Annotated in this window: 56 protein-coding genes (1 of these 56 running past the window's edge); 19 read left to right on the forward strand and 37 right to left on the reverse strand. The window is 69.0% G+C overall.

Features of this window, described 5'->3' with window-relative positions:
• The first annotated feature begins 149 nt into the window (after positions 1-149).
• From HFL01S_RS20585 to HFL01S_RS20595, 3 genes are all read left to right on the forward strand, one after another.
• Positions 150-533 carry a cupin domain-containing protein gene (locus tag HFL01S_RS20585; RefSeq protein ID WP_066262249.1) on the forward strand — a complete coding sequence of 128 codons (384 nt, stop codon included), beginning with the start codon at positions 150-152 and terminating at the stop codon, positions 531-533.
• A 72-nt stretch (positions 534-605) separates the two neighbouring features.
• Positions 606-875 carry a MoaD/ThiS family protein gene (locus HFL01S_RS20590; protein WP_066262118.1) on the forward strand — a complete coding sequence of 90 codons (270 nt, stop codon included), beginning with the start codon at positions 606-608 and terminating at the stop codon, positions 873-875.
• Between the two features lie 31 nt (positions 876-906).
• Positions 907-2,001 (forward strand): WD40/YVTN/BNR-like repeat-containing protein, encoded by a 1,095-nt coding sequence (locus HFL01S_RS20595; protein ID WP_066262120.1) that lies wholly within the window; start codon positions 907-909, stop codon positions 1,999-2,001.
• Here the strand turns inward: HFL01S_RS20595 and HFL01S_RS20600 are convergent.
• From HFL01S_RS20600 to HFL01S_RS20615, 4 genes are all read right to left on the reverse strand, one after another.
• Entirely contained in the window at positions 1,998-3,032 is a 1,035-nt protein-coding gene (locus HFL01S_RS20600) for an endonuclease/exonuclease/phosphatase family protein (RefSeq protein ID WP_066262122.1), read from the reverse strand. The two genes, HFL01S_RS20595 and HFL01S_RS20600, sit on opposite strands and share 4 nt — an antisense overlap.
• A 51-nt stretch (positions 3,033-3,083) precedes the next feature.
• The gene (locus tag HFL01S_RS20605) at positions 3,084-4,433 is read right to left on the reverse strand and encodes a sensor histidine kinase (protein WP_066262124.1); all 1,350 of its coding nucleotides are present in this window, start codon (positions 4,431-4,433) and stop codon (positions 3,084-3,086) included.
• Positions 4,430-5,092, reverse strand: coding sequence for a response regulator transcription factor (locus HFL01S_RS20610; protein WP_066262127.1), 663 nt, complete (start codon positions 5,090-5,092; stop codon positions 4,430-4,432). Before HFL01S_RS20610 ends, HFL01S_RS20605 begins: the two co-directional genes overlap by 4 nt.
• Before the next feature lie 90 nt (positions 5,093-5,182).
• Entirely contained in the window at positions 5,183-6,958 is a 1,776-nt protein-coding gene (locus tag HFL01S_RS20615) for a DEAD/DEAH box helicase (RefSeq protein WP_066262133.1), read from the reverse strand.
• Between the two features lie 305 nt (positions 6,959-7,263).
• On the opposite strand from HFL01S_RS20615, the gene HFL01S_RS20620 reads away from it, so the two are divergent.
• The 6 genes from HFL01S_RS20620 to HFL01S_RS20645 all read left to right on the forward strand — a co-directional run bounded on the left by HFL01S_RS20620 (position 7,264) and on the right by HFL01S_RS20645 (position 14,597).
• Positions 7,264-9,426, forward strand: coding sequence for a DUF1631 family protein (locus HFL01S_RS20620; protein WP_066262135.1), 2,163 nt, complete (start codon positions 7,264-7,266; stop codon positions 9,424-9,426).
• Positions 9,427-9,452: 26 nt separating this feature from the next.
• Positions 9,453-9,791, forward strand: coding sequence for a hypothetical protein (locus HFL01S_RS20625; RefSeq protein WP_066262137.1), 339 nt, complete (start codon positions 9,453-9,455; stop codon positions 9,789-9,791).
• A gap of 50 nt (positions 9,792-9,841) precedes the next feature.
• On the forward strand, positions 9,842-10,009 hold the full coding sequence (locus tag HFL01S_RS20630; protein ID WP_157538980.1) for a hypothetical protein: 168 nt from the start codon (positions 9,842-9,844) through the stop codon (positions 10,007-10,009).
• An 86-nt stretch (positions 10,010-10,095) separates the two neighbouring features.
• Positions 10,096-11,757 carry an energy-dependent translational throttle protein EttA gene (gene ettA, locus HFL01S_RS20635; RefSeq protein WP_066262142.1) on the forward strand — a complete coding sequence of 554 codons (1,662 nt, stop codon included), beginning with the start codon at positions 10,096-10,098 and terminating at the stop codon, positions 11,755-11,757.
• A 117-nt stretch (positions 11,758-11,874) separates the two neighbouring features.
• Positions 11,875-12,426, forward strand: coding sequence for a DUF1415 domain-containing protein (locus HFL01S_RS20640; RefSeq protein ID WP_066262145.1), 552 nt, complete (start codon positions 11,875-11,877; stop codon positions 12,424-12,426).
• Between the two features lie 101 nt (positions 12,427-12,527).
• Positions 12,528-14,597 carry a DUF1631 family protein gene (locus HFL01S_RS20645; protein ID WP_066262152.1) on the forward strand — a complete coding sequence of 690 codons (2,070 nt, stop codon included), beginning with the start codon at positions 12,528-12,530 and terminating at the stop codon, positions 14,595-14,597.
• A gap of 22 nt (positions 14,598-14,619) precedes the next feature.
• Here HFL01S_RS20645 and HFL01S_RS20650 read toward each other — a convergent pair whose 3' ends face one another.
• The 9 genes from HFL01S_RS20650 to HFL01S_RS20690 form a co-directional block, all read right to left on the reverse strand.
• Complete coding sequence (locus HFL01S_RS20650; protein ID WP_066262154.1) at positions 14,620-15,954, reverse strand: TAXI family TRAP transporter solute-binding subunit; 1,335 nt, start codon at positions 15,952-15,954, stop codon at positions 14,620-14,622.
• A gap of 40 nt (positions 15,955-15,994) precedes the next feature.
• The gene (locus HFL01S_RS20655; protein ID WP_066262157.1) at positions 15,995-17,569 is read right to left on the reverse strand and encodes a methyl-accepting chemotaxis protein; all 1,575 of its coding nucleotides are present in this window, start codon (positions 17,567-17,569) and stop codon (positions 15,995-15,997) included.
• A 165-nt stretch (positions 17,570-17,734) separates the two neighbouring features.
• Positions 17,735-18,031: a copper-binding protein gene (locus HFL01S_RS20660; protein WP_066262160.1), complete on the reverse strand. Its 297-nt coding sequence runs from the start codon at positions 18,029-18,031 to the stop codon at positions 17,735-17,737.
• Between the two features lie 15 nt (positions 18,032-18,046).
• On the reverse strand, positions 18,047-18,529 hold the full coding sequence (locus HFL01S_RS20665; protein WP_066262163.1) for a DUF411 domain-containing protein: 483 nt from the start codon (positions 18,527-18,529) through the stop codon (positions 18,047-18,049).
• A 25-nt stretch (positions 18,530-18,554) separates the two neighbouring features.
• On the reverse strand, positions 18,555-19,040 hold the full coding sequence (locus tag HFL01S_RS20670) for a cupredoxin domain-containing protein (protein ID WP_066262252.1): 486 nt from the start codon (positions 19,038-19,040) through the stop codon (positions 18,555-18,557).
• Positions 19,041-19,087: 47 nt separating this feature from the next.
• Positions 19,088-20,476: a multicopper oxidase family protein gene (locus HFL01S_RS20675; RefSeq protein WP_066262165.1), complete on the reverse strand. Its 1,389-nt coding sequence runs from the start codon at positions 20,474-20,476 to the stop codon at positions 19,088-19,090.
• 1 nt (position 20,477) lies between these two features.
• Positions 20,478-21,749, reverse strand: a complete 1,272-nt coding sequence (locus tag HFL01S_RS20680) for a TolC family protein (RefSeq protein ID WP_084383531.1) — start codon at positions 21,747-21,749, stop codon at positions 20,478-20,480.
• A gap of 70 nt (positions 21,750-21,819) precedes the next feature.
• Positions 21,820-22,167, reverse strand: a complete 348-nt coding sequence (locus HFL01S_RS25220; protein ID WP_066262171.1) for a hypothetical protein — start codon at positions 22,165-22,167, stop codon at positions 21,820-21,822.
• A 31-nt stretch (positions 22,168-22,198) separates the two neighbouring features.
• Positions 22,199-22,834 carry a cation efflux transmembrane domain-containing protein gene (locus tag HFL01S_RS20690; protein WP_084383533.1) on the reverse strand — a complete coding sequence of 212 codons (636 nt, stop codon included), beginning with the start codon at positions 22,832-22,834 and terminating at the stop codon, positions 22,199-22,201.
• Positions 22,835-22,908: 74 nt separating this feature from the next.
• On the opposite strand from HFL01S_RS20690, the gene HFL01S_RS20695 reads away from it, so the two are divergent.
• Positions 22,909-23,373 carry a Cd(II)/Pb(II)-responsive transcriptional regulator gene (locus tag HFL01S_RS20695; RefSeq protein ID WP_066262173.1) on the forward strand — a complete coding sequence of 155 codons (465 nt, stop codon included), beginning with the start codon at positions 22,909-22,911 and terminating at the stop codon, positions 23,371-23,373.
• A 17-nt stretch (positions 23,374-23,390) separates the two neighbouring features.
• Here HFL01S_RS20695 and HFL01S_RS20700 read toward each other — a convergent pair whose 3' ends face one another.
• The 5 genes from HFL01S_RS20700 to HFL01S_RS20720 form a co-directional block, all read right to left on the reverse strand.
• Positions 23,391-23,675, reverse strand: a complete 285-nt coding sequence (locus HFL01S_RS20700; RefSeq protein WP_066262176.1) for a hypothetical protein — start codon at positions 23,673-23,675, stop codon at positions 23,391-23,393.
• A gap of 12 nt (positions 23,676-23,687) precedes the next feature.
• Entirely contained in the window at positions 23,688-24,443 is a 756-nt protein-coding gene (locus tag HFL01S_RS20705) for an amino acid ABC transporter ATP-binding protein (protein WP_066262178.1), read from the reverse strand.
• A gap of 31 nt (positions 24,444-24,474) precedes the next feature.
• Positions 24,475-25,578 carry an amino acid ABC transporter permease gene (locus HFL01S_RS20710; protein ID WP_157538982.1) on the reverse strand — a complete coding sequence of 368 codons (1,104 nt, stop codon included), beginning with the start codon at positions 25,576-25,578 and terminating at the stop codon, positions 24,475-24,477.
• 1 nt (position 25,579) lies between these two features.
• Positions 25,580-26,779 (reverse strand): amino acid ABC transporter permease, encoded by a 1,200-nt coding sequence (locus tag HFL01S_RS20715; protein WP_245644880.1) that lies wholly within the window; start codon positions 26,777-26,779, stop codon positions 25,580-25,582.
• A 106-nt stretch (positions 26,780-26,885) separates the two neighbouring features.
• Positions 26,886-27,908, reverse strand: coding sequence for an amino acid ABC transporter substrate-binding protein (locus tag HFL01S_RS20720; RefSeq protein ID WP_245644881.1), 1,023 nt, complete (start codon positions 27,906-27,908; stop codon positions 26,886-26,888).
• Positions 27,909-28,225: 317 nt separating this feature from the next.
• On the opposite strand from HFL01S_RS20720, the gene HFL01S_RS20725 reads away from it, so the two are divergent.
• Positions 28,226-29,944: a long-chain fatty acid--CoA ligase gene (locus tag HFL01S_RS20725; RefSeq protein ID WP_066262183.1), complete on the forward strand. Its 1,719-nt coding sequence runs from the start codon at positions 28,226-28,228 to the stop codon at positions 29,942-29,944.
• 76 nt (positions 29,945-30,020) lie between these two features.
• Here HFL01S_RS20725 and HFL01S_RS20730 read toward each other — a convergent pair whose 3' ends face one another.
• Together HFL01S_RS20730 and HFL01S_RS20735 are read right to left on the reverse strand one after the other, a co-directional pair.
• Positions 30,021-30,881 carry a DUF2189 domain-containing protein gene (locus HFL01S_RS20730; protein WP_084383534.1) on the reverse strand — a complete coding sequence of 287 codons (861 nt, stop codon included), beginning with the start codon at positions 30,879-30,881 and terminating at the stop codon, positions 30,021-30,023.
• A gap of 86 nt (positions 30,882-30,967) precedes the next feature.
• Positions 30,968-31,411, reverse strand: a complete 444-nt coding sequence (locus HFL01S_RS20735; protein WP_066262185.1) for a bacteriohemerythrin — start codon at positions 31,409-31,411, stop codon at positions 30,968-30,970.
• A gap of 144 nt (positions 31,412-31,555) precedes the next feature.
• On the opposite strand from HFL01S_RS20735, the gene HFL01S_RS20740 reads away from it, so the two are divergent.
• Positions 31,556-32,296 (forward strand): 2OG-Fe dioxygenase family protein, encoded by a 741-nt coding sequence (locus tag HFL01S_RS20740; protein WP_066262187.1) that lies wholly within the window; start codon positions 31,556-31,558, stop codon positions 32,294-32,296.
• Here the strand turns inward: HFL01S_RS20740 and HFL01S_RS20745 are convergent.
• The 10 genes from HFL01S_RS20745 to HFL01S_RS20790 form a co-directional block, all read right to left on the reverse strand.
• Positions 32,266-32,577 (reverse strand): YkvA family protein, encoded by a 312-nt coding sequence (locus HFL01S_RS20745; RefSeq protein ID WP_066262190.1) that lies wholly within the window; start codon positions 32,575-32,577, stop codon positions 32,266-32,268. The genes HFL01S_RS20740 and HFL01S_RS20745 overlap by 31 nt on opposite strands.
• Before the next feature lie 94 nt (positions 32,578-32,671).
• A complete protein-coding gene (locus HFL01S_RS20750) occupies positions 32,672-34,129 on the reverse strand; it encodes a vWA domain-containing protein (RefSeq protein WP_066262193.1) in 1,458 nt (485 codons plus the stop codon).
• Between the two features lie 6 nt (positions 34,130-34,135).
• Complete coding sequence (locus HFL01S_RS20755) at positions 34,136-35,494, reverse strand: AAA family ATPase (protein WP_066262196.1); 1,359 nt, start codon at positions 35,492-35,494, stop codon at positions 34,136-34,138.
• Positions 35,495-35,499: 5 nt separating this feature from the next.
• Positions 35,500-36,684 carry a beta-ketothiolase BktB gene (gene bktB / locus HFL01S_RS20760; protein WP_066262199.1) on the reverse strand — a complete coding sequence of 395 codons (1,185 nt, stop codon included), beginning with the start codon at positions 36,682-36,684 and terminating at the stop codon, positions 35,500-35,502.
• Positions 36,685-36,781: 97 nt separating this feature from the next.
• Positions 36,782-37,378, reverse strand: coding sequence for a histidine phosphatase family protein (locus HFL01S_RS20765; RefSeq protein WP_084383535.1), 597 nt, complete (start codon positions 37,376-37,378; stop codon positions 36,782-36,784).
• A gap of 29 nt (positions 37,379-37,407) precedes the next feature.
• Positions 37,408-38,175: an SDR family NAD(P)-dependent oxidoreductase gene (locus tag HFL01S_RS20770; protein ID WP_066262201.1), complete on the reverse strand. Its 768-nt coding sequence runs from the start codon at positions 38,173-38,175 to the stop codon at positions 37,408-37,410.
• Between the two features lie 29 nt (positions 38,176-38,204).
• A complete protein-coding gene (locus tag HFL01S_RS20775; protein ID WP_084383536.1) occupies positions 38,205-38,945 on the reverse strand; it encodes an RluA family pseudouridine synthase in 741 nt (246 codons plus the stop codon).
• Positions 38,942-39,424 carry a HugZ family pyridoxamine 5'-phosphate oxidase gene (locus HFL01S_RS20780; protein WP_066262206.1) on the reverse strand — a complete coding sequence of 161 codons (483 nt, stop codon included), beginning with the start codon at positions 39,422-39,424 and terminating at the stop codon, positions 38,942-38,944. The genes HFL01S_RS20775 and HFL01S_RS20780 overlap by 4 nt, the downstream gene beginning before the upstream one ends.
• 9 nt (positions 39,425-39,433) lie before the next feature.
• Positions 39,434-40,048, reverse strand: coding sequence for an OmpA family protein (locus HFL01S_RS20785; protein WP_066262207.1), 615 nt, complete (start codon positions 40,046-40,048; stop codon positions 39,434-39,436).
• Positions 40,045-40,584 carry a FecR family protein gene (locus HFL01S_RS20790; RefSeq protein WP_066262208.1) on the reverse strand — a complete coding sequence of 180 codons (540 nt, stop codon included), beginning with the start codon at positions 40,582-40,584 and terminating at the stop codon, positions 40,045-40,047. Before HFL01S_RS20790 ends, HFL01S_RS20785 begins: the two co-directional genes overlap by 4 nt.
• A 139-nt stretch (positions 40,585-40,723) precedes the next feature.
• Between HFL01S_RS20790 and HFL01S_RS20795 the strand changes: the two genes are divergently transcribed.
• From HFL01S_RS20795 to HFL01S_RS20805, 3 genes are all read left to right on the forward strand, one after another.
• Positions 40,724-41,716, forward strand: a complete 993-nt coding sequence (locus tag HFL01S_RS20795; protein ID WP_066262211.1) for a tRNA dihydrouridine synthase — start codon at positions 40,724-40,726, stop codon at positions 41,714-41,716.
• Between the two features lie 31 nt (positions 41,717-41,747).
• On the forward strand, positions 41,748-43,313 hold the full coding sequence (gene gshA / locus HFL01S_RS20800; RefSeq protein WP_066262213.1) for a glutamate--cysteine ligase: 1,566 nt from the start codon (positions 41,748-41,750) through the stop codon (positions 43,311-43,313).
• A 103-nt stretch (positions 43,314-43,416) separates the two neighbouring features.
• A complete protein-coding gene (locus HFL01S_RS20805) occupies positions 43,417-44,316 on the forward strand; it encodes a dienelactone hydrolase family protein (RefSeq protein ID WP_066262215.1) in 900 nt (299 codons plus the stop codon).
• 6 nt (positions 44,317-44,322) lie between these two features.
• On the opposite strand, the gene HFL01S_RS20810 is transcribed toward HFL01S_RS20805, so the two are convergent.
• On the reverse strand, positions 44,323-44,619 hold the full coding sequence (locus tag HFL01S_RS20810; RefSeq protein WP_084383538.1) for a 2Fe-2S iron-sulfur cluster-binding protein: 297 nt from the start codon (positions 44,617-44,619) through the stop codon (positions 44,323-44,325).
• A 222-nt stretch (positions 44,620-44,841) separates the two neighbouring features.
• On the opposite strand from HFL01S_RS20810, the gene HFL01S_RS20815 reads away from it, so the two are divergent.
• The gene (locus HFL01S_RS20815) at positions 44,842-45,030 is read left to right on the forward strand and encodes a YgaP-like transmembrane domain (RefSeq protein ID WP_066262217.1); all 189 of its coding nucleotides are present in this window, start codon (positions 44,842-44,844) and stop codon (positions 45,028-45,030) included.
• Here the strand turns inward: HFL01S_RS20815 and HFL01S_RS20820 are convergent, their stop codons facing one another.
• On the reverse strand, positions 45,031-45,513 hold the full coding sequence (locus HFL01S_RS20820) for an SRPBCC family protein (RefSeq protein WP_066150561.1): 483 nt from the start codon (positions 45,511-45,513) through the stop codon (positions 45,031-45,033). It abuts the gene before it with no gap.
• Positions 45,514-45,585: 72 nt separating this feature from the next.
• Here HFL01S_RS20820 and ylqF point away from each other — a divergent pair, with 72 nt between their 5' ends.
• From ylqF to HFL01S_RS20835, 3 genes are read left to right on the forward strand one after another with little or no spacing between them, the layout of a single operon-like run.
• Positions 45,586-46,569, forward strand: coding sequence for a ribosome biogenesis GTPase YlqF (gene ylqF / locus HFL01S_RS20825; protein ID WP_066262220.1), 984 nt, complete (start codon positions 45,586-45,588; stop codon positions 46,567-46,569).
• Between the two features lie 16 nt (positions 46,570-46,585).
• Positions 46,586-46,987 carry a carboxymuconolactone decarboxylase family protein gene (locus HFL01S_RS20830; RefSeq protein WP_066262222.1) on the forward strand — a complete coding sequence of 134 codons (402 nt, stop codon included), beginning with the start codon at positions 46,586-46,588 and terminating at the stop codon, positions 46,985-46,987.
• Between the two features lie 59 nt (positions 46,988-47,046).
• Positions 47,047-47,643: an NAD(P)H-dependent oxidoreductase gene (locus HFL01S_RS20835; protein WP_066262224.1), complete on the forward strand. Its 597-nt coding sequence runs from the start codon at positions 47,047-47,049 to the stop codon at positions 47,641-47,643.
• Between the two features lie 18 nt (positions 47,644-47,661).
• Here the strand turns inward: HFL01S_RS20835 and HFL01S_RS20840 are convergent, their stop codons facing one another.
• The 5 genes from HFL01S_RS20840 to HFL01S_RS20855 form a co-directional block, all read right to left on the reverse strand.
• Positions 47,662-47,943 (reverse strand): DUF427 domain-containing protein, encoded by a 282-nt coding sequence (locus HFL01S_RS20840; protein ID WP_066262229.1) that lies wholly within the window; start codon positions 47,941-47,943, stop codon positions 47,662-47,664.
• 16 nt (positions 47,944-47,959) lie between these two features.
• Positions 47,960-48,106: a hypothetical protein gene (locus HFL01S_RS25450; protein ID WP_169802360.1), complete on the reverse strand. Its 147-nt coding sequence runs from the start codon at positions 48,104-48,106 to the stop codon at positions 47,960-47,962.
• 76 nt (positions 48,107-48,182) lie between these two features.
• Complete coding sequence (locus HFL01S_RS20845; protein WP_066262232.1) at positions 48,183-49,148, reverse strand: transglutaminase family protein; 966 nt, start codon at positions 49,146-49,148, stop codon at positions 48,183-48,185.
• 3 nt (positions 49,149-49,151) lie between these two features.
• Positions 49,152-51,746, reverse strand: a complete 2,595-nt coding sequence (locus HFL01S_RS20850; RefSeq protein WP_066262234.1) for a circularly permuted type 2 ATP-grasp protein — start codon at positions 51,744-51,746, stop codon at positions 49,152-49,154.
• Between the two features lie 80 nt (positions 51,747-51,826).
• On the reverse strand, positions 51,827-54,392 hold the 3' portion of the coding sequence (locus HFL01S_RS20855) for a transglutaminase family protein (RefSeq protein ID WP_066262237.1). The gene runs 953 nt beyond the window's last position; only the last 2,566 of its 3,519 coding nucleotides appear in the window; its start codon lies off the right edge, out of view; its stop codon occupies positions 51,827-51,829.

Below are 54,392 nucleotides of genomic sequence, written 5' to 3' on the forward strand. Positions count from 1 at the left end.
CCCCAAGGCGAACTGACCTCCCCCCTGCGCCGCTTCGCGGCTTCCCCCCAGGGGGACCACACCTGCGGCCCGGCGAAGCCGGTTCCGCGGTGTGCGCTGGAAAGTCAGGCGAACGTGTCTGGTACAACCCTGCGATGCAGGAGATGACGATGACAAGTTTCACCAAGGTGGTGCTCTACACCGGCACCGACGGACGGACCGCATTCCGAGAGGAGTCGGTTGAACTCAGCGAAGGCACGCCAGCGGCGTGCCTTTCGCCGTTGATGCCCTCCGGCGGCTACCAGCTGCGCCAGAGCCCGATCGGTTTTCGCAGCCAGTTCCACTGCACCGGCGCACCGCAGTGGCTGTTCGTGCTGCAAGGGCAGATGGAGATCGGGCTGCAGGACGGCAGCTCACGCATCTTCGGCCCGGGCGATCACTTCTATTCCGCCGACACCCTGCCCGAGGGCGTGACCTTCGACCCGGCGGTGCACGGCCACTGGAGCCGCCAGGTCGGCGACCAGCCGCTGGTGACGCTGTTCGTGCGCGGCTGACCCTGCCTCCAGAGGGGTTCCGGGCTTGCGCGCGCGGGCGACCGAATCGACACTGAGTCCGGAACCTTCACCATGGTCACGGTCGAATTTGCTCCCGCCCTGCGCCGCCACGTGGACTGCGAGCCCCAGCAGGTGCCGCCGGGCACGCTGCGCGATGCGTTGGAGCAGGCCCTGCAGGCCGCGCCGACGCTGGCGGCCTATGTGTTCGACGACCAGCGCGCCGTGCGCAAACACGTGGCCGTGTTCGTCAACCGCGAACTGGTGGCCGACCGCGTCCGGCTGGACCGGGCGTTGCTGGCCGGTGACCGGGTGCTGGTGGTGCAGGCGCTGAGCGGCGGTTGAATCGCTGTGGGCACAACCCAAGGAGACAACGATGGCGACGATGCTGGTGGCAAGCCGCAAGGGCCTCTTCGTGTGGGAGGGGGAGGGCACCGCCTGGCGCATTGCGGCGCTGCACTTCCCTGGCGAGCCGGTCACCAGCGTGCTGGCCGATCCGCGTGACGGCCACTGGTACGCCGCGCTGCGCCTGGGCCACTTTGGCGTCAAGCTGCATCACAGCGCGGACCGCGGGCGTTCGTGGACCGAGGTGGCTGCCCCGGCCTTTCCGCCCAAGCCGGCCGAAGGACCGATGGCCGATGACGCCACGCCTTGGAGCGTGGACCTGATCTGGTCGATGGCGGCCGGCGGTGCCGACGAGCCCGGGGTGCTCTGGGCGGGCTGCCTGCCGGCGGGCCTTTTCCGTTCGGACGACCATGGCGCCAGCTGGGCGCTGAACCGGCCGCTGTGGGAGCAGCCCGGCCGCCGCGAATGGTTCGGCGGCGGCTACGACCATGCGGGCATCCACTCCATCGTGGTCGACCCGCGCGATGCCCGCAACCTGACGCTGGGCATCTCCTGTGGCGGGGTCTGGCAGACCCGCGATGCCGGCGCCAGCTGGTCGCTCACCGCCCAGGGCATGACCGCCGACTACCTGCCGGCCGAGAGCGCGGACGACGGCAACACCCAGGACCCGCACGCCCTGGTGCAGTGCCGCACCCAGCCCGACGCGCTGTGGGTGCAGCACCACTGCGGCATCTACCGCTCCACCGACGGCGGGGCCCTGTGGCAGGCGATCCCGGCTCCTGCGCCCTCGGGTTTCGGCTTTGCGGTGGCCTGCGACCCGGCCAACCCGCAACGGGCCTGGTTCGTGCCGGCGCAGGCCGATGTCTGCCGCATCCCGGTGGATGGGCGTTTGGTGGTGCTGCGCACCGACGACGGTGGCCAGAGCTTCCAGGCCTTCGGCGATGGGCTGCCGCAGTCCCACGCATACCACCTGGTCTACCGGCACGCGCTGGACGTGGACGCCACGGGCCGGGTGCTGGCCATGGGCTCGACCACGGGCGGGCTCTGGGTCAGCGCCGACGCGGGCGAGCACTGGCAAGAGCTTTCGCGCGACCTGCCGCCGCTTTCGACGGTCCGGTTCGTCTAGACCGGCGCGTCCGGCAGCTTCAGCCGCAGCAGCGCGCGCACGAAGCCGTGGTCGCTGCGGCTGCGGTCGCGGCCTTCGTGCAGGTGGTCGTTGAACACCTCCACCCGGCGCACGTCGCCGATGGCCGCGCGGCTGGTGGCGACGAGTTCCTCGCTCACCAGCACCTGGTCCAGCACCTCGGGGTAGCCCTGGTGGATGTGTGAATACGCCACGTCGCGCCGCAGCGCGGCCTCGCCCTGCACGTCCCAGGCGCTGAAAAGGGCGTTGTCGCGCGCGCCCTTGTCGTAGGCCACCTGCGAGGTGGCGGCGATCAGCTGGGTGGTCACGCTGTGCGGCCCGTCGTTGAAATCGCCCATCACGATCAGCGGGAGCCGCGTGCGGTGCAGCAGCTCCACCACCTTCAGCCGCAGCGCCAGCGCCTCGCCCGCGCGCATGAGCAGCGAACGCAGCGAGCCCAGCGCCTGTACGGTCGGGTCTTCGGTGTCTTCCAGGGTCTTGCCGCTGGCGTCCTGCAGGTACTTGGGGCGCTTGGACTTGAGGTGTGCTGTGATCACGCCGATCTCCTGCCCGTGTTTCATGCGCAGTGTGGCCAGCAGGGGCGGGCGCTCGAAGCGGGTGTGTGGCCCCAGGCCAGGCACCTGCACCACGGCCGCCGCGGGGAAATCGGCGATGGACTGCATCGACTCGACCTTCAGCCGCGTCACCAGGCCCACGCGCGGGGTGCCCTGGGCGCCGTGTTGTCCGGGGCCGTTTTCGGCGCCGGGCACGGCCACAGTGCTGTATTGCAGGCCGCTCCGGGCAATGGCGGCGCGCAGGGCCACCTCGTCCCAGACCTCCTGCACCGCCAGCACGTCGGCGTTGAGCACACGGAAGCGCTCGCCCAGCCAGTCGGCCTTGCGCTCGAACTCGTTCTGGCTGTACGGGTCCTGGCCGTCATAGAAGTGGCGGCCTGGCTGCGCCAGGTTCAGTACGTTGGCGCTGGCGACGGTCAGCGTGGCCCAGCGGGATTGCGGCGGGAGGGTGTTGGCCATGGCTGCGACTGTATATATAGAGTAAGGGTGCGCAGCAGGTCGCTGCCTGCGTCAGGGGGCTCGTTGCCCGGCGCGGGCCGCGGCCAGCGGCAGTTGCACGCGCACCGTCAGCCCTCCGCCGGGGGTGTCGGCCAGTTCCAGCTTGCCGCCGTGCAGGGCGGCGATCTCCCCGACGATGGACAGGCCCAGACCGCTGCCCTTGCCGTCGCCGGGCGAGAGCCGGACGAACCGTTCCAGCACCCGCGCCCGGTCCTCGGGTGCGATGCCGGTGCCGTTGTCGCTGACTTCCAGCACAGCGTTCTCGCCGGCGACGTGCAAGCCCACGTCGATGCGCACCGATCCCGGGTTGTGGGTCAGCGCATTGCCGATCAGGTTGTCCACCAGGGTGCGCAGCGCGTGGGGGTCGCCCACCAGGGACACCGGTTCGGCGCTCACCAGTCCCAGGTCGCTGCCTTGCTGTTCGGCGCGCGCCGAAAAGCCGGCGACGGCCTCGCGCAGGAGATCGTCCAGCCGCAGCGTCTGCTGCTGGGATGTCTGTGCGTCGGGCTCCAGGCGTGCGAGCTGGAGCAGCTGGAAGGCGAGCCGGGAGGCCCGTTCAATGCCCGCGTCCAGCTGGTCCAGCGCACCCTCCCATTCGCCCGGTTTGGAGCGCCGGACCAGCTGCGCCTGCAGCTTGACCACCGCCAGCGGGGTGTTGAGCTCGTGCGCGGCGTCGGCCAGGAAGCGGCGCTGGTGGTTCAGCATGTGCTCGATGCGGGCGAGCAGCTGGTTGAGCGTGTCGGCCAGTGGCGCCACTTCGGCGGGCAGGCCGGAGGTGTCGATGGGCTGCAGGCCTTCCGGGTTGCTGCGCGCGATGTCGCTGCGCAGCTGTTCGAGCGGCAGCAGCACCCGGTCGACGCCCGTGCTGGTGAGCACCGCCAGCACCAGCACCAGCAGCACCAGCGGAATCATCAGCCATGGGGTGAGCGAATAGAAGTGCTGGCGCCGGATCTTGGTGGTGACCGCGACCTGGACGATGCGCCGGTCGTGCGGCTGCGTGTACACGCGCCAGCTTTCGCCCTCCCAGGTGACGATGTTGTGCCCCGGACGCTGCAGGGGCGGGCCGACATCGGCCAGCGAGGAATAGACCAGCTGGCCCGAGTGGTCCCAGATCTGGCTGACGAACTGGTCGAGGTCGTCGTCGGCCAGTGCGCTCGAGGGCAGCGGTGCCGAGGGCTGTGCGGGAGCGGCCTCGTCGTGTCGCACCACCGTCTGGGCGATCTGCTCCAGGCCCATGTCGCGCACATTGTTGAAGCCGCTCCAGGTCAGCCGCGCGGTCAGGAAGCCGACCACCAGGGTGGTGATCAGCACCGAGGAGATCAGCCAGATCAGCAGCTGTGAGCGGATCGAGCGCAGTTTCAAGGCAGCTGCACCAGCTTGTAGCCCACGCCGCGCACATTGACGATCCAGGGCTCACCGAGCTTGCGGCGCAGGTGGTGCAGGTGCACCTCCACGGCATTGCTGGAGATGTCTTCGCTCCAGCCGTACAGCTGCTTCTCCAGCTGCTCGACCGAGAGCACCACCCCCGGCTGACGGGCGAAGGTCGCCAGCAGGTCGAACTCGCGCTGCGACAGCGACAGGTGCTTGCCCGACAGCAGCGCCTCGCGCTCGGCGGGCCACACCTCCAGGCGCCCCAGCTGGAGGTGGGCGGTGACGCGCCCGCCCTGTCGACGCGCCAGCGCATGGATGCGCGCGCACAGTTCGTCCAGGTCGAAGGGTTTGGTCAGGTAGTCGTCGGCGCCCTGGTTGAGTCCGGCCACGCGGTCGGGCACGGCGTCGCGCGCGGTCACCAGCATCACCGGTGTGGTCTGGCCCTCGTTGCGCATCCAGCGCAGGATCTGCAGCCCATCGGGCTTCGGCAGGCCGATGTCCAGCAGCACCACGTCGTAGCTGCGGCGGCCCAGGGCGTCGACGACCTGGTCCCCCGTCTTGGCCCAGTCCACCTGGAACCCGGCCAGATCCAGCCCTTTTTCCATGCTGGACCCCAGCATCACGTCGTCTTCGGCAAGCAGCAGCTTCATGGTATGGACCTCTTATGGCGCAATGGTACCGACGAAAAAAAGGCGGGCATGTGCCCGCCTTGCTGCCGCCTGGTGGCCACGAGGCCGGGATCAGCGGATGCGGCCGTAGCTGGTGCGCAACGGGTCGGCGCCGCCGCCGTTGCCACCGCGCTGTCCACCACCACCGCCCTTGTTCTTGTTGCGGTTGCCGGTGCGCATCGAATCGATGCTGGTGCGCAGCGGATCGGGCTGGCCACCCGGTGCCGCGGCGCGGGCGCGCGGCTCGCGGATGCGCAGGCTGCCCAGGTGGGCGTTGGGGCCGGGCTGGCGCTCGGGGCGGTCTTCCCCTTCGTTGCGGTCCTCGCGCGGCGCGCGCGGCGGGCGCTCCTGGTTCTGGCGGGGCTGAGCGTTGTGGTTGGGATTGCCGTTGGCATTGGCCTGGCGCGGTTGCCCGTTGCCGCCACTGCCGCCACGGCGGTTGCGGTTGCGGCGCCGGCCTTCGCCCTGGCCTTCGGCAGGGGGCTGGCCTTCACCGGATTCGGCGCGCTGGCGCGGCTGGCCTCCGCCGTTGTTGTTGCTGCGCCCGCTGTTGCCGCCCTCGGCCTTCTTTTCGCGGATGCGGGTCATCATTTCCTGGCGTGCGGCCTTGGCGGCGGCGGCCATCACGTCGCGGCTGGGCGGCTTGCCGGCGCCGCCCCAGATGGTCTGGCGACCCATGGCGATGGGCTCGGCCTTCTCACCCGGCTCGGGCATGAACTCCTGGAAGATCTCGACCGGAATCTGCTGCTTGGTGAAGCGCTCGATGTCCATCATGAAGCCTTCTTCGTCCAGGCTCACGAGGTTGACGGCTTCGCCGCTCTTGCCCGCGCGGCCGGTGCGGCCGATGCGGTGCACATAGTCTTCGCTGACGTTGGGGATCTCGTAGTTGACGACGTGCGGCAGCTCGTCGATGTCGATGCCGCGGGCCGCGATGTCGGTGGCCACCAGGGCGCGGATCTCGCCGCTCTTGAAGTCGGCCAGTGCCTGGGTGCGGGCGCCCTGGCTCTTGTTGCCATGCAGCGCCATGGCCTTGATGCCGTTCTTGGTCAGGTAGTCGGCCACGTTGTTGGCGCCGAACTTGGTGCGGGTGAAGACCAGCACCTGGCTCCAGTTGTGCTGGTTGATGATGTGCACCAGCAGCGCCTTCTTCTTGCCGCGGCCCACGGGGTGGATCACCTGGGTGATGCGCTGCACCGTGGTGTTGCGCGGGGTCACCTGGATGCTCTGCGGGTCCTTGAGCAGGTTGTTGGCCAGGTCGCGGATCTCGTCGCTGAAGGTGGCCGAGAACAGCAGGCTCTGCTTGCTCTGGGGCAGCAGGGCCAGCACCTTCTTGACGTCGTGGATGAAGCCCATGTCCAGCATGCGGTCGGCTTCGTCGAGCACCAGGATCTGCACCTGCGAGAGGTCCAGGAAGCCCTGCTGCTGCAGGTCCAGCAGGCGGCCGGGGGTGGCCACCAGGATGTCCACGCCCTTTTTCATGGCGTTGATCTGCGGGTTCATGCCGACGCCGCCAAAGACCACCGTGGAGGTCAGCGACAGGTGCTTGCCGTAGACGCGCACGGACTCCTCCACCTGGGCGGCCAGTTCGCGGGTCGGCGTGAGCACCAGGGCGCGGATGGCGTTGCCGCCGAAGCGGTTCTTGCCGCGCTCGCCCTGCGAAAGGCGCTGCAGCATCGGCAGGGTGAAGGCAGCGGTCTTGCCGGTGCCGGTCTGGGCGCCACCGAGCAGGTCGCGGCCGGCCAGGACAGCCGGGATGGCTTCAACCTGGATGGGAGTGGGGGTCTCGTAACCGTGCTCGCGCACAGCTTGCACGATGGCCGGAGCCAGGTTCAGATCTTCGAATTTCATCAATGAGAGGCGCCCGTCCAGGGCGCTGGGGGCATCTGCCTGTGCGGTTGCCGAAGCAACTGTTCAGTTGAAGGCAGACGGGGTCTACAAAGCGGGTGGCAGGACCAGGAACTGGGAGCCGACCCTCCGGCGGGGTTGCCGGTGTTGCGGGCCACTGATGCGACGCAACGGGTCGTATTGTCGCACGTCTTGCCCAGCGACCGTCTGGAGATTTGCGGGAGCCGCTTGTCTGCGCCTGTCTCCATAATGTCGATCCGCTCTCACGCCGGCCCCGGCTGGGACGATTCCACCCTCCACGAGAAGCCATGGATTCGCACAAGTTGATCCGGTCCGGTGTGGCCAATGACGCGGGAAAGCTGCGCCCGACACTCCAGCACTGCCTGGAGGCGGCACTGTCGATCGCCGACTCCATGATCGACGAGCTGCTGGCGCAGCTGGAGGCGGTGGCCGACCCGGACCGCCTGGCCAACCTGCCGATGGAGCTGGAGCATGTGGATGTGGGCCAGATCGACCGCTGGATCCACGAGGCCGACGCCATCAAGCGCACGTGGTCGCAGCAGCTGCGCCAGGTTTTCTACCACGGTGAGGTCCAGGACCCCGAGCTGCACGCCACGGTGCGTTTTGACGACCTGCGGCTGCTGGACGACCGGCAGCTGGACGCCAGCATCGAGTTCGCCATCGCCGAGCAGGCGCTGACCAAGTCCACGCAGGAGCTGCTGCCGCGCCTGAACGCCCTGGTGAGCAACCTCATGGGCTGGCTCACGGTGCAGCCCGATCTGAACCCGCTGCGGCCCTCGGCCTACGCCCGCGCGCTGCGCGCCGTGATGGTCCAGCACGTGCCCGATCCGCACCAGCGCACGGCGCTGTTCGTGCCGGTGGCCGGCATCATGGGCGAGAGCCTGCGACAGGTGTACCGAGAGCTGATCCAGTGGCTGATGGCGCACGGTGTCGAGCCGCTGGAGAGCGCTGCCCAGTCGCTGCAGGCCGACAAGGCGCCGCGCAACGCCGTGGGGCGCACCCTGCTGACGCTGAGCCGTCTGCGCCAGCTGCTGGCCGGGGACCTGAACGGCGAGCAGGAAGGCGGGCCGATCTTCCTGCACACGGTGCCGGCGTCGATGTCGGCGCTGGAGGACATGGACCTCATCGAGCCCCTGATGCAGCGCCTGCGCCAGCGGCCGGCCCGGGCTTCCGGCCAGGCGCCTGCCGCCGAGCTGCCGGTGGTCTCGGGCCATCAGCTGGGCCGGCTGCTGGGCCAGGAGGTGGTCCGGCTCATGCTGGACAACCTGACGCAGGACGAGCGCCTGCTGCCGGCCATTCGCCAGCAGATCGGGCTGCTCGAGGCCTCGCTGACCCGGCTCTCGCAGGCCGACCCCCGCTTCTTCAGCGACCGCCAGCACCCCGCACGCCAGCTGCTGGAGAGCATCACCCAGCGCAGCCTGGGCTACCAGAGCCAGAGCGAGGACGGCTTCAGCGACCTGCTGCGCTCGGTGACCGCCGCGGTCCGTTCGCTGCAACGCGTCGATGCCAGCGAGGAGACCTTCTCCCGTCTGCTCAAACGCCTGCGCCGCCGCTGGGAAGAGGACGACGCGCGCAAGAACCAGCGCCGGGCCGAAGCGGCGCGTGCGCTGCTGCATGCCGAGCAGCGGCAGGTGCTGGCCGAACGGCTGGCGGCCGAATTCCAGCAGCGCATGCAGGACAAGGACGTGCCGGAGTTCGTGCAGCGCTTTCTCACCGGTCCCTGGGCCCAGGTGCTGGCCGAGGCGCAGCTTGAAGGCAGCCTGCCGGGCAACGAGGGCGATTCGCTGGACGTGGTCGCCGACGACCTGATCTGGAGCGTGCAGCCGGCCCTGATCCGGCGCGACACCGACCGCCTGGCGCGGCTGGTGCCCCGCCTGCTCGGCCAGATGCGCCAGGGGCTGCAGCGCATTGCCTACCCCGCCGAACTCACTGGCCAGTTCTTCGACGCGCTGGTGACGGTGCATGAAAAGGCTTTCGACGTGCCGACGCTGACCGATGCGCCCGGGGCCGAGCCGGAGGCCGACACCCTCGACGATCCGATCACCCTGGGCATGTCGGTCGAGGAGGTGCCCATCGACGACTCGTTCTGGATTGCGGGCAAGGAGGCCGAAGACGCCGGTTTTGTGGAGGCCGAGACCGGCCCCATGCCGCTCGACGGCCTGAACGTCGTCGAAATGGACCTGGCGCCCGGCGCCTGGGTCGACCTCCAGGTGCAGGGCGAGTGGCTGCGGGCCCAGCTGACCTGGACCAGCCCGCGCGGGGGCCTGTTCATGTTCATCTCCGCCAACGGCCTGGCCCATTCCATGACCCGGCGCACGCTGGAAAAGCTGCTGGGCAAGGACGCGCTGCGCATCATTTCCCGCGGCGGGGTGGTCGAGGGTGCGCTGGACGCGGTGGCCCAGCAGGCCTTGCGCAATGCGCACGGGGCCGATCCGGCCGCCAGCCTCTGAGGCTGCGACCCCCACAGGTTCGTCACTTGACCACCACCACCTTCGGCTACGACCCGGCACAGGACCGCATCTGGATGCGGGTGCACGACCAGGACATCACGCTCTGGCTGACCCGGCGCATGGTGCGCAGCATCCTGGGACCCATGCTCAAGGTGTTCGAGGAATCCACCCCCGGGCAGCAGGGCGGCGCGGCACCGAGGGCGCGGGCGTCGATTGAGCACCAGCTGTCGCTGCACGAGGCCGCGCCGGGCCAGCGACCGGCGCAGATCCGGGCGGGGCGCGAACAACCCGGCCAGGAAGCGATCCGCAGCGGCGCCTGTGCACCCGGATCACCAGCCAGGCCACGCCCCAGGGTGTCACACTGAACTTCGACACCGGTGCCGGCCCGCTGGTGCTGCGGCTCAGCCGCAAGGGCATGCACCTGTGGTACCGGGGGCTGGCCCTGGTGCTCCAGCAGACGCACTGGAACCTGCCCGAGCTGATGCCGGAGTGGCTGCAGGAGCCCATGACCCCCGCTGCCGTGCGGGATCTGCTGGAGCGCCCGCTGCCGCCCGACCTCGACGAGCCGGCCTCCGGGCGATAATCCCCGGTTTCCCCTTTGCCCCTTCCGGTGCGTTCCGCCGGACGTGCGCGACTCCACCAGCGATCTCACCAGCGAGCTCATCAGCCATGGCCCAGTACGTCTTTTCCATGAACCGTGTCACCAAGACCGTGCCGCCCAAGCGGCAGATCTTGAAGGACGTTTCCATCAGCTTCTTCCCCGGCGCCAAGATTGGCGTGCTCGGTCTGAACGGCTCGGGCAAGTCCACGCTGCTCAAGATCATGGCCGGCATCGACAAGGAGATCGAGGGCGAAGCCATCGCCATGCCGGGCATCCAGATCGGCTACCTGCCGCAGGAACCGCAGCTCAACCCCGAGCAGACCGTGCGCCAGGCGGTGGAAGAGGGCATCGGTGGTGCGCTCAAGGCCAAGGCCCGCCTCGATGAGGTGTACGCCGCCTATGCGGAACCCGACGCCGACTTTGACGCCCTGGCCGCCGAACAGGCCGAGCTCGAAGCCATCATCGCCGCCAGCGGTTCGGAAAACTCCGACCTGCAGCTGGAACTGGCCGCCGACGCGCTGAACCTGCCGCCCTGGGACGCCACCATCAAGAACCTCTCCGGTGGTGAAAAGCGCCGCGTGGCCCTGTGCCGCCTGCTGCTCTCGCGCCCCGACATGCTGCTGCTCGACGAACCGACCAACCACTTGGACGCCGAGTCGGTCGAGTGGCTGGAGCACTTCCTGCAGCGCTTCCCCGGCACCGTGGTGGCCATCACCCACGACCGCTATTTCCTGGACAACGCCGCCGAGTGGATTCTCGAACTCGACCGCGGCCACGGCATTCCCTGGAAGGGCAACTACTCCGACTGGCTGGACCAGAAGGAACGCCGCCTGGAGACCGAGCAGAAGTCCGAAGACGCCCGCATGAAGGCGATGAAGGAAGAACTCAAGTGGGTGCGCTCCAACGCCAAGGGCCGCCAGGCCAAGAGCAAGGCGCGCCTGGCCCGCTTCGAGGAACTGAGCGACGTCGAATACCAGAAGCGCAACGAAACCAACGAGATCTTCATCCCGGTGGCCGAGCGCCTGGGCAACCAGGTCATCGAGTTCAAAGGCGTGAGCAAGTCCTTCGGCGACCGCCTGCTGATCGACAACCTGAGCTTCTCGGTCCCCCCCGGCGCCATCGTCGGCATCATCGGCCCCAACGGCGCCGGCAAGTCGACGCTGTTCCGCATGATCCAGGGGGTGGAAACGCCGGATTCGGGCACGGTCGAGATCGGCCAGACCGCCAAGCTGGCCTTCGTGGACCAGAGCCGCGAGAGCCTGGACGGCAGCAAAACCGTGTGGGAAGACGTCTCGGGCGGGCTGGACAACATCACCGTCGGCAAGTTCGTCATGCCCTCGCGCGCCTACATCGGCCGCTTCAACTTCAAGGGCAACGACCAGCAGAAGCTGGTGGGCAACCTGTCCGGCGGTGAGCGCGGCCGCCTGCACCTGGCCAAGACCCTGGCCCAGGGCGGCAACGTGCTGATGCTCGACGAACCCTCGAACGACCTCGACGTCGAAACCCTGCGCGCGCTGGAAGAGGCGCTGCTGGAATTCGCCGGCTCGGCCATGGTCATCTCGCACGACCGCTGGTTCCTCGACCGCATCTGCACCCACATCCTGGCCTGCGAAGGCAACTCGCAGTGGTACTTCTTCGACGGCAACTTCACCGAGTACGAAGCCGACAAGAAGAAGCGCCTGGGTGAAGAGGGTGCCCGTCCGAAGCGCACCCGCTTCAAATCCATCTGATCGAACGCCCCCCGCGCCGTGCCTGCGGCGCGTCACCCCCCACTGGGGGCAGTGCCTGCGGCCCGGCAAAGCCGGTTCCGCGGCACTCTCGACCAACTTCCCTTCTTTCGTTGCACCATGGAACTTTCTGACGACACCGTCCTGGCCGACACCCGCCGCTGGATCGAGAAGGCGGTGATCGGGCTGAACCTGTGCCCTTTCGCGCGTTCGGTGTACGTGAAGAACCAGGTGCGCATCGTGGTCAGCCGCGCGCGGCACCTGGACGCGTTCCTGGACGAACTCGACCGCGAACTGGACCTGCTGGTGAACACGCCGGCCGACGAGATCGACACCACGCTGCTGGTGCACCCCACGCTGTTCCCGGATTTCGAGGTCTTCAACGACTTCATGAACGTGGTGGACGACGTGGTGGCCGAGCACGAGCTCGAAGGTGTGGTCCAGGTGGCGAACTTCCACCCCGAATACCTGTTCGAGGGCGAGGCCGCAGACGATGCGAGCCACTTCACCAACCGCGCACCCTATCCCACGCTGCACCTGCTGCGCGAGGACAGCGTGGAGCGGGCTGTGGAATCGGACGGCGGCGACGCCGAGAAGATCGTGGAGCGCAACATCGCCACGCTGCGCGCGCTGGGTGCCGAGGGCTGGAAAGCGCTGTTGTCAAAGCCCTGAACTGAGCGAAATTCCAGGGCTGATCCGGGCTTTGTCGCCCGGAGGGGTTGCCCACAATCCTCGGTCATGAGGTCCCGACCGAACGATCTGTGCTCCACCCGATGAACGCCCGCACCTACACCCCTTTTGACAGCTGCCTGAAGGCCGCGCTGGTCCTGTCCGGCGAGTGGATTCCGCGCTGGCTGGACCTGCTGCAGGCCGCTCTGGTGCACCGGGAGGCGACTGGTGCCACACGCGAGAAGCACGGCTTCGGCCATGCGCGCTCGGTGCTGATGGACTGCCGCGACCGGCTCGCAGCCGGTCTGGTGACGGCGTTTGCCGATGCGGTTCACGCCGACGTGGCGCGCGACAGCGGCTCACCTACTACCACCCCCCGCAAGCCGAGGGCCGCACTCAGCCTGGACGATCTGACACTGATGGACCACCACGAGGTGCAGGCCTCGGTGGAGCTGGCCCGGCTGCAGCAGGTGGTCAAGATGGCGGTGGAGGACGAGCTGATCGCCCTGAGCGCCCTGCTCAGTGCCGCGCGCGGCCTGCGCACCGTGCGCGCCGAGGCCAACCCACTGCGGCCCGATGTGGTCATCGACACCCTGATGGCGGTGCTGGCGAGATTGCGCATCGACGAGACGGCCCGGCTGCACTGGCTGCATGCGGGCGCGGTGTCCCTGGGACAGGAACTGGGCCGGTTTTACGCCGCGCTGGTGCGGCACCTTGAGGCGGACGGTGTGCAGCCGGCCGGCTATGTGGTGGTGCCCACGGTGCTGCCGGCGCGCCCGGTCCGCGCGGCTGTGGCCGGTCAGGGCGAAGACCACCCGTCCGAAGCGGATGCCGACGGCGCACCGCTGGTGCTGACGCTGGACCACCTGCACCGCTTGCTGGTGGGCAACCTCGCCCAGGGCGGTGCCGGCGTGTCCGACCATGGTGCATCGGGCTCGGGCAATGCGCTGGTGCGGACGCTGGCGGCCGAGGTGGTGACGCTGATGCTGCGTGCGATCGCCGAAGACCGGCGGCTGCTGGAACCCGTGCGGGACATGGTGATGCAGCTCAAGCCCGCGCTGCTGCACCTGGCCAAGACCGATCCGCGTTTCTTTGCCGACCGGGACAATCCGGCCCGCCGGCTGCTGGACGCGATCACCGCGCGCAGCCTGGCCTACATCCACGAACAGGACACCGGGTTCGGCGACTTCGCCGGGCAGGTGCTGCACACGGTGCAGTCGTTGCAGACGCCGTCGGCCGACCTGCCCGAGCGCGTGGTCGCCTGCATGCAGCGCATGGAGTCCCTGGGGCTGACCGACCAGGGGCCGGCCATGCAGACCCTGGTGCGCGTCGAGCAGCGGCACCTGCTGGCCGAGCGCGTGGCGCGGGAGATCCGGGCACGGGACGACTTCGCCCGCGCGCCCGCCCTGGTCAAGCGCTTCCTGTGTGGCCCCTGGGCGCAGGCGGTGGCCCATGCCCGCCTGTCGGCCGACATCCTGGGGGAGCTGGCGGCGCAATCCGATCTGATGGAAGCGCGCGATGCGCCGTCGGATCGCTACATGGACATCCTCACCGACCTGCTCTGGTCCTGCCAGCTTGCGCAGGCCAGCCAGAACCGGCCGCGCCTGGTGCGCGTGGTGCCGGTGGTGCTGCGCACACTGCGGGAAGGGCTGGACGCCATCGACTTCCCCCGCCCGCAGGCCGAATCGTTCTTCCAGGCCCTGATGGGCCTGCACGAGGCGGCCTACAAGTCGCACCGCAGCGATGAGCTGCTGAAAGCCAGCCTGCGCCGCCAGGAGGAACCGGTGGCCGTGGTGGAACCCTGGCTGCAGGGCCACGAGGCCCGGGAGTCGGGGTTCATCGACACCCAGCTGATGGCACCAGAGTTCGTGGACACCGAGCCGATGACCTGCCAGCAGCCGCTGAGCAGCGGGGACACGCTGGCGGTGGGCGCCTGGATTGAATTGCAGTACCCGGACCGGGTGCAGCGCTGCCAGCTGCGCTGGGCCAGTCCGCACCGCACGCTGTTCCTGTTCGCCACCGCCGAAGGCCAGTCGGTGTCGCTCACCCGTCAAGGCATGGACCGTCTGGAGGCCAGCGGTCAGCTGCGGGTGGTGGCCGAACACGGCGTGGTGGACGAAGCCCTTGCGGCGGTCGCCCGCCTGGCCTGGATCAACTCGGGCAAGCTGACCTGAGGCGCCTGCCCACCCTGGGGCTTCAGCCCTTGCGCAGCAGCTTCTTGCGCACCAGCCCGATGTTGCTGCGCAGGGCGTAGAGCTCGTCGGTGTACGACAGCGGCACCACCACCTGCTCCACACGGGCCTCCAGCCGGTCCAGCTGCTCGATCAGCTCGTCCACCGGCGCCGGGGTGTCACCGGGTTCGGTGAACCGCTGCTCGATGCTGCGCAGCTCCGCGTACCAGCGGAACACGCGCGAGCGGATGCGGAAGGTGTAGAGCGGTGGCACCACGCGCGAGAGCGGGAGCGCCAGCGCCAGGATCAGGCCCATGGCCAGCCACATGCGCTCGACCAGGTTGGCCAGCCAGAACGGCAGGTAGCGCTGCAGGAAGGGCGGGCCGTTCCTGATGGCGCGCACGGCTTCGGGCGAGATCGGCACCTCGCTGTGCTCCAGGCTGGGGTACTCGCGCGCCCGGTTGAACCAGCTGCCGCCGCTGTGCAGGCCGGTGGCCGTCTGCGCGAACAGCTGCAGGATGGCAGGGTGGGTCTTGGCGCCGGCCAGCAGGCTGGTGGTCGAGGCCACCAAGTGCATGTCGGTGTCGGGGATGTTCTTGGACAGGTCCACCACGCCCTGGGGCATGACCACCGGCGTGAGGTAGCCGAAGCGGCGCGAGTAGGCCTCGCTCTGGGAAAAGTTGAGCAGGCGCACGCCGGGCGACTGCAGCAGCATCTGCACCATCAGCGACTCGGGGGCGGAGGCGAACACGATGGCGTCGATCTGGCCGTCCAGAAAAGCCACCGTGGCGGGGGTCTGTTCCAACTCGCTGAGCTGCAGCTGCTGTCGGTCGATGCGGTTGACGTCCAGCAGGGTGGAGAACAGGCGGGGCACGCCGCTGCCGGGGGTGCCGACATTGACGCGCCAGCCCACCAGGTCGCCCAGCGACTGGATGGTCGGGCTCTGCCTGAGCCGCAGCGCCGAGTCTTCGCGGTAGAACAGCCAGAGCGGTTCGACAAACAGGCTGCCCAACGAGGTGATGGCCTCTTCGTCGTCGTAGCCGATGTCGGCGCTGCCGCCCTGCACGAAGCCCAGGTCGGCCTGGCCGTTGCGCAGCAGTTCGAGGTTGGCCGAGGAGCCCTGGGAGGGCAGCAGCTCGACGGTGATGCCGTAGCGCGCCAGGGCCTGGGCGTAGCGCTTGCCGAACTCGTCGTAGGCGCTTTGCGCCGGGCCGGTGGCCAGCACCACGCGTTTGGGCGGGTTCGGGTCGAGCCACCAGTAGGTCAGTGCCAGCAGCAGCAGCGTCAGCAGCGCAAAGGGCCCGATCGACGCCAGCAGATCGCGCAGCGACAGCAGGGTGTAGCGGATGTTGTGGGGCATCGCGCTACCTTAGCACGGGAGGCATGGCCTCCCGTGACGGTCAGCGCGACACGCTGTTCAGGCGGAACACCTTCACCGATTCCTGCATCACGTTGGCCTGTCCTTTGAGCGAGGACGCCGCCGCCGCCAGCTCCTCGACCATGGCCGAGTTCTGCTGCGTGACCGAGTCAAGCTGGCCGATGGCCTGGTTGATCTGCGCCAGGCCCATGGTCTGTTCCTGTGCGGCGCTGGTGATCTCTCCGATCAGGGTATTGACCTGTTGCACCGCTTCGACCACATGGCCCATCGTGCTGCCGGCGTTGTTGACCAGCTCGCTGCCGCGCCGCACCTGGCCGGTGGAGTCGTCGATCAGCTGCTTGATTTCCTTGGCCGCTTCGGAGGTGCGCTGGGCCAGGCTGCGCACCTCGCCGGCGACGACGGCAAAGCCGCGCCCCTGTTCGCCTGCCCGGGCCGCCTCCACGGCGGCGTTCAAGGCCAGGATGTTGGTCTGGAAGGAGATGCCTTCGATGACCTGGATGATCTCGCCGATGCGGCTGGACGAGCGGCTGATGTCGCCCATGGTCTGGACCACGGCGCCCATGGCCTCGTTGCCCTGGCGGGCCACGTGGGTGGCTTTGCCGGCCAGAGCCGCAGCCTCCCGGGCCGAATTGGCGCTGTTTTCGACCGTGCTGGTGAGCTCTTCCATCGACGCAGCCGTCTCCTCCAGGCTGCTGGCCTGCGATTCGGTGCGCGCCGACAGGTCCTGGTTGCCGCTGGCGATTTCGCCAGAGGCCACCTGCACACCCTCGACCTCGTGGCGCACGTCGGTGACCACCGCCATCAGGTTCACATTGAGCTGGTTGAGCGCCCGGATCAGCTCGCCGATTTCGTCGGTCCGGTTCGACTCCAGCCGTGCCGACAGGTCGCCGGCCGCCATCCGGTTGGCAAACCCCAGCACCTCTCCGACCGGGGCCACCAGCATGCGCTTCATGAGCGCGGCGGCCGCCAGCGACACCACAGCGGTTGCGGCGAACGCGGCCATGTGAGCCCATTCCGGCGCACCTTCGGTGGCGCTTTCCATGAACTGGACGCCGAACGCCAGTCCCAGGGTGATCAGCGCGAGCTTGCGGCCCAGGGTGGGGCGTGTCCAGTCGCGCAGCTTGCCTCGCCAGCCGTTGCGCACCAGATGGCCCCGGCGCAGCGCCAGGCTTCGCTGCCCTGATTCGGCTTCGGCGCGCATGCGGGCGTACAGCGACTCCGCCGCCTCGACCTGCTCGCGGGTGGGCTTGGTGCGCACCGACATGTAACCCGTGACCTGGCCGTTTTCCAGCATGGGCGTGGCGTTGGCCATCACCCAGTAGTGGTCGCCGTTCTTGCGCCGGTTCTTGACCAGTGCGCTCCATGGCGAGCCGCTCTGCAGCGTGGCCCACATGTCGCGGAAGGCCTCGGCCGGCATGTCGGGGTGCCGCACCAGGTTGTGCGGCTGGCCGATCAGCTCTTCCCGGCTGTACCCGCTGACCGAGACGAAGTTCGGGTTGCAGTAGGTGATGCGGCTGGTCAGATCGGTGGTGGACACCAGCGTGACGCCATCCGGGATGACGAACTCTTGCTGGGTGACGGGCAGATTGGTGCGCATATGAGGGATCCTTTTTTGGAGTTCGCTCAATGACTTTCGTCACCGGCTCATCCGACTTGAGGCCGTCTGTCTCAAATTGAGACCTTTGGGCCGCTCTAGTCTAGGAACCCCCCAGAGTGTGCAAAGGGCCGAGCAGCGCCAGCAAAAACCCGCTGTTCTGGGGGCTCAGCGCCGGGGCTCGATGTCAGAGGCCACGTAGGCGCCGTTGACCTTTTCTGCCCGGAAGCGCACCTGGTCACCCGCCTTGAGCGGGGGCAGGGTGGCCGGGTTCTTGACCTGAAACACCATGGTCATGGCCGGCATGTCCAGGCTCGGTATGTCGCCGTGCTTGAGCGTGATCTTGCCGGCCGCCGTATCGACCTTGCGGACTTCGGCGTCGACCAGTGGCAGCGGGTCGGCGGCGACCGCCAGCGTGGCGAACAAGCTGGTGGATGCGATGAGGGTGCGCAGAAAGTGGGTCATGGGTGGCTCCGGGGCTCAGGTGCGGAAATAGGATTTGTAGACGCGGCTGCTGCCGTCGCGCTGGACCAGGACCACGTCGTAGGGGTCCTTGCGGCCGCCGTACTCGGGGCCGTCCATGCCGGGGCTGCCAATGGGCATGCCCGGCACGGACAGGCCCAGGGCCTGGGCCTTCTCGGCCAGCAGGCGACGGATCTCGGGGGCGTTCACATGCCCCTCGATCACGTAGCCGCCGATCAGCGCGGTGTGGCAGGAGGCGAACTTCTGCGGCATGCCCAGGCGCTGGCGCACCGCGGTGTTGCCGGTCTCGAAGACCTGGACCTGGAAGCCGTCGCGCTGCAGGTAGGCGATCCAGTCCTTGCAGCAGCCGCAGTTCGGGTCTTTCCAGACCTGCATCACGGGCAGGGCGTCGGTCTTGGTGGCGGGTGCCGCGGCGCGGGCCGCGAGCGTAGTGGCGCCGAGCAAGGCGGTGGCGCCGAGAAGGAGGGAACGTCGTTGCATGGTGTGCTCTATATAGGGAAGGGGGTCAGGATTTCGGGCTGACGCGGATGGTGCCGCGCATGCCGGCCTCGAAGTGGCCGGCGATCAGGCAGGCGAACTCGAAGTCGCCCGGGCGGTTGAAGGTCCAGGTGATCTCGCCGCGCTGGCCCGCGTTCACGTGGGCCATGTAGGGCTCGTCGTGTTCCATGCCGGGGTGCTTCTTCATCAGTTCGGCGTGGGCCTGCAGTTCCTCGCGCGTGCCGACCACCAGTTCATGCAGCAGCTTTCCGCGGTTGGTGATGCGCAGGCGCACCGTCTCGCCCTCGCGCACGTCGAGGTGCGCGGGCGTGAAGCGCATCTTGTCGTCCATGCGGATCTCAATGGTGCGCGTGGCCTCGGTCGGGGCGGCGGCGATGCCCCAGGGCTTCTGTTCGCGCACGACTTCGCGCGGACCGCCGGCATGGATGTCGCCATGGGCGCGCACGGTGGCTGGGAACAGGGCCGGGGCGGCGAGCAGGGCGAGTGTCTGCAGCAGCCGGCGTCGGTGGAAGGGAAAAGGGGTCATGGTGTCGTTGCGGTTCAGTGGTTGTGGTGGCCCGCCGGTTTGCGGGCGGACGCGGCGGCCGGGGTCTGGGGATCGGCAGCGCTGCCTGGGGCGCGCGACGTGGCGGCCGGCGTTGACACCTCGCGCGCCTGGGTGCCGGGTGGCATGGCGTACCAGCCCGGGTCGCTGTGGTCGCCGGGCTTCTGGTCGGCGCGCACCTTGAGGGTGGTGAACATGCCACCCATCTCGATCGGGCCGTAGGGGCCGGTGCCGGTCATCATGGGGACGGTGTTCTCGGGCAGCTCCATCTGCATCTCGCCCATGTCGGCCATGCCGCGCTCGCCCATGAGCATGTAGTCCGGCGTGTGGCGCTGGATCTTCTGCACCAGGCCGCGGTGGTCCGCGCCGATCATGGTCGGCACGCCGTGGCCCATGGCGCCCATGGTGTGGTGGCTCTTGTGGCAGTGCATAGCCCAGTCGCCGGGTTCGTCGGCGATGAACTCGATCTGCCGCATCTGGCCCACGCCGATGTCGGTGGTCACCTCGGGCCAGCGCGCGGTCTTGGGCACCGGGCCGCCGTCGGTGCCGGTCACCTCGAACTCGATGCCGTGGATGTGGATCGGGTGGTTGGTCATGGTCAGGTTGCCGATGCGCACCCGCACCCGGTCGCCCAGGCGCGCCACCAGCGGGCTGATGCCCGGGAAGACGCGGCTGTTCCAGGCCCAGATGTTCTGCTCCAGCATGGTGTTGACCTGCGGCGTGCGGCTGCCGGGCTCGACATCGAAGGCGTTGAGCAGGAAGCAGACGTCGCGCTGCACCTCGTTGATGAGCGGGTGTCTGCCTTTCGGGTGTGTGACCCAGAAGCCCATCATGCCCATGGCCATCTGCACCATCTCGTCGGCGTGCGGGTGGTACATGAAGGTGCCGGGCCGGCGCGCCTCGAACTCGTAGACGAAGGTCTTGCCGGGCGGGATCTGGGGCTGCGTCAGCCCGCCCACGCCGTCCATGCCGGCGGGCAGGCGCTGGCCGTGCCAGTGCACCGCAGTGTGCTCGGGCAGGCGGTTGGTCACGTACAGCCGCACCCTGTCTCCCTCGACCACCTCGATGGTCGGGCCCGGGCTCTGGCCGTTGTAGCCCCACATGTTGACCAGGAAGCCGGGCGCCATCTCGCGCACCACGGGTTCGGCCACCAGGTGGAACTCCTTGACGCCGTTGTTCATGCGCCAGGGCAGGGTCCAGCCGTTGAGCGTGAGCACCGGGCTGTAGGGACGGCCGGCGCCGGTCACGCCGGGCGGCGTCCAGGGCGGGGCGGTGTCGGCCGAGGTCTGCTGCACGGCCTCGGGAATGGCGGCGAGGGCGGCGCGGCCCACGCTGGCGGCGGCCAGTGCGGTGGCGGCGCCGGTGAAGAAGTGGCGTCGTTGCATCTCAGTGGTCCTTGGAAGCGGTGCCGGCCGTGGCCGACGGGGCATCGGTGGCGGTGGCGCGGTAGGGGCCGCCGGCCAGCAGCAGCTGCCAGTCGAGCCAGGCGGTCCAGTAGGCGTGGCGGGCCTGGGCGGCGGCGCTGGCGGCCGCCAGGCGCTCGCGCGTGGCGTCGAGCAGTTCCCAGGTGCTCTGCAGCATGCCGTTGTAGCGCAGCAGGGTTTCCTGCTCCTGCGCGGTCACCAGCGGCAGCATCAGCGTACCCGTCTGCCGGGCCAGCGCATGCTGGTCCTGCAGCCGGCCCCTGGCCTCGCGCGCCTGAGAGCGGCGTTCCGTCTCGGCGCGGGCCAGGGCGGCCTGGGCCTCGGCGGCTTCGCCCAGGGCGTGCTCGCGTGTGAGGCGGGTGTCGGTGATCACCGGCGCGCGCTCGGGCAGGCCGTCGGACGGCAGGGCAGCCATGGCGTCTTCACGGGCACGGGCCAGGCGCTCCAGCAGGCCGTTTGGCAGGGCGCCGACCTGGCGCCCGGTGTGGAGCCTCTGCTGGGCCAGCGCCGCGTCGGTCGCGAGCACCCGGGCGGCGATGGCGTCCATGTCCGGTGTGTCCAGGGTCTCGGGCGGTTCTGGCAGTTCGGCTGGCAACTGCTGCGCCAGCGCCGCAACCTCGACGGCACTGGCCAGCCCCAGCGCGCGCGCCAGGCGCTCACGCGCGCTGCGTTCGGCCTGCCGCGCCTGCACCAGGGCCAGACCCTCGCGCGCCTGCGTCACCTGTTCGCGCAGCAGCCGGGCCTGGCTCCAGTTGCCCGCCTGCACCATGCGTCGGCCCAGCTCGGCGCCGCTGTCGGCCACCTCGCTGCGCGCCTGCTGCAGCGCCAGCACCTGGGCGGCCAGCACCGCGTCCTGCCAGGCCTGGCGCACCTGGGTGATCTGGGCCAGAAGGGCCTGGTGCCGCTCGCGCGCCTGCACCGGGTTGGCGGGTGCGGCGCCGAACAGCTCGGGCCGCAGCCGCAGGGCGCGGCGCACCGCTTCGTCGGCGCTCAGCGCCGGTCCGGGGCGCGCCGGCGTGGCCGCTGGTGGCAGATTGCGCAGCTCCCACTTCAGCAGGTCGATGTGCCCGCGGGGGAACTCGCCCACGCGCTCATTGGCTTCGCGCCACTGTTGCCGTGCTTCGCTCAGAGCCGGGTTGTCCGGCGGGGTCAGTGTCTGTGTCTGCGCCCACGCCGGCCACCACGGCACGGCGAGCGCAACAACGGCGGGCCAGGCCCGCTTCATTGCATTCATGGAAATCTCCTGACGTCACGAACCAGTGCGCCGCCCGGCCAGCGAGCGGACGCACCACGGGCGGGCGAGCTCAGGAAATGGGCGGCTTGTGCCCCGGGTGGGGCAGGGCGCTGGCAAAGCGCACAGTGCCAGCGGTCAGGCGGGAGGGGGGCAGGGGCGCCGGCCCGGCGGCCGCCCAGGGCGTGGTCGCCAGCAGCGGGCCGTTGCAGATGTCACAGACGGCGTGCAGGGCCGGTTCACCAGGGGTGGCGGGATCGGCCACCGCATGGTCCGCGCAATGGGGCGCGGTGGCGGTGGCAGCAACTGCGGTCACGTGGACCTGTTCCGGGGCCGCGGCCATCGAGAGCACCATGGCGTCGCCCGCCCAGGCCCGCCAGGGCAGGAGCACGATGAGGATGACGACGAACCAGCGGCGCATGGGAGAAATGATACGTCCCGCTGCGGAAAGTTCAGGCCGGCACCGCGGCCAGCTCGCGCCGGGCTTCCCGGACCACCGTGACCCCGGCGCTGAGCGCCAGCGCCGCCATCACCGCGGCGACCACCAGGTCGGGCCAGGCCGATCCGGTGCCGAACACGCCCAGCGCCGCCAGCATGACCGCGAGGTTGGAGAGGGCGTCGTTGCGCGAACAGAGCCAGACGCTGCGCATGTTGGCGTCGCCGGTGCGGAAGGCGTAGAGCAGCACCGCCACGCCCGTGTTCACTACCAGTGCGATGGCGCCCACCACGCCCATGGTGAGCGGCTCGGGGACGGTGCCGCTGTGCAGCACCCAGGCCGCCTTGCCAATGACGAACAGTCCATAGGCGGTCATGGACAGGCCCTTGACCAGGGCCGCGCGGCTGCGCCAGACCACCGCCATGCCCAGCACGGCCAGCGACAGCCCGTAGTTGGCCGCGTCGCCCGCGAAGTCCACCGCGTCGGCCAGCAGCGACACCGAGTCGGCCAGCAGGCCGGCGGTCAGCTCGACGATGAACATCGTGAGGTTGAGCACCAAGGCGATCCAGAGCGCGCGGCGCCAGGCCGGGTTGGTGACGCTGTCCCGGCCTTGGGATTCGATGGTGCAGTGATCGTGGCATTCGCAGGACACAAGAAACCTTTCGCTGGAGGTGAATTCGTGCCACGATTGGAAACCTTCAAGTCACTTCAAGGTCAAGCCCCGTGATGTCCCGCACTTCAAACGAACCCCGGTGGAAGATCGGCGAGGCCGCGCGCCGCAGTGGCGTGGGCGCGGCCAACATCCGCTACTACGAGCGCGAGGGCCTGCTGGCGCCACAGGCCCGAGCCGACAACGACTACCGCCTCTACAGCGAGGACGACGTGCACCGCCTGCGCTTCATCCGGCTGTGCCGCGCGATGGACATGTCGCTGGAGGAGGTTCGGTCGCTGCTGTCGCTGGACCTGGGCCGCAAGGCTGATTGCGAGCGGGCGCGCGAGGTGCTGGACGCGCACCTGGCGCATGTGCGTGAGCGGCTAGCCGAGCTGCAGGCGCTGGAGCAGGACCTGCGCGGCCTGCGTGACCGCTGCGACGGCTCCGACGACCACTGCCACATCATCGAGGCCCTGCACGAGCGGGCCGATGCGCCCCTGGCGGAGGCCGCCTCCGCCGGCCCGCGGCGGCACGTCTGAATGCGCGGGCCGCGCCCTCAGCGGCTGGCCAGTGTGGCGCCGGCCTTGTCGATCCAGTGCTGCACGGCGCCGGTCAGGTCGTTCTGGCTGAAGGAGCAGCTCTCCTCGCTGAACAGCGCGCTGCTCTCCAGCCGGTCCAGCAGGTTATTCAGCACATCGGCGTAGCGCGGCGGCAGCGCGGCCAGCAGCACCGCGTCGCCGCGGGTCGCGGCCGAAAAGTCCTGCAGCGAGAGTTCGCCGCGGCGCAGCGCGTCCAGGGACTGCGACAGCGCCGCCAGCCGTGCGGAGGGGTCGTTGTCCATGGCGGCGCTCCTTCAATGCCCCAGGATCTTGGACAGGAAGTCCTTGCTGCGGTCGGTCTGCGGGTGGTTGAAGAACTCCTCAGGGGTGTTCTGCTCCACCACCTGGCCCTGGTCCATGAAGATCACGCGGTCGGCCACGGCCTTGGCAAAACCCATCTCGTGCGTCACGCACAGCATGGTCATGCCCTGGTCGGCCAGGCCGATCATCACGTCCAGCACCTCCTTGATCATCTCCGGGTCGAGCGCCGAGGTGGGCTCGTCGAACAGCATGATCTTGGGCGTCAGACACAGCGCCCGCGCGATGGCCACGCGCTGCTGCTGACCGCCGGAGAGCTGCAGCGGGTACTTGTTGGCGTGTTCGGCGATGCGCACCCGCTCCAGCTGGACCATGGCCTTCTCGATGGCCACGTTGCGCGGCATCTTGGCCACCCAGGTGGGCGAGAGGATCAGGTTCTCCAGCACGGTCAGGTGCGGAAACAGGTTGAACTGCTGGAACACCATGCCGACCTCGCGGCGCACCTTGTCGATGCCCTTGACGTCGTCGCCGACCACGGTGCCGTCCACCGTGAGCTTGCCCTGCTGGTATTCCTCCAGCGCGTTGACGCAGCGGATCAGCGTGGACTTGCCCGAACCGGACGGGCCGCAGATCACGACCTTCTCGCCCTTGGCGAAACTGAGGTTCACATCGCGCAGCACGTGGTAGCCATTGCTTGCGTACCACTTGTTGACGCCTTCGAACTGGATGATGGGAGCTTCTTGCGAATTCATGAGAGGCTTTCTTTTTGGGGGTGTTCCGGGGTCAGCGGACCTTGCTGACGGCGGTGCGCTTCTCGACCCAGAGCGAGTAGCGCGACATGGCAAAACAGAACACGAAATAGATCAGCGTGATGAAGAAATAGGCTTCGAGCTTGAACGGGCGCCAGTCGGCGTCGGCGTTGAGCGCCAGCGCCAGTGCACCGGTGAGCTCGTACAGCGAGACGATGGTCACCAGCGAGGTGTCCTTGAACATGCCGATGAAGGTGTTCATCAGCGAGGGCACGACGGTGGTGAGCGCCTGCGGCAGCACGATCTTGAGCTGGGTCTGCCAGTAGGTCAGACCCAGCGTGGCCGCCGCTTCGGTCTGCCCCTTGGGCAGGGCCTGCAGGCCGCCGCGCACCACCTCGGCCATGTAGGCCGCGGAGAACAGCGTGATGCCCACCACGACCCGGATCAGCACGTCGATGCTCACGCCGTGCGGCATGAACAGCGGCAGCATGAACGAGGCCATGAACAGCACCGTGATCAGCGGCACGCCACGGATCAGCTCCACGTACAGCGTGCACAGGGTCTTGATGGCTGGCATGTTGGAGCGCCGCCCCAGCGCCACGAAGATCGAGAGCGGGAAGGCCATCGTCATCGACACCACGGTCAGCATCACGGTCAGCGGCAGGCCGCCCCACTGGTCGGTGGGCACCTCGGTCAGGCCCAGCACGCCGCCCTTCATGAGCGTGAAGTAGACGGCCAGCATGACCACCCAGACCAGCGGCAGCGCCTTGTTCCAGAAGCGGGGCATGCAGCTGAGGACCACCACGCCCAGCATCAGCGCGGTGGCGATCACCGGGCGCCAGTGTTCGGTGTCGGGGTAGCGGCCCATCACGATGAGTCGGCCCTTCTCGGCCACCACGCCCCAGCAGGCGCCGACGCCACGCAGGTTGTTGCAGGCTTCGAGGTTGGCACCGAACACGGCGTTGAACACGCTCCAGTCCAGCGCATGGGACAGCGCCCAGAACGCCAGCGCCACCAGTGCCACGGTCATCAGGCTGTTGCCCGGGGTGGAGAACAGATTGACCTTGAGCCAGGCGATGGCGCCGGTCTGCTGGCCCGGCATCGGGCGGGCTTCGATCGGTTGGTAGGTTCTCTGCATGTCAGCGCTCCTGGATGGCGGCACTGGCGTTGAACCAGTTCATCAGCGCCGAGGTGAGGAGGGAGAGCGTCAGGTAGACCAGCATCACGATCGAGAGCGCCTCGATGGCCCGGCCGGTCTGGTTGAGCGTGGTGTTGGCGATCGAGACCAGATCCGGGTAGCCGATGGCCACCGCCAGCGAGGAGTTCTTGGTCAGGTTCAGGTACTGGCTGGTCAGCGGCGGGATGATCACGCGCAGCGCCTGCGGCAGGACCACCAGGCGCATGGACTGGCGTTTGTTCAGGCCCAGCGAGGCCGCGGCCTCGTGCTGGCCCAGCGACACCGACGAGATGCCCGAGCGCACGATCTCGGCGATGAACGAGGCCGTGTATGTCACCAGGCCCAGCAGCAGCGCCAGGAACTCGGGACTGAAGGCCGCGCCTTCCTCGATCTGGAACGCACCCTTGACCGGCAGGTTCCAGCCGGTCGGCGCGCCGCCGGCCAGCCAGCCCAGCAGCGCCAGGCCGACGATCAGCGCCAGCGACACCAGCAGCACGGGCTTTTGCTGGCCGGTGAGGTCGAAGTGCCTGCTCGCCTTGCGGGCGTACATCCAGGACCCCACCACACCCGCGAGCAGCCCGATGAGCGCCAGCGTCTGGCCGAGCTTCCAGACCGGCCAGGGGAAGGAGAAGCCGCCCTTGCTGAGGTAGAAGTGGCCGGCCTGCCAAGCCTCTTCGAATGGGGGCAGGATTTCGGTGAAGACGATGTACCAGATCAGCAGCTGCAGGTAGATCGGCACGTTGCGGAAGAACTCCACATAGCCGTAGCAGATCTTGCGGGCCAGGAAGTTGGCGGAGAAGCGGCCGACACCGATCAGGGTGCCGAGGATCGTGGCCAGCACGATGCCGATCACGGCTACCTTCAGGGTGTTGAGCAGGCCGATGGAGAAGGCCGTCCAGTACGTGCTCATGACGTCGTACGGGATCAGGGTTTCGCTGACGTCGAAACCGAAAGGCTGGCCCATGAAGTCGTAGCCGCTCTGGATGCCGCGCTCGCGCATGTTGCGCAGCGTGTTGCGGACCAGCAGCCAGATCAGGGTGGCCACCGAGGCGATGGCGACCACCTGGTAGATGACGCTGCGGCCTTCGCGGCTGTTCCAGGATATCGAGCGCCGCTTTCTGGAGGGAATGGGGCGCGCCTCGATCATGGTCGTTTGGGACATGGTGGAAGCTCCGGGCGGGAGAGGCTAAAAAAAGGCACAAGTGCCCTACGAAACGAGTTCATAGAGCCCTTGTGCCTGCAACGGCCAAGTGCCGTGTGTTGACGGGTCAGCGCAGCGGAGCGGCGTACATGAAGCCGCCGTTGCTCCAGAGGTTGTTCTTGCCGCGCGGCAGGTTGATCGGCGTCTTCGGGCCGACGTTGCGCTCGAAGCTCTCGCCGTAGTTGCCCACCGCCTTGATCGAGCGGGCCAGCCACTCCTTGTCCAGGCCCAGGTGCTTGCCCAGGTCTTCCGTGTTGCCCAGCATGCGGCCGACCTGCGGGTCGGTGCTGGTCTTCATCTGGTCCACGTTGGCCTGGGTGATGCCGTACTCCTCGGCTTCGATCAGGCCGTTGAGCACCCACTTGGTGATGGCGAAGAACTCGTCGTCACCGCGGCGGATCATCGGGCCCAGCGGCTCCTTGGAGATCAGGTCGGGCAGGATCACGTGGGCGGCCGGGTCCTTTGCTTCCTTGGCGCGGATCGAGGCCAGGCCGGAGGCGTCGGTGGTGTAGGCCTGGCAGCGGCCGGAGAAGTAGGCGCCTGTGGAGGCTTCGAGCTTCTCGAACACCACGGCCTTGATGCCCAGGTTGTTGGCGCGCGAGAAGTCGGTCAGGTTCTTCTCGGTGGTGGTGCCCGACTGCACGCACACGGTGGCGCCCTTGAGCTGCTTGGCGCTGGTGATCTTGCCCTTGTTGACCAGGAAGCCCTGGCCGTCGTAGTAGTTCACGCCGACGAAGTGCAGGCCCAGCGAGGCGTCGCGCGAGAGGGTGTTGGTCGTGTTGCGTGCCAGCACGTCGATCTCACCGGATTGCAGGGCGGTGAAGCGCTGTTGCGCCGTCAGCGGCACCCACTTGACCTTGGTGGCATCACCCAGCATCGCGGCCGCCACGGCCTTGCAGTAGTCCACATCCAGACCGGTCCAGTTGCCGTTACTGTCGGCGGCGGAGAAGCCTGCCAGACCGACGTTCACGCCGCAGATCAGCTGACCGCGCGCCTTGATGGCGTCCACCGTTTTGCCGGCGTGGGCGGGCAGGCTCATCAGGGCCGCCGCAGCGCCCAGTCCCAGGGCAGTCAGTTTGAGGGAATTCATTTTCATCGGTCACTCCGTTTGTAGGGAAGTTGTGAACAGCCAGGGGCGAGGCGCACCAGATCGGGGCACCCCGCACCCGCTGAGCGAATGTATTACCGCCCAGCGGGCCGGGACATCGGGGTTTACGTGGGAAAACTATGCGAAGAATGTATGACCGCATGGCCCGCCGATCCAACCCCGTGTCCGTCGCCATCACCTCAGCAGGTTCCATGCCAAACGGCAGCCTGCGTGCCGTCACGGCAGCGACATGCGTGCTTTCCTTTTTGCAGCGTCGGCCCGTATGCTGCGAGCGAAAAAAACACATCAGGAGACACGCCATGACGAACCCTGCCACCGGCAGCACCGCACCCGCCGGCCTGCGCCCCCACCACCGCTTCTGGCCCCGTCGGCTGCCCCACGCCATCACGCCGCCGGCCACTTCGCTCTGGTTCAACCTGGAGGTCAGCGCCAGGCGCTACCCGGACAAGCCGGCCCTGGTGTTTTTCGACCGCAGCACCGCGTACCGAGAACTGCTCGAACAGGCCGAGCGCCTGGCGGCCCACCTGCATGCGCAGGGTGTGAAGGCGGGCGACCGGGTCATCCTGTTCATGCAGAACTGTCCGCAGTGGGTGGTGGCGCACTACGCCATCCTGCGCGCCAACGCGGTGGTTGTGCCGGTCAACCCGATGAACCGGGCCGAGGAGCTCAAGCACTACATCACCGACCCGGATGTGAAGGTGGCCATCGCGGCCGCCGATCTGGCGGGCGACCTGCTCAAGGCCAGCGCCGAGCTGCCCGAGGCGCAACGGCTGTCGCATCTGGTGGTGGCCCACTACCACGACGCCATCGGGCCGGACGCCGACATCCCCCCGGCCTGGGCCGATTGGCTGGCCACCCGGCACCCGCTGCCGACGCTGCCGGGCGGCACGGTGGCCGACTGGGCGGATGCGCTGGCTTGCAGCGCCGCGCCGCCGGTGCACGACCGCAGGCCCGAGGATCTGAGCGTGCTGCCCTACACCAGTGGCACCACGGGCCTGCCCAAGGGCTGCATGCACACCCACGCGTCGATCATGCACAACGCCGTGGCCGGGCAGCTGTGGGCCGGCGGCACACACGAGAACGTCGCGCTGCTGGTGGTGCCGATGTTCCACATCACCGGCATGGTGGTGGGCATGCACTCCGGGGTCTACACCGGCACCACCCTGGTGTTGATGCCGCGCTGGGACCGCGAACTGGCCGGCCGCCTGATCTCGCACTGGAAGGTCACGCACTGGACCAACATCCCCACCATGGTGATCGACCTGCTGGCCAGCCCGCGCTTTGACCAGTACGACCTCTCCAGCCTGGTCTTCATCGGTGGTGGGGGCGCAGCCATGCCGCAGGCGGTGGCGCAGCGCCTGTTCGAACAGTTCGGCCTGCGCTACGCCGAGGGCTATGGCCTGACCGAGACCGCGGCACCCTCGCACAACAACCCGGCCGACAACCCCAAGCAGCAGTGCCTGGGCATTCCCTTCCTGAGTGTGGACGCCCGCGTGGTCGACCCGGACACGCTGCAGGAGATGCCGCCCGGCGAGGCCGGCGAGATCATCATCCGTGGCCCGCAGGTGTTCAGTGGCTACTGGAAGCGGCCTGACGCGACCGAGGCCGCCTTCATCGACTTCAACGGCAAGAAGTACTTCCGCTCGGGTGACCTGGGTCGTGTGGATGAAGACGGCTACTTCTTCATCACCGACCGCCTCAAGCGAATGATCAACGCCAGCGGCTTCAAGGTCTGGCCGGCCGAGGTGGAGGCGCTGATGTTCAAGCACCCGGCCATTGCCGAGGCCTGCGTCATCAGCACGAAGGACGACTACCGCGGCGAAAGCGTGAAGGCCGTGGTGGTGTTGCGCGAGGCCGCCAAGGGCCAGACCACCGAGCAGGACATCATCGACTGGTGCCGCGAGAACATGGCGGTGTACAAGGCGCCGCGTGTGGTGCAGTTCGTCGACGCGCTGCCCAAGAGCGGATCCGGCAAGGTGATGTGGCGACTGCTGCAGGAGAAAGAAACTTCCTCCTGAGAGCGGGGGAGCCTGTCCAGGATGCCGCGGAACCGGCTTTGCCGGGCCGCAGGCATCGCCCCCTGGGGGGAGACGCCTACGGCGTCGCGGGGGGGACGATATGTTTATAGGCGTGCCAGGTGGCATGCCCGATCACCGGCCCGGCGACGAACAGACCCAGGAACGCCGGCAGCATGGCCAGCAGGATGATGCCGGTGATCAGCGCCCCCCACAGCAGCATCACGCCCGGGTTCTGAAGGCAGGCGCGGATGCTGGTCAGGCCCGCGGATATCGCATCGACCTGGCGGTCCATGATCATCGGGATCGAGATCACGCTGGTGGTGAAGATCAGACCGGCGAACACCGCGCCGACGACCATGTAGGTGACCAGAAAGCCAATGTTCTCGGGGTCGATCAGCATCGCCAGGATGTTGGCCTTCTCGGGCATGGTGTTGAAGCTCACCGCAAACACCACCAGCGAGGCGCGGCCCCAGAGCATCTCCAGGATCAGCAGCACCCCGGCGAAGATCCCCATGGTGCCCTTGGTGGGCCGCCAGGCCTGCAGCGAGGCACGCAGCGACGGGCGGTGGTCCTGCGTCTGCAAGGCCTTGCTGGCGTCGTACAGACCCAGGCAGAGGAACGGGCCCATCAGCAGGAAGCCGGCACTGAGCGCGAGCACGTAGGCCGGCGCGTTCTGGAACACCGCCAGCAGCGCGTGGCCCATCAGGAAAAAGCACAGGCCGTAGAACAGGCCGATGCGCGGGCATCGACGGAAGTCTTCCCAGCCCAGCTTCAGCCAGCGCAGCGGATCACCGGCGGACAGCGTCGCCAGTGGCAGCGAGAACACCGAGGGGCCGCGGGCTTCGGCCCCGGCGTCCGGTCGTTCGTCGGTGCTTTCCGTGGTTTCGGCTTCTGTTGCGGAAGCGGGAACGGCGTGCGCGTGCAAGGCCTCGGCCATGGGGTCTCCTGTTGATAAAAATCAATATAACCATGCGGGCATACAGGGTTTACATGGTTTTCCCGGAGACCCCGGTGCCGGCCGGGTCAGGGCGCCGAGGCCGGATGTGCGCTGGGTCGGTGCGTCCGGCGGGCGGGCAGGTCGCTTTGCACCGAGCGCATGTGCAGGGCCAGTGCGGCGTCCAGGGTCTGGGTGTGTTTGGCGAACCAGACCGCCAGCTCACCCGCCATCTCCCGCACCGCCGCCATATTGCCGGCGCGCGCCAGTGCCAGCCCCTCGCGCATGACGTTGAGCACCACCCGGTGCTGCATGATGTGGCTGTCTGCGGCGGCAAAGCGTGTGCGCTTCATCCACTCGTCCTCGCTGCCAAAGTGCCGGACGGTGTGGTCGATGACCGCCGACCAGGCCTGTGGCAGTGTCGCGTCGGGCGCGGCCTGCGCCAGCGCCAGCAAGTCCACGAATGTGTGGTGCATCTCGTCCATGGGCGGGAAGTCCAGCAGCAGTGATTCGGACCATTCAACAGTGTTCATTGCGGTACCTCCGTCTGTTGAAAACAGCTTGACAGCGCGCGCGCGGCGGATCCTTGATCCAGCGCAGAACTTTCGTGCACCCTGGCCCGGACCCGGCTGTTTTTCGCCCGGGTTTGCCCCAGCGCAGACCGCTACACTGCCCGCATGACGCGCGCCTTCGATCCTCCCTTTTCCCCCCTTGCCCAGTCCGACGCCCATCTGGCCCGACAGGGTTTCAGCCTGCTCGGCGCCAACGATGTGGCGGCCTGGCTGGGTGCATCCATGGTGGATCTGGGGCGACTGCACGGCGCCTGGAGCGATCTGCCCGCGGATGGCTATCTGAAGGACGGTGGGCGCTACCGCCGCCGGCGCCACAGCTGCTTTGTGGTGGACGGTGCGCAGGTCACCGAATCACCGCACCGGGCGCACTGGCAGCCGCTGGAATACAACGCCCTGCACGGCGGCATGCAGCGCTGGTTTGAGCCGATGGCGCCGGAGATGCGCACCGATCCGCTGTGGCGGCGCCTTCTGGTCCGCGTCGGCGAGGCGGTGTCCGCGCTGCACGGCGCTCGTCCCTGGTATGTGGAGGCGCACCCGTTCCGCATCGACACCACCGACGGCATCGGCCGGCCAACGCCCGAAGGGGCGCACCGCGACGGCGTCGACCTGGTGGCCGTGTTCATGCTGGAACGCCACCGCATCAAGGGCGGCGAGAGCCGGGTCTTCGAAGCGGAGGGACCGGCCGGTCAGCGCTTCACGCTGACCGATCCGTGGTCGCTGCTGCTGCTGGACGACGCGCGCGTGATCCACGAGACAACCCCCATCCAGCCGCTGGTGGCGGGCGAGCTGGGCTGGCGGGACACGCTGGTGCTGACCTACCGCCGCAACGGATTCCAGGGGGACTGAGGTTTCGCGCCGCTGGCGCGCGCTTCGGCATGGTCCCGGATGTCTGCGGGCAGCCGGGACAGCAGCCAGCGCAGTGCCAATGGCACGATGACCAAGTCATCGACCACGCCGAGGATGGGGATCATCTCGGGGATCAGGTCGATGGGCGAGAGCAGGTAGAGCACGATGGCCGCCGTGCCGGCCTTGAGCCAGACCGGCGCGTCCGGATGGCCCAGCGCGTACCAGAGCCGCTTCGCGTCACCGCGCACGGCCAGCCAGAGCACCGACAGACGTTTCCACATACGTTCACCTCCAGGTCGCTTGCGGTCCGGAGGACCGGACTCAAACAAGTGTGGGGCGATGGACCGCGTTGCAAGAGCAAGGTTCCCCGTGCGATCACCGTCGTATTGCGTTGGGAAAGTACATCGCCGTCAGGCTGCGACTGTGGACCGGTGAGAAGCCTTCCGCTGCCGCGCCGCTGGCCTGTCCGTAGCGCCGCCAGTCCCGCACCCAGTGCAGGGTGTCGCAGATTTCCACCAGACCGATGGTCTCGCGGTCGCCGATCAGGATGCCGTGCACGCGCAATCCCAGCCGCTCCTTGGCCTGGCGCAGCGCGGCCAGCGTGGCGGAGGTGAGGCCGAACTCGCCGTCGCTCACGATCAGCACGTCGGCGTCCTGCCAGCCCTGTTGCTGAACCTGTTCGATGGCGCGCTCGATGGGGGTCTGCACGTCGGTGCCGCCGTCGAAGGCCTGGCCCATCAGGTCCAGCAGCGCGTCCAGGCCGGCGGCGTCGCGCGTCAGCGGCCTTTCCAGCAGCTCGCCCGGCCCACCGAAGGCCAGCAACCGGCCGGCGCGGTCGCCCGCGTGGGCGCTGCGCAGGGCCTGCAGCACGCAGGCCTTGGCCACGTTCTCGGGCGCGCCTTGCATCGAGCCCGAGGTGTCCAGGCAGACGATCAGCGGGCCGTGGCCCAGGTGGGCTTCCTGTTGCCGCGCGGCCGCGCCCTCGGTCTGGGGGCGCGGGTTGGGCCGTGGTTCTCGTGCGCGGTCGTCATAGGTCAGCAGCTGGGCTTCGGCGAAGCGCGCGCGCCACAGGCGGCGCAACACCGGGTGGGTGAGGTTCAGGCTTTCGCTTCCAGCCATGCGCGCGATGGCGCGCGAGCGGTGCACACCGTCCACGGCGGTGGGTTCGGGGCGGCGTTCGTCGTCGTCGGTGGGCCGTGGCGCCGCCTGGTCGGCGGCCTGCGCTTGCGGAGTGGTGGTGTGGGCCATGGGCTGGTGTGCAGCGAGCTCGCGCCGGCCCACGCCGTCGATGAACTGGGCCAGCGCCGGCACGCGTTCGAGCAGGCCGCCGATGCGGCGCGCTTCGGTCCATTCGCGCCGGCTCAGCTGGCCTTTGAGGTCGTCCCAGTTCAGGTGCGAGGCGTCGCCCAGCGACTTCAGCAGCGACATCGCTTCTTCCCAGCCCTGGCGCTGCAGGGTCCAGTTCTCGCGGAACTCGTCGGCCATGCGCGCGATGGCCTGGGCGCGGGGCTCGCTGGCGGGGCGTTCGATCAGGCTGTCCAGGTGCCAGAGCAGGCTCTGCAGCATCTGGCGGGTGAGCGAGGCATTGCCCCGCGTGAGTGTGAGCAGGTCGAGTTCGGTGAGCAGGCGGCGCAGTGGTGCGACGGCTTCGGGGTCGCCCAGGTCCAGCGCAGCCTCGGGCAGGCGGCCGGCCAGCAGCGCGTCGTGCCAGGGCGCGGCCTGGGCCAGCCGTGCCTCGGCCGTGCCGGCGCTGCAGACCACCGACCAGCGCCACAGTTCACGGGCGATGCCGTCGAGGTGGTGATAGGGGCGGTCGGCGGGCGGCGCCGTCATGGGGGCTCAGTCCTGCCAGCTGACCGGCGTGGGCACGAACTCGGAGGTGTCCTCGGCCATGCGGGGCAAGGCCGCAAAGCCCTCGTGCAGCTCGGCCAGGCGCGCCGCCAGCGCGTCCACCTGCGCGCAGCACTGCGCGTGCACGGCCTCGATGCGCGCTAGCCACGACGGCGGCAGCCAGCCGTGGGCGCGCGCCTGTTTCAGAACGGCCTCGGCCACCGCGTGGACGTCTGCTTGTACGGTGGTCACGCGCTGCTGTACCTCGGCCACCTGCGCCATCCGGGCGCGGATGTGCAGCGCGCCGTAGCGGCGTTGGGCGCGGTCGCTGGTGATGCGCACCAGCTCGCTTTCCGTCGTCGGCCCGGCGATGGCGCGGGCCAGGGCCAGCTTGCCGGCGCTGTCGTCCTGCGCGTCGGCAGGGGCGCGGCGTTCGACGTCCAGCTGCTGCCCGAAGGCGGTCGCGGCGCGTTCCAGTCCGTCGATGGTCAGCTGCGTGGCATGGGCCACGGTCTGCAGAAACCGGTCGGTCCAGCCCGGCACCTGGTCCGGGTCGGCGGCCAGGGTGAAGGGCAGCAGCCAGGCGTCCCAGACCGAGACCTCGCTCGCGTCGCGGCTGGCGGCCTGCACCTGCAGCAGCGCGGCGGTCTGGCGCCAGCGGCGGTCGGAGACGGTCTGTTGTGTGGCCTTCGCCCATTCGCGGGCCGAGGCCAGCAAGGCGATGACCTCGTCGCCCAACCGCACGCGGCCCGCCTGCGCACGCAGCGCCTGCAGCGAAGCCGACGAGAGCTGCGCATCCGGGTGTGCCTCGCCCTCGGGCAGGGCGGTTTGCAGCAGCGCCGCGAAGTGTGCGTCGTCCACCGGCGCCACCGGCACGCGCAGCAGGAAGCGGTCGTAGAAGGCGTGCAGGCTCTCGTCCTGCGGCACCTCGTTGCTCGCACCCACCAGACACACCAGGGGCACGTCCACGCGGTGCTGGCCGTTGTCGAAACAGCGTTCGTGCAGCAGGCCGAGCAAGGTGTTGAGGATGGCCGAGTTGGCCTTGAAGATCTCGTCGAGGAAGGCGACCTCGGCGGAAGGCAGGTAGCCCGCGGTGAGCCGCTCGTAGCGGTCGTCTTCCAGGGCCTTGAGCGACAGCGGACCGAACAGCTCCTCGGGCACCGAGAAGCGGGTCAGCAGGCGCTCGAAATAGTGCGCGCCGGGCAGCAGGCGCTGCAGCCGGCGCGCGAGTTCGCTCTTGGCCGTGCCCGGTGGGCCGAGCAGCAGCACGTGTTCACCCGCCAGCGCCGCCAGCAGCAGCGTGCGGGCGGCCACGTCGCGCTGGAGCAGGCCGCGCTCGAGTTCGTCAATCGCGGCGGTCCAGCGCATGGCGGTCACATCCGCTCGAAGATCGCGGCGATGCCCTGGCCGCCGCCAATGCACATCGTGACGAGGGCGTAGCGGCCCTGCACACGTTGCAGTTCGTACAGTGCCTTCACGGTGATCAGCGCGCCGGTGGCGCCGATGGGGTGGCCCAGCGAAATGCCCGAGCCGTTGGGGTTGACCTTGGCCGGGTCCAGGCCCAGTTCCTTGGTGACCGCGCAGGCCTGGGCGGCGAAGGCCTCGTTGGCCTCGATCACGTCCAGATCATTGACCGACAGGCCGGTCTTCTTGAGCACCGCCTGCGTGGCCGAGATCGGGCCCACGCCCATGATCTTGGGGTCCAGGCCGGTGTGGGCGTAGCCGACCAGGCGGGCCAGCGGCTTGGCGCCACGGGCCTGGGCGGCCTTGGCGTCCATCAGCACCACGGCCGCGGCCGCGTCGTTGATGCCCGAGGCGTTGCCGGCGGTGACGGTGCCGTTCTCCTTGATGAACACCGGCTTGAGCTTGCTCATGTCCTCCAGCTTGCAGCCGGGGCGGAAGTGCTCGTCGGTGGCCCAGGCGACCTCGCCCTTCTTGCTCTTGAGCATGACGGGCACGATCTGGTCCTTGAAGCGGCCTTCGGCGGTGGCCTTCTCGGCGCGGTTGTGGCTCTCGACGGCCAGCGCGTCCTGCATTTCGCGGGTGATGCCGTACTTGGCGGCCACGTTCTCGGCCGTCACGCCCATGTGGATGTTGTGGAAGGGGTCGTGCAGGGCGCCGATCATCATGTCCACCATCTTGGTGTCGCCCATGCGGGCGCCCCAGCGCATGTTGAGCGACGCGAACGGCGCGCGGCTCATGCACTCGGCACCACCGCCGATGGCAATGTCGGTGTCGCCCAGCAGGATGGACTGCGAGGCGCTCACGATGGCCTGCAGGCCGGAGCCGCAGAGGCGGTTGACGTTGAAGGCGGGCGTTCCTTCGGCGCAGCCGCCGTTGATAGCAGCGACGCGCGAGAGGTACATGTCCTTCGGCTCGGTGTTCACCACATGTCCGAAGACAACGTGGCCGACGTCCTTGCCCTCGGTGCTGGCGCGGGCCAGCACTTCGCGCACGACCAGGGCGCCCAGTTCAGTGGGCGGGCTGTCCTTGAGGCTGCCGCCAAAGGTACCGATGGCGGTACGGACTGCGCTGACGACGACGACTTCACGGCTCATGGAAATGCTCCTCTGTGGATGGGGTATGGGGTCAACGGCACATGGTAAGGCCAGCTCCCTTACACCGGGCTTGTGCCGCGTCAAGCAGAAGACAGGTTCAGACCACCTGCCGCGCCAGCAGCTTCAGCCGCCCGGGCGCCGCAGCGTCGGGGCGTGTGACGAACAGCTCGCCCATGGCGAGGTATTCACCGGTCAGTGCGGTGATGTTGACCTGGTGCGTCACCAGCACCCAGTTGACTGGCGCGCGCAGGCCGGACACGGTGGTCAGCACCTCGCGGGTTTGTGCGTCGCCGTCGCCCTGACCCTGGAAGAAGGAGTTGATGGCGGGCCACACCGTGTAGCGACCGAAGGCCAGCCGCGCGGTGTCGGTGCAGCGGCACCAGGCGCTGCTGCGCACCGCGGCGATGGCGATGTCCTCGCGCCGGAAGGCCTCGCCCACGCGGCCCGCCTGCGCGCGACCCGCCGCGCTGAGGTTGCGCTGGGTTTCACAGCGGCCGAGCGTGAAACCCGGCGGATCGCCGACGCCGGGCTCGGTCTGGGCGTGGCGCATCAGCACCACACAGCCGCCCTGGCGCAGCAGGGGCCAGAAGCCACCTGGCCCGGACTGGGCCCGGGCCAGGCCGCAGGCCGCGCCGGCCGCCAGCAGCAGTGCCTGGCGACGGTTCGGGTGGAGGGCGGTGGTGGGCGGTGGCATGGGGTCGGGGCGGGTTGGCGAACGGCCGATCAGCCCCGCACGTCTGCCACGGGCTCACGGCCAAAATCCGGACGCCGCAGCCAGGCCAGCACCTGGGCCGCCGCGTCCTCGGGGCTTGTGAGCTGCTTCTGGCGCTGGAGTTCCACGAAGCGCTGGAGGTCGGGGAAGCCGGCGGGGTCGCCCGCGCGCAGCTGGGTCTGCATGTCGGTGTCGATCACGCCCGGCGCCAGCGAGACGATGCGGGCACCATGCTCTCGGTGCGCTTCGTCCAGCGCCACGCAGCGCGAAAAGTGGTCCATGCCGGCCTTGGCCGCGCAGTAAGGCGCCTGGGCCGCCATCGCCCGGCGCCCCAGTCCGGACGAGATGTTGAGCACCTTGCGCGGGCCGCGCCAGCCGGCATCCACCCAGGCGCCGCTGGCGTGCAGGAACGCGGCGGTCAGCAGCATGGGTGCTTCCAGACCGACCCTCAGGGCCCAGGCAATGCTGTCTGGCGGGCAATGCTCCAGCGGGGCGATCTCCGGGATCACACCGGCGTTGTTGATCAGGGTGGCGCTGGCCAGGCTGGGCGCGTCCAGCTGCGACAGCCACTGTTGCAGGCGTGCCGCGACGGGCGCCGGGTCGGCCAGGTCCACAGGCCATTGCAGGACCGTGGCCCCCTGGGCCTGGGCCAGGGCATCGAGTTCGGGGTTGGTGTGGCGCGAGAGGCAGAGCAGGGGGCGGCCTGGCGCGACCAGCTGTCGCGCCATCGCCAGCCCCAGACCGCGCGAGGCGCCGGTGAGGATGACAAGGTCTTGCATGCCACCAGTGTGACAGGCCCGGGGCAACCTCAGAACGGGCAGGGTGCCTCGAAGCGCATGGGCTGGTCGGTCGCCGGGTGCGGAATCTCGATCGCCTGCGCGTGCAGCAGCAGGCGCGGGGCCATGGCCTCCTGCGCCTCGCTGGCGTACAGCGGGTCGCCCACGATGGGGAAGCCGATGGCCATCAGGTGCACGCGCAGCTGGTGCGAGCGGCCGGTGACCGGTTCCAGTTCGAGCCGGGTCGAGCCCGGGACCGGTGCCAGTTCGGGCGCGAGGCGCCAGCGCGTCAGACTGGGTTTGCCGATCTCGTGGTCGACCTTGCTGCGCGGCCGTGCCAGCCAGTCGACGATCAGCGGCAGGTCGATGGTGTTCCAGCCGTTGTCCGGCAGCGGGTTGTGCAGCTCGCCCGCCACGGCGGCGATGTAGCGCTTGTGCACCCGGCGCTTCTCGAAGGCCATGCTGAGGCGACGCTGGGCCTCGATGCCGCGCGCCATCACGATCAGGCCCGAGGTCGCCATGTCCAGCCGGTGCACGATCAGGGCGTCGGGGTACCGCGCCTGGGCGCGGGCACTCAGGCAGTCCTGGTTCTCCGGCCCGCGGCCCGGCACGGCCAGCAGCCCAGCCGGCTTGTCGAACACCAGCAGATGCTCATCGGCGTGGATCAGCTGCAGGGCGTGGGGGCTCACACGATCCGGCGCAGGGCCGCCCCAAGCCGGATCAGCCCCCTCGGGGGGCAGCGACCCGCGCAGCGGTGGAGCGTGGGGGCTCATGCGGCTTCGAGCGCGCGGCGCACTTCGTCGGCCGGCAGGCTGCGCGCGGCACCGAAGCCGGCCACCTGGCGCGCGCCCAGCAGCTGCAGCCGGACGAAGCGGAAGTCGCCCAGCGTGGTCATCATCTCGGCCTCGGGAAAGCGCTGCAGGTAGACCGAGCGCGACGCCTCTGCCTCTGGGCTGCCGGGTTCGATGAAACGGGCCTGCGCATCCAGCGTCACGCGCGGCAGGGCGTGCACCGGTTCGCCCTCGGGCTCGGCCGCACACACCAGCAGCGAGACGCGGGGCGAGCGCTGCATGTTGCCGCTGTGGGCCGCCAGCCCGCTGACGTGCAGCACCAGCTCGCCGGCGGCGCTGTCAATGGCGAAGGGCACCATGGACACGAACACACCACCGTGTTCGTCGAGCGTGCCCAGCGCGGCGGTTCGGCGCGCCAGCAGCAGCTCGCGCAGGGCCCGGGTCAGGCTGTGTTCACCCACAGGGATCTTTCAGCGGACAACGATCTCGGCCCGGCGGTTGCGCGGCTCCGGCACGTCGTCGTCCGTGGGCACCACCGGCTCGCGCTCGCCGCGCCCCACGGGCTCGATCAGTTCGGGCCGGAAGCCTTTGCCCACCAGCAGGTCGCGGATGGCGTTGGCGCGTTGCAGCGAGAGGGCGTCGTTGGCGTCGGCCGCGCCCTGGCGGTCGGTGTGGCCGACGATCACGATTTCGCCACCGCTGCGCGCGCGGGCGGTGGCGAAGACCTGGTCCAGCTCGGCCGCCGACTCCGGTGTGAGGTCCGACGTGCCAGGCAGGAAGTTGAGTGTGAAGCGCTGAGGCGGCGGTGGTACCAGGCGCAACAGTGCGGGGTAGCGCTCTCGCACCTCGGCCTCGCTGGACTGGGCGGGTTGGAGCTCGCCCTTGTGGCCCAGCTCGGCTGCGGCATAGGGGGAAGCCAGCTCGGCTGAGCCGCCTTGGGCGGTGGACACCACCACGGCGCTGGGCCGTTCGGGCTGTGGCAGGAGGATCACCCGGCCGGCCGGCGCACAGGCTGCGCACAAGACGGCCGCGGACAGGGTGGCTGCGGACAGGGCGGTGATGCGCCGGATCAGGGGAAGCGTCATCGGCGCAGTCTACTATCGTCGCTCCAGTGGTGACGCAGGTAGTAATAGAGCGGTTCGGCCCTGGGGTTGGCCTCGACGATGAAGTCGGTGCCGCGCACGCCGACCACCGCGGTGGGGGTCTTGACCTTGAAGCGGTCGGGGTTGACCCGGGCCAGCAGACCGGTGACCACACGCACCGAACCCTGGAGCAACTCCACCAGCAGGTTGCCTTCCTGGGTGGTGGCGTTGAACTGGTACTGGCTCAGGTCGGCGGTGCTGTCCGGGCCGAGCACCATCACCGTGCCGTCCTTGAGCACCATGCTGGCCGCGCCATCCTGGCCGGTGCGGATGCGTTCGCCCGCGCGAATGGCCTCGCCGGGCTGAACGGCGCGGCCGTCGCCGCGACCCAGCCGCACCTCGCCCTGCACCTGCTTGAAGGTGCCGGCACGGGTGTCGGGCGCCGTGTCCGGCGTCTGCGCCGACGCCACAGCGGCAGCCAGCGCCAGCACGCCGGCGGGCAAGGTGCGGAACAGGCGGTGGTCGGGCAGGGTAGGCATCTTTACTCCAAATGGTTTAACTCGGCATCCTAGTCGCTGCGTTTCGCGTGGCACAAGGCATGCACCTACAATCCGCGACCCGACCGGACTTCCAGTGACATGCGTCACGTTTCTGTCGGTCCCCACCCCCTTTGCCGTGATGAACCCGACCCTGCTGCTGGCGCCGATGGAAGGCCTGCTCGACGCCACGCTGCGCGATGTGCTCACGCGCACCGGCGGCGTCGACCGCTGCGTGAGCGAGTTCATCCGGGTCACCGACACTCTGCTGCCCGAGCGGGCCTTCGTGCGCGTGGTGCCCGAACTGCTCAACGGTGGGCGGACCTGGGCTGGCGTGCCGGTGCGGCCGCAGCTGCTGGGTTCGGACCCGGTCTGCCTGGCCGAGAACGCCGCGCGGCTGGCGGCGCTCAGCCCGTTCGGCGTCGACCTCAACTTCGGCTGCCCTGCCAAGACGGTCAACCGCAGCCGGGGCGGGGCGGTGCTGCTGGACGAGCCCGAGCTGATCGGCCGCATCGTGGGCGCGGTGCGGCGCGCGGTGCCGGCGCACCTGCCGGTGTCGGCCAAGATGCGGCTGGGCTACGGCGACGACCGTGTGGCCGAGGACTGCGCGCTGGCAATTGCCGCTGCGGGCGCCGATGAACTCGTGATCCATGCGCGCACCAAGGCCCAGGGCTACCGGCCGCCGGCCTACTGGGAGCGCATCGCCGAGGTGCGGACCGTGCTGCCAGCCGACCTGGCGGTGATCGCCAATGGGGAGATCTGGACCGTGGCCGAGGCCCAGCGCTGCTGCGAGGTGACGGGCTGCGACAGGCTCATGATCGGCCGCGGCATGGTGACCGACCCCGGCCTGGCGCTGGCGATCAGGGGCCAGGGCGGTGTGGCGTGGTCGCAGATCCTGCCGCTGCTGTCGGTGTTCTGGGCCCAGGTGTGTGGCCGGGTGGAGCGGCGGCACCGCGCCGGCCGTCTCAAGCAGTGGCTGAACTACCTGCGCAAGCGCTATCCCGAAGGTCAGCGCGCGTTCGACGAGCTGCGCGAGTCCAACGACCCGGCCCATGTGGAGGCCTGGCTGAAGGCGCAAACGCTGCCACAGGAACCCATGCCCGTGCCGGCAGCGGAAATTCCGGTGGCGTGCTAAGGTCCGGCCCCGGTCAAGACTAGAAACCACCATGAAGACCCTGGAACAGCGGCTGGAGAGCCTGGGAGCCGAACGACTGCGCGGCATGCGGCGTGGGCTGGAGAAGGAGAGCCTGAGGTCGCAACCCGACGGCAAGCTCGCGCTGACGCCGCACCCCGCGGCGCTTGGCAGCGCACTCACGCACCCGCACATCACCACCGACTATTCCGAATCGCAGCTGGAACTGATCACCGGCGTGCACGCCAGCGTGGAAAGCTGTCTGGCCGAACTCACCGAGGTTCACCAGTTCACCCTGCGCAGCCTGCAGGCACAGGGTGGCGCGGCGGGTGAAGAGATGCTATGGGCGTCCAGCATGCCGTGTGGCCTGCCGACCGATGAGACCATCCCGCTCGGGCGCTACGGATGGTCCAACGTGGGCCGCGCCAAGAGCGTCTACCGCATGGGTCTGGGGCACCGCTACGGCCGCCGCATGCAGACCATCAGCGGCATCCACTACAACTGGTCGCTGCCCGGGGTGGACAACCAGGGCTACTTCTCGCTCATCCGCAACTTTCGCCGCCACGCCTTCCTGCTGCTCACGCTCTTCGGCGCGTCGCCGGCCCTGTGCTCGACCTTCGTCGAAGGGCGCCAGCACGAGCTGCAGACCCTGGGCAGCAGCGGCACCCTGCACATGCCGCACGGCACCAGCCTGCGCATGGGGCGCCTGGGGTACCAGAGCGATGCGCAGGCCTCGCTGGCCGTGAGCTACAACGGTCTGGAAGGCTACGCGGCCTCGCTGCACGATGCGCTCACCCGGCCCTGGCCGGCCTACGAAACCGTGGGTATCCGCAACCCCGGTGGCGATTACAACCAGCTGGCCACCACGCTGCTGCAGATCGAGAACGAGTTCTACGGCACCATCCGGCCCAAGCGCGTGATCCACCAGGGCGAGCGCCCGCTGCACGCCCTGCGCGAGCGCGGGGTCGAGTACATCGAGGTGCGCCTGATGGACCTCAACCCCTTCGAGGCCATCGGCATTGATGCGGCCACGCTGCGCTTCCTCGACGTGTTCCTGCTGCACTGCCTGCTGTCCGACAGCCCGCCCGACACGCCGGAGGAGATCCGCGAGCTGGCCCACAACCAGCACCTGACCGCTGCGCGCGGCCGCGAACCCGGCCTGCACCTGCTGCGCGGCGGAAGCGAAGTGGCGCTGCAGGGCTGGGGGCTGGAGATCCTCAATCAGCTCGCGCCGATTGCCGACCACCTGGACGCGCTGCACGGTGGCGCCTCGCATCGCGAGGCCGTCGCCGGTGCGCGTGCCGCGCTGCTGTCCCCGGACACGCTGCCCTCTGCGCGTGTGCTGGCCGCCACCCGGCAGCAGCACGGTTCCTCGTTCATCGACTTTGTCCGCACCCGCTCACGTGCCATCCGCCAGGAGCTGCTGGACCTGCCCTGGAGCGAGGAACAGCAGGCGCGTTACGCCAGCATGGCGCTGCGCTCCCTGGCGGATCAGCAGGCCATCGAAGCGGCCGACTCCATGCCGTTCGAGATCTACCGCCAGGAGTACGTGTCCCCGGCGCGCCTGATGCCGCGCTCGGTGGTGGCACAGGCCGCCTGACGCCGCTGCGAAACCCTGCTGGTGCAGGGTGTATGTCCGCGGCGGTGAATTTCTGCGGTCTCCGGTCCTATCCTGTGCCCTCCTTTTCATCCAGGAGACCGCCATGGCACCCACCCCGCGCCTGACCGCCGCCGATTTCGACCAGGAACTGCTCATCCTTTTCGACGCCTACGTGCACGGCGACATCGACCGCCGGGGGTTTCTGGACAAGGCGGCGAAGTTCGCGGTCGGGGGCCTCACGGCCGCCGGCCTGCTCGCGGCGCTCAGTCCGGACTTCGCGATCGCCCAGGTGGTGCCCCAGGGTGATCCGCGCATCACCACCGAGCGCATCGAAGTCGACTCGCCCAATGGTTCGGGCAAGGTCAAGGCCTACCTGGCCAAACCGGCCAATGCCTCGGGCAAGCTGCCGACGGTGCTGGTGGTGCATGAAAACCGGGGCCTGAACCCGCACATCGAGGACATCGCCCGCCGGCTGGCGGTGGACGGCTACCTGGCGCTGGCCCCCGATGCGCTCACGCCGCTGGGGGGCTACCCCGGCGACGAGGACAAGGCCCGCGCCTTGTTCGCCCAGCTCGACCAGACCAAGACCCGGCAGGACTTCCTGGCCGCAGCGGCCCTGCTCAAGGCGCGCGCCGACAGCAATGGCAAGCTGGGCGTGGTGGGCTTCTGCTACGGCGGTGGCATGGCGCATTTCCTGGCCACGCAACTGCCCGAGCTGGCCGCCGCCGTGCCCTTCTACGGCAACCACCCGCCGGTGGAGGACGCCGCCAAGGTCAAGGCGCCGCTGCTGATTCACTTTGCCGCGGTAGACGAGCGCATCAACGCCGCCTGGCCGGCCTACGAGGCCGCACTCAAGGCCGCCGGTGTGCGCTACACCGCGCACCAGTACCCGGGCACCCAGCACGGCTTCAACAACGACACCACGCCGCGTTTCGACGCCGCCGCCGCGAAGCTGGCCTGGGAGCGCACCCTGGCGTTCTTCGCCCAGCACCTCAAGGCCTGAGCGCGTTCAGTCGCCCGGACCTTCCAGCCTCACATCGCTGAGCGGGTAGGCCACACAGGGCAGCACCGCACCGGTGGTCTTTTCTTCGGGCAGCAGCCCGGGCCAGTCCACGCCGTAGCGCACCTGTCCCTCGCTGAGCCGGCCAATGCAGGTCCGGCAGGTGCCGTTGCGGCAGGAGGCCGGCCAGGGCACGCCGGCGGCCTGCAGGGTCTGGAGGAGGGTGCGCTGTTCGGGGGCCTGCAGCGCGAGGCCCTGATCGGGCAGGTCCAGGACCCAGCTGCGGGGGATATCTTCTGTCGGCATGGCCCGAATCTAACCGCTGGGCGGGTTGTATGGTCCTGCCTGTTCAACAGGCAGACTAAAGATTGCCCTTTTACATCAATGACTTAGATCGCCCGTACAGGACTTCTCCAAGCTTATCCACAAGCTTGTCCCGGAAATCTTGGGACAAGTTGAGAAGTATCAACACCCTGGCGATGGGGTCTGGCTAGAGTTCAGGGTTTTCCCTGAACCTGCTTTCTGACCATGTACAGCCTCACCGGCGCAGACCGGACCTACCGATTTCTCTCCGGCGCCGCCATTCTTCTGGTGGCGGTGTTCTCACTCACCGGCCTGCTGCAGGTGCTGGCCTACGCCTCGGCCGGCCTGGTGCTCACCACCGCGATCATCAACGCCTGCCCGCTGGTGGAGCTGCAGGTCCGCAGCGCTTCTTGATCAGGCCTCGCCGCCAAAGCGCTTGATCAGGTTGGCGATGTACTTTTCGACCAGCTTCTCAAATTCGCCCTCGACCACCGGCACCACCACCATCTTCATCAGCCCGGGCAGCGGCACCTCGATATCGCCCTGGATGGCGAGTGCGACCGCCGTGTGCTTCTTCTGGTCGCTGATGTCCCAGCTGCCCGAGACTAGGGCGTTGCCCACGCCCTTGACCGGGGTCCACTTCACCGTGCCCACGCCCTTGGCCGCGTCCCACTTGCTCACGTATTTGCAGGCGTAGACCGTCTGGATGTTGACCTGGGCCGTGCCCACCTTTTCCATCTCCCAGCGGTAGCTGTTGCCGCCCAGATCGACCAGCTGGTCGACTTTGGGAAAATGGCTGACCGATGTCGGCACGTCAGACAGCAGCTCGAACACCTCGGCGGCTTTGGCCTTGACGTTGAATTCGTAGCCCAGATCGATCTTCACGGTGATGGCCATGGGGTCTCCTCTTGTGGTTGGTAAGAAAAATTATTGTGGCACGCAGCGGCCACGCACACAGAACGGCGTTACATGAGCATCCAGTGGTTCCCCGGTCACATGCACCTCACGCGGCAGGCGATCGCCGAGCGCGTCAAGGAGATCGACGTCGTTATCGAGATGCTCGACGCGCGCCTGCCCGGCAGCAGCGCCAACCCGCTGATGCAGCAGCTCACCAGCGGCCGGCCCACGCTGAAGGTGCTCAACAAGCAGGACATGGCCGACCCGGCGCGCACCGCGCTCTGGCTGGCGCACTACAACGCCCAGCCCGACACCTGCGCCATCGCGCTCGACGCCAGCGTCACCGCGCCGGCGCGGGCGCTGATCGACGCCTGCTTCGAGCTGGCGCCCAGGCGCGGCGGCATGGTCAAGCCCATGCGGGTGCTGATCTGCGGCATTCCCAACGTCGGCAAGTCCACGCTGATCAACACGCTCAAGGGCAAGCGCGCCGCCAAGACCGGCGACGAGGCCGGCGTGACGCGCACCGAGGCGCGCATCGCGCTGGCCGACGACTTCTATCTGTACGACACGCCGGGCATGCTCTGGCCGCGCATCTTCGTGCCCGAGAGCGGCTACAACCTGGCCGCCAGCGGCGCGGTGGGCAAGAACGCCTACGACGAAGAGGAGGTGGCCTACGAGCTGATCGCCAAGCTCAAGACCGACTACCCGCAGTTCATGGAGGCGCGCTACCAGCTGGGCATGACGCCCGAGGCCTGGGCGCAGACCCACGACGACGAACTGGTAGAGGCCATCGGCCGTAAACGCGGTGCGCTGGCCGGCGGCGGCCGGGTGAACATGCAGAAGGCGGCCGAGCTGGTGATCGCCGACTTCCGCGCCCTGCACATCGGCCGCATCACGCTGGAAACGCCCGAACAGTTCGCGCAGTGGCTCAAGGCCGGCCAACAGGCCGACGCCGAGCGCGCGGCGCGAAAGAAGAAACTGCGCGAGGAAGGGCACATCACCCCGGAGCGCAAGCCCAAACCCGACAAACGTGCTGCGGCGCGCAAGCCCCGTTGACCCATCCGAGACGCCCATGTCCACCATCACCCCGCCCGCCGACCCCGAAGCCGATCCGCGCGTCAAGGCCGTGTTCGACGACATCCGCGCCACGCGAAAGACGGATTTCATCAACAACATGTGGCGCTACCTGACCTTCGACCCGGTGCTGCTGGAGCAGACCTGGGCCGAGGTCAAGCGGGTGATGGCGACGCCGTCCACGCTGGACCCGCTGACCAAGGAGCTGGTCTACATCACCGCGTCCATCATCAACGGTTGCAGCTACTGCGTGCACTCGCACACGGCGGCCGCCACGGCCAAGGGCATGACGCGCGAGCAGCACGCCGAGCTGCTGTCAATCGTCGCGCTGGCGGCCAAGACCAACCAGCTCGCCACGGGCCTGCAGGTGCCTGTGGACCCGGAGTTCCAGAAGGCTTGAGCCGGGTCAAGGACGGCGCTGCGGCACGGGTGCAGCATGGGCTTTTTGGGAGCCACGCCATGAGCACCGAACCACTCCGCATCCTGATCGTCAACGGCCATCCCGACAACGGGGCGCGCCATCTGCTGCACCAATTGATCGATGCCTATGCCGAGGGCGCGCAGGCGGCGGGCCATCAGATCCGGCGGGTGGATGTGGGGGCGCTGGACTTTCCAATGCTGCGCAGTGCGGCCGACTGGGAGAATGGTGCGCTGCCCGAAGGGCTGAAGACCGCCCAGGACGACATTGCCTGGTGCCAGCACCTGGTGCTGTGTTTTCCGCTCTGGCTGGGCGACATGCCGGCCGTGCTCAAGGGCTTCCTGGAGCAGGTGGCGCGGCCCGGTTTCGCGTTCCACCGCGACGATAAGAACCCGTTTGGCAAGAAGGCGCTGGGCGGGCGCTCGGCCCGCATCGTGGTGACCATGGGCATGCCGGCCCTGGTCTACCGCTGGTACTTCCGCGCCCACAGCGTCAAGTCGCTGGAGCGCAACATCCTCGGGTTTGTGGGCATCGCCCCGGTGCACGAAACCCTGGTCGGGCTGGTGGACCGGCTGGGCGAGCCGGGCGTGGCGCAGTGGTGCGCCAGGCTGCGCAAGCTGGGCGCGCAGGCGGCCTGAGCGGCTGCCACGCGGGGTTCAGCCCTCGACCTTCACGCCCTTCCAGAACGCCACGCGCCCACGGATGTTCTCCGCCTCGGGCTTGGGGTCTGGGTAGTACCAGGCGGCGTCGGTGTTGAGTTCGCCATTGACCAGCAGCGAGAGGTACTTGGCCTCGCCTTTCCACGCGCAGGTGGTCCGGTGGTTGCTGAAGGTGACATAGGCGCGGTTGAGCGCGCCCTCGGGGAAGTAGTGGTTGCCTTCGACGAGCACCGTGTCGTCGCTCTCGGCGATCACGGCGCCGTTCCAGGTGGCTTTCATGCGGTCCGTCCCCGGGTCACTTGAATTTGTCTTTGTCCTTGCCGCGCGGGATCACCGAGGTGGTGGGCGGCACCGGGCGGTCGGACGACACCGGACCCTTGGGCGCCGAGGTGTCCTTCTTCGGTTTCTTGCTCATCTTTTCGTTGCGCTGTTCCTTGCCCATGGTGTGCTCCGTTCAAAAGGCCGCGGGTTGCGGCGGATGCCGCGATGTTAGCGGCCCCGCGTCGCCCGATCAGCACTCAAGTGTCGCTTTCCAGAGCGGCCAGCTCGTCAGGTGGGGCCACCGTTACCGCCACCGACAGCCGATGGTTGGCGCCGCCCTGGATCACGCCGCGCATGGGCGAGACGTCGGCGAAGTCGCGGCCGGTGGCCAGGGTGACGTAGTCCTCGCCGGGGCTACCCCAGCCGCAGCGGTTGTTGGTGGGGTCGAAATCGAACCAGGCACCGAGCGCCGGTTCGTCGCCAGCCTGCGCGCCGGTACCCGGCGGCAGGGGCACGTAGACCGAGACCCAGGCGTGCGAGGCGTCGGCGCCGATCAGGCGCGGCTGGCCCGGTGGAGGCTGGGTGAGCAGGTAGCCGCTGACATAGCGCGCAGGCAGGCCCAGGCTGCGCAGGCAGCCGGTCATGATGTGGGCGAAGTCCTGGCACACGCCCTTGCCCTGCGCCAACGCGACCAGGGCGGGCGTGTTGACCTCGGTGCTGGCGGTTTCGTAGCTCAGTTCGGTGTGGATGCGCTCCATGAGCGCACGCACCGCGTCCAGCATGGGCAGGCCACTTTCGAAGGCCGGCCGCGCGAAGGCGGTGAAGGCGTCGTCGCGCGGCACATGGGACGAGGCAAAGAGGAACTCGCTGGCGGGGTCGTAGGGCGCCCGGGCGCGGTAGCGGAAATGGTCGCGCACCGCCTCCCAGGTCTGCGCCTGCCAGGCCGGGTCGCCGGGCAGCGGCGCGGGCGCGCGGGTGTCCAGCCGGCTGTCGGCGGTGACGGTGAGGGTCTCGTGCGGCGCCTGCAGCGAGAAGAAGGTGCGCAGGTTGCCGAAGGCGTCGGTGGTCTGGCTGCGCGCGGCCGGCTCAGGCGTGATGGTGAGCGTGTGTGACCGCACGGTCTGGGTGGGCGTGTCCACCGGCGAGAGGTGGACCATGTGCTGGGCCATGTCCACGCTGCCCTGGTAGCGGTAGGCGGTGGTGTGCAGGATGCGCAGGTCCATGGCTCAGACGCCGACGCTCTGCGTCTTGCGGTCGGCGTGACTGAAGTGCAGCCGGGTGATCTCGTCGGACAGGTCGGCCGCCGCGGCCTCGCAGCCGTCCAGCAGCTCGGCGAGGGTGCTGTAGCGCATGGTCTGTTCCTCGCGCTGCCAGCTGCTCAGCTCGGTCAGCACCCACACGTCGGGGTCGGGCAGACCCTGGGCCAGCACCGCGTCCTGTGGCGTGGCGCTTTGCGAGAGCTTGGCCAGCCGCGAGCGCAGGGTCTGCACCACCCAGGCGATGGAGCGGGGGTTGTCCCGGTCCATCACCAGCAGGTCGATCAGCGCCACCATGTCGCGCCGCTGCTGGTACTGGGCGTGGAAGGTGATGGTGCTGTCGAATAGCGCGACCACCGCCTCGAAGCCCGTCGGGTCGTCCATGCAGCGGTGCTCCAGCCCGAGCGAGAGCGCGCGCGAGAGCGTGATCAGCCGCTCGATGTGGCGGCCCACGGACAGCAGGCGCCAGCCGTTGTCGCGCACCATGCGGTCGGTCTGCGCGCCGGTGATGGCGGCCAGGCGCTCGCTCAGCGCGGCGAGGGCGGCCAGCGCCTCGGCGGTGCCGTATTCGGCGTCGGCCGCCATGGCGGCGCAGTCCTGCGCGAAGCTGGCCTCGGCGTGTTCGATCAGGTTCCAGTGTTCGGGTGAGAGCCGGTCGCGCACCTGGGACGCGGCGCTCTTGAGCGCGCGCAGGTTGTGGCCCACGCTGCAGCTCTGGCCCGCCAGGGGCGAGCCCGGCGCGGGCGACAGACCGGCCATCAGCGAGCGTGCGAACACGCGCGCGGCCTGCTCGGCGCCGGGCACATCGTCCAGCACCAGGGCGTTCTCGCGTGCGGTGGCCGAGAGCCAGGCAAGCAGGGCGCGCGAGCTGGGCTCTTCGCCACCGAGGTGGTCGAGCACGATGCGGGCGAGCCGCACCGCGTTTTCGGCGCGCTCGGTGTAGCGGCCGAGCCAGAACAGGTTTTCGGCGGCGCGGCTGGTGACCGGGCGCTTCTGGTGCGCCAGGGCCAGGGTGCTGGGCTGCGACTGCAGCAGGCTGGTGGTGTCGACCTCACCTTCGGTCATCACCCAGCAGTCGGCGCTGGAGCCGCCGCGCTGCATCGAGGCCATCAGCTGGCCGCGCGGTGCCAGCCGCACCAGGCCGCCGGGCAGCACGCGCCAGCTCTGCGGGCCGTCGGCCAGCGCGAAGACGCGCAGCATGGCCGACCTCGGGATCAGGCGTTCGCCGGTCCAGGTGGGTGTCTGGCCCAGCGGCAGCCAGGACTGAACCGTGTAGTCGTCGGGGTGGCGCACCATGCGGCCAGACCATTCGTCCAGCTCGCGCGCGTTCAGGCTCTGGCCGATGGCCGTCTCCAGGCCCGAGCCGGGGTAGGTTGGCTTGATCACGCCGCCCTTGAGCAGGGGCAGCACCTCGCGCAGCGCGGCGTCTTCGCCGCACCACCAGGTGGCCAGCGAGGGCAGTTTCAATTCTTCGCCCAGCAGGTGGCGGCTGATGGCGGGCAGGAAACCGAGCAGCGCGCTCGATTCCAGCGGCGCCGAGCCCGGTGCGTTGGCCAGCAGCAGGTTGCCCGCGCGCAGCACCTGCAGCAGGCCGGGCACACCCAGGCTGGAGTCCGAGCGCAGCTCCAGCGGGTCCAGCCACTGGTCGTCCACGCGTTTGATCAGCGCGTGCACCGGCTCCAGGCCCTTGAGCGTCTTGAGGTAGAGGCGCTGGTCGCGCACGGTCAGGTCGTTGCCCTCGACCAGGGTCAGGCCCAGGTACCTCGCCAGGTAGGCGTGCTCGAAGTAGGTCTCGTTGTAAGGGCCGGGCGTGAGCAGGGCGATGCGCGCGTCCTCGCCCTCCGGTGCCAGCGCCTTGATGCCGTCCATCAGCGCGCGGTAGCTGGCGGCCAGGCGCTGCACCTTCATGCCGGCGAAGGCCTTCGGGAACTGCCGAGCGATGGCGATGCGGTTTTCCAGCAGGTAGCCCAGGCCCGAAGGCGCCTGTGTGCGCTGGCCGACCACCCACCAGCGGCCGTCGGGGCCGTGGGCGAGGTCGAATGCGGCGATGTGCAGCCAGGTGTTGCCCGGCGGTGTCACGCCCTTCATGGCGCGCAGGTAGCCGGGGTGGCCCTGGGCCAGCGCGGTGGGCAGCAGGGCGCGGCGCAGCAGCTCCTGGGGGCCGTAGAGGTCGGCCATCATGCCGTTGAGCAGCTGGGCCCGCTGCAGCACGCCGGCCTCGATCTGGGCCCAGTCCTGCGGCGCCACGATCATCGGGAACAGGTCGAGCGCCCAGGGGCGCTGCAGGCCGCCGGCGGCGTCGGCGTAGACGTTGTAGGTGACGCCGTTGTCGCGGATCTGGCGCTGCAGGTTGTCCGCGCGGCGGTTCAGGTCGGCCAGGCCGTCGGTGCCCACATGGTCAAAGAAGCGGTTCCACTGGGGTGCCAGGGCGTGCGGGTCGGCGCTGTCGCGCAGCTCGTCGCGGTGCCCGGCGTCGGCGGGCACCGACAGGGACAGCGCCCAGTCCCCGGGGGATTCGGGGCTGAGCTCGTCGAACAGGGAGTCTCTGGATTCTTCTGGGGTCACGGGCTTGGAGTGTGCCCGTGGCTCATCCTTTGGGGGACCCCGGGGCGGTTCGGGCCGTTGTCACAGCCGCGTGGTCTCGGTCACTGTCGCAGATCCAGGGTGAACGGGAACTCGCGGCTGGGTGTCGCCGCGTTCACCACCAGCTTGCCCGCCGTGTGGCCCATCTGGAAGAAGCGCGAGAGGCGCCGGCTTTCGGCCTCGTAGGCGTTGATCGGGAAGGTGTCGTAGTTGCGGCCGCCCGGGTGGGCCACGTGGTACTGGCAGCCGCCGAGCGACTTGTGCATCCAGGTGTCTACGATGTCGAAGGTCAGCGGCGCGTGCACGCCGATGCTCGGGTGCAGTGCCGACGGCGGGTTCCAGGCCTTGTAGCGCACGCCGGCCACGTGTTCGCCCGCGGTGCCAGTGGGTTGCAGGGGCAGGGCGCGGCCATTGCAGGTGATCACGTAGCGGCTGTCGTTGTAGCCGCTGACGCGCACCTCGATGCGCTCCAGCGACGAGTCCACATAACGCACCGTGCCGCCGGGCGCGCCTTCCTCGCCCATCACATGCCAGGGCTCCAGTGCGTTGCGCAGTGTGAGCTCGATGCCGCGCGCGGTGACCTGGCCCACCAGCGGGAACCGGAACTCGAAGTGCGGCTCGAACCAGGCCATGTCGAAGCGGTAGCCCACCCCGGCCAGATCGGCCAGCACGTCCTCAAAGTCCATGCGGATGAAGGTCGGCAGCAGGAAGCGGTCGTGCAGCTCGGTGCCCCAGCGGGTGAGCTTGCCGCGCCATGGCTGCTGCCAGAAACGCGCGATCAGGGCGCGCAGCAGCAACTGCTGGGCGATGCTCATGTGGGCGTGCGGCGGCATCTCGAAGGCGCGCAGCTCCAGCAGGCCCAGGCGGCCGGTCGAGGTGTCGGGCGAGTAGAGCTTGTCGATGCAGAACTCGCTGCGGTGGGTGTTGCCGGTGACGTCGATCAGGATGTTGCGCAGCGTGCGGTCCACCAGCCAGGGCGGCATGTCCTGGCCGTGGCGCTGGCGGTTCTGCTCGATCTGGTTGAGCGCGATCTCCAGCTCGTACAGCTGGTCGTTGCGAGCCTCGTCCACGCGCGGGGCCTGGCTGGTGGGGCCGATGAACAGGCCGCTGAACAGGTAGGACAGCGAGGGGTGGTTGTGCCAGTAGGCGACCAGGCTGCCCAGCAGCTCGGGCTTGCGCAGGAAGGGCGAGTCGGCCGGCGTGGCGCCGCCGAGCACGAAGTGGTTGCCGCCGCCGGTGCCGGTGTGGCGCCCGTCGGTCATGAACTTCTCGGCGCACAGGCGCGTCTGGTGCGCCGCCTCGTAGAGGAACTCGGTGCGCTCGACCAGTTCGGCGAAGCTGCTGCTGGGGTGGATGTTGACCTCGATCACGCCGGGGTCGGGCGTGACCTGCAGCATCTTCAGGCGCGGGTCGCGTGGCGGCGGATAGCCTTCGAGCACGATCTTCATGCCCAGGCGCTCGGCCGTGTCCTCGACAGCCGACAGCAGGTCGAGGTAGTCCTCCAGCCGCTGCATCGGCGGCATGAAGACATAGAGGTGCTGGCCCTTGCCGCCGCTGGTCTTCTCGGCCTTGGGGCCGTTGGCGCGCTGCGGGTCGCGCGCCTCCACCACCAGCGCGGTGCGGGTCAGCCAGGCGGCCGATTCGCCACGCTGCGGCAAGCGGGACAAGAGCTGCTGCGCCGGCGAAGAGGCCGGGTGCGGCTGGCCGCGGCGCAGGCCGAGCGCCTCGGCGTCGCCGCCGGGGCCGTGTTCGTCGAACCAGTCGGTGCCCTGCAGCGAGACGGTGCCACCTTCCGCAAAGCCGCCGCCCACGGTGTGCGGGTGCACCTGGTGGCGCAGCGCCGAGCCGGTGGGTAGCGGGTCGCGCGCGCTGTGCGGGTCCTGCTCGATGTGGTACGGGTAGTCGCCCATCGACACCCAGGGCAGCGAGTCCAGCGGCAGCCGGTAGCCCATGGGCGAGTCGCCGGGGATCAGGTACATGCGCTCGTCGCGGAAGAACCAGGGGCCGGTGGACCAGACCGTGCCGCTGACGCGGTGGTAGCTGCTCTTGCCGTTATTCGAGAGCGGGCCGTGGCCCGAGGCCTGCAGCGGCAGCACGTAGCCCACGGTGGCGTCCAGACCCTGACCGAACACGCGGCGCAGGCGCTGGCGCTCCAGCTCGTCGTCGAGCTTCGAATCGAAGGGGTCGACGTTGACCGGCAGGCGCCGCTCGCGCCACAGGTAGTACCAGGTGTCCTCGTAGCCGGGGGTGATGTACTGCGTGGACAGGCCCAGCCGGCGCGCCAGCGCCTGCGTGAAGCGCTGCGCGTCGTCGGCGCTGTAGCGGGCCTCGTCGCGCTCGTCGGCCAGCAGCGTGGGGTTGCCCCAGCAGGGTTCGCCGTCGGCGCGCCAGAACACCGACAGTGCCCAGCGCGGCAGCTGTTCGCCCGGGTACCACTTGCCCTGGCCCATGTGCACGAAGCCGCCGTCGCCGTAGCGCTCGCGCAGACGGCCCAGCAGTTCGGTGGCGTAGCCGCGCTTGGTGGGTCCCAGCGCGTCGGTGTTCCATTCGGCAGCGTCGCGGTCGCTCACGGCCACGTAGGTCGGCTCGCCGCCCTGTGTCAGGCGCACGTCGCCTTTGACCAGGTCG

The sequence above is a fragment of the Hydrogenophaga flava NBRC 102514 genome, from assembly GCF_001571145.1.
Lineage (GTDB): Bacteria > Pseudomonadota > Gammaproteobacteria > Burkholderiales > Burkholderiaceae_C > Hydrogenophaga > Hydrogenophaga flava.

Bases quoted from the DNA above. Each gene is read 5' to 3' on its own strand.
- HFL01S_RS20650 (WP_066262154.1), bottom strand. From the start codon at position 15,954: ATGCCCCACAACATCCGCTACACCCTGCTGTCGCTGCGCGATCTGCTG.
- HFL01S_RS25450 (WP_169802360.1), bottom strand. From the start codon at position 48,106: ATGGGCAAGGAACAGCGCAACGAAAAGATGAGCAAGAAACCGAAGAAG.
- HFL01S_RS20660 (WP_066262160.1), bottom strand. From the start codon at position 18,031: ATGACCCACTTTCTGCGCACCCTCATCGCATCCACCAGCTTGTTCGCC.
- HFL01S_RS20830 (WP_066262222.1), top strand. From the start codon at position 46,586: ATGTCCACCATCACCCCGCCCGCCGACCCCGAAGCCGATCCGCGCGTC.
- HFL01S_RS20725 (WP_066262183.1), top strand. From the start codon at position 28,226: ATGACGAACCCTGCCACCGGCAGCACCGCACCCGCCGGCCTGCGCCCC.
- HFL01S_RS20815 (WP_066262217.1), top strand. From the start codon at position 44,842: ATGTACAGCCTCACCGGCGCAGACCGGACCTACCGATTTCTCTCCGGC.
- HFL01S_RS20840 (WP_066262229.1), bottom strand. From the start codon at position 47,943: ATGAAAGCCACCTGGAACGGCGCCGTGATCGCCGAGAGCGACGACACG.
- HFL01S_RS20600 (WP_066262122.1), bottom strand. From the start codon at position 3,032: ATGGCCAACACCCTCCCGCCGCAATCCCGCTGGGCCACGCTGACCGTC.
- HFL01S_RS20785 (WP_066262207.1), bottom strand. From the start codon at position 40,048: ATGACGCTTCCCCTGATCCGGCGCATCACCGCCCTGTCCGCAGCCACC.
- HFL01S_RS20700 (WP_066262176.1), bottom strand. From the start codon at position 23,675: ATGGACAACGACCCCTCCGCACGGCTGGCGGCGCTGTCGCAGTCCCTG.
- HFL01S_RS20710 (WP_157538982.1), bottom strand. From the start codon at position 25,578: ATGCAGAGAACCTACCAACCGATCGAAGCCCGCCCGATGCCGGGCCAG.
- HFL01S_RS20665 (WP_066262163.1), bottom strand. From the start codon at position 18,529: ATGCAACGACGTTCCCTCCTTCTCGGCGCCACCGCCTTGCTCGGCGCC.
- HFL01S_RS20810 (WP_084383538.1), bottom strand. From the start codon at position 44,619: ATGCCGACAGAAGATATCCCCCGCAGCTGGGTCCTGGACCTGCCCGAT.
- HFL01S_RS20680 (WP_084383531.1), bottom strand. From the start codon at position 21,749: ATGAATGCAATGAAGCGGGCCTGGCCCGCCGTTGTTGCGCTCGCCGTG.
- HFL01S_RS20590 (WP_066262118.1), top strand. From the start codon at position 606: ATGGTCACGGTCGAATTTGCTCCCGCCCTGCGCCGCCACGTGGACTGC.
- HFL01S_RS20640 (WP_066262145.1), top strand. From the start codon at position 11,875: ATGGAACTTTCTGACGACACCGTCCTGGCCGACACCCGCCGCTGGATC.
- HFL01S_RS20630 (WP_157538980.1), top strand. From the start codon at position 9,842: ATGCACCTGTGGTACCGGGGGCTGGCCCTGGTGCTCCAGCAGACGCAC.
- HFL01S_RS20770 (WP_066262201.1), bottom strand. From the start codon at position 38,175: ATGCAAGACCTTGTCATCCTCACCGGCGCCTCGCGCGGTCTGGGGCTG.
- HFL01S_RS20720 (WP_245644881.1), bottom strand. From the start codon at position 27,908: ATGAATTCCCTCAAACTGACTGCCCTGGGACTGGGCGCTGCGGCGGCC.
- HFL01S_RS20790 (WP_066262208.1), bottom strand. From the start codon at position 40,584: ATGCCTACCCTGCCCGACCACCGCCTGTTCCGCACCTTGCCCGCCGGC.
- HFL01S_RS25220 (WP_066262171.1), bottom strand. From the start codon at position 22,167: ATGCGCCGCTGGTTCGTCGTCATCCTCATCGTGCTCCTGCCCTGGCGG.
- HFL01S_RS20845 (WP_066262232.1), bottom strand. From the start codon at position 49,148: ATGGACCTGCGCATCCTGCACACCACCGCCTACCGCTACCAGGGCAGC.
- HFL01S_RS20610 (WP_066262127.1), bottom strand. From the start codon at position 5,092: ATGAAGCTGCTGCTTGCCGAAGACGACGTGATGCTGGGGTCCAGCATG.
- HFL01S_RS20735 (WP_066262185.1), bottom strand. From the start codon at position 31,411: ATGAACACTGTTGAATGGTCCGAATCACTGCTGCTGGACTTCCCGCCC.
- HFL01S_RS20715 (WP_245644880.1), bottom strand. From the start codon at position 26,779: ATGTCCCAAACGACCATGATCGAGGCGCGCCCCATTCCCTCCAGAAAG.
- gshA (WP_066262213.1), top strand. From the start codon at position 41,748: ATGAAGACCCTGGAACAGCGGCTGGAGAGCCTGGGAGCCGAACGACTG.
- HFL01S_RS20675 (WP_066262165.1), bottom strand. From the start codon at position 20,476: ATGCAACGACGCCACTTCTTCACCGGCGCCGCCACCGCACTGGCCGCC.
- HFL01S_RS20595 (WP_066262120.1), top strand. From the start codon at position 907: ATGGCGACGATGCTGGTGGCAAGCCGCAAGGGCCTCTTCGTGTGGGAG.
- HFL01S_RS20835 (WP_066262224.1), top strand. From the start codon at position 47,047: ATGAGCACCGAACCACTCCGCATCCTGATCGTCAACGGCCATCCCGAC.
- HFL01S_RS20765 (WP_084383535.1), bottom strand. From the start codon at position 37,378: ATGCCACCGCCCACCACCGCCCTCCACCCGAACCGTCGCCAGGCACTG.
- HFL01S_RS20615 (WP_066262133.1), bottom strand. From the start codon at position 6,958: ATGAAATTCGAAGATCTGAACCTGGCTCCGGCCATCGTGCAAGCTGTG.
- HFL01S_RS20645 (WP_066262152.1), top strand. From the start codon at position 12,528: ATGAACGCCCGCACCTACACCCCTTTTGACAGCTGCCTGAAGGCCGCG.
- HFL01S_RS20755 (WP_066262196.1), bottom strand. From the start codon at position 35,494: ATGCGCTGGACCGCCGCGATTGACGAACTCGAGCGCGGCCTGCTCCAG.
- HFL01S_RS20745 (WP_066262190.1), bottom strand. From the start codon at position 32,577: ATGTGGAAACGTCTGTCGGTGCTCTGGCTGGCCGTGCGCGGTGACGCG.
- ettA (WP_066262142.1), top strand. From the start codon at position 10,096: ATGGCCCAGTACGTCTTTTCCATGAACCGTGTCACCAAGACCGTGCCG.
- HFL01S_RS20795 (WP_066262211.1), top strand. From the start codon at position 40,724: ATGAACCCGACCCTGCTGCTGGCGCCGATGGAAGGCCTGCTCGACGCC.
- HFL01S_RS20730 (WP_084383534.1), bottom strand. From the start codon at position 30,881: ATGGCCGAGGCCTTGCACGCGCACGCCGTTCCCGCTTCCGCAACAGAA.
- HFL01S_RS20695 (WP_066262173.1), top strand. From the start codon at position 22,909: ATGTCCCGCACTTCAAACGAACCCCGGTGGAAGATCGGCGAGGCCGCG.
- HFL01S_RS20585 (WP_066262249.1), top strand. From the start codon at position 150: ATGACAAGTTTCACCAAGGTGGTGCTCTACACCGGCACCGACGGACGG.
- HFL01S_RS20750 (WP_066262193.1), bottom strand. From the start codon at position 34,129: ATGACGGCGCCGCCCGCCGACCGCCCCTATCACCACCTCGACGGCATC.
- HFL01S_RS20620 (WP_066262135.1), top strand. From the start codon at position 7,264: ATGGATTCGCACAAGTTGATCCGGTCCGGTGTGGCCAATGACGCGGGA.
- ylqF (WP_066262220.1), top strand. From the start codon at position 45,586: ATGAGCATCCAGTGGTTCCCCGGTCACATGCACCTCACGCGGCAGGCG.
- HFL01S_RS20775 (WP_084383536.1), bottom strand. From the start codon at position 38,945: ATGAGCCCCCACGCTCCACCGCTGCGCGGGTCGCTGCCCCCCGAGGGG.
- HFL01S_RS20705 (WP_066262178.1), bottom strand. From the start codon at position 24,443: ATGAATTCGCAAGAAGCTCCCATCATCCAGTTCGAAGGCGTCAACAAG.
- HFL01S_RS20655 (WP_066262157.1), bottom strand. From the start codon at position 17,569: ATGCGCACCAATCTGCCCGTCACCCAGCAAGAGTTCGTCATCCCGGAT.
- bktB (WP_066262199.1), bottom strand. From the start codon at position 36,684: ATGAGCCGTGAAGTCGTCGTCGTCAGCGCAGTCCGTACCGCCATCGGT.
- HFL01S_RS20805 (WP_066262215.1), top strand. From the start codon at position 43,417: ATGGCACCCACCCCGCGCCTGACCGCCGCCGATTTCGACCAGGAACTG.
- HFL01S_RS20820 (WP_066150561.1), bottom strand. From the start codon at position 45,513: ATGGCCATCACCGTGAAGATCGATCTGGGCTACGAATTCAACGTCAAG.
- HFL01S_RS20740 (WP_066262187.1), top strand. From the start codon at position 31,556: ATGACGCGCGCCTTCGATCCTCCCTTTTCCCCCCTTGCCCAGTCCGAC.